At 72.8% G+C, this 57,486-nt stretch carries 46 protein-coding genes (1 of these 46 only partly in view); 26 read left to right on the top strand and 20 right to left on the bottom strand.

Annotation, left to right across the window (positions count from 1 at the left end; genetic code table 11):
• Positions 1–629 carry the 3' end of a tetratricopeptide repeat protein gene (locus ABEA43_RS62625; RefSeq protein WP_345578665.1) on the top strand. 781 nt of this gene lie to the left of the window's left edge, so only the last 629 of its 1,410 coding nucleotides appear in the window; the start codon falls outside the window, past its left edge; it ends in the stop codon at positions 627–629.
• On the opposite strand, the gene ABEA43_RS62620 is transcribed toward ABEA43_RS62625, so the two are convergent.
• Positions 626–2,035: a hypothetical protein gene (locus tag ABEA43_RS62620; protein WP_345578662.1), complete on the bottom strand. Its 1,410-nt coding sequence runs from the start codon at positions 2,033–2,035 to the stop codon at positions 626–628. The genes ABEA43_RS62625 and ABEA43_RS62620 overlap by 4 nt on opposite strands.
• A 207-nt stretch (positions 2,036–2,242) precedes the next feature.
• Between ABEA43_RS62620 and ABEA43_RS62615 the strand changes: the two genes are divergently transcribed.
• The 3 genes from ABEA43_RS62615 to ABEA43_RS62605 all read left to right on the top strand — a co-directional run bounded on the left by ABEA43_RS62615 (position 2,243) and on the right by ABEA43_RS62605 (position 4,778).
• Positions 2,243–3,010, top strand: coding sequence for a class I SAM-dependent methyltransferase (locus tag ABEA43_RS62615; RefSeq protein WP_345578659.1), 768 nt, complete (start codon positions 2,243–2,245; stop codon positions 3,008–3,010).
• Between the two features lie 190 nt (positions 3,011–3,200).
• Positions 3,201–4,028, top strand: a complete 828-nt coding sequence (locus ABEA43_RS62610; protein ID WP_345578656.1) for a PIG-L family deacetylase — start codon at positions 3,201–3,203, stop codon at positions 4,026–4,028.
• 48 nt (positions 4,029–4,076) lie between these two features.
• Complete coding sequence (locus tag ABEA43_RS62605) at positions 4,077–4,778, top strand: crotonase/enoyl-CoA hydratase family protein (protein ID WP_345578653.1); 702 nt, start codon at positions 4,077–4,079, stop codon at positions 4,776–4,778.
• 79 nt (positions 4,779–4,857) lie between these two features.
• Here the strand turns inward: ABEA43_RS62605 and ABEA43_RS62600 are convergent, their stop codons facing one another.
• The 5 genes from ABEA43_RS62600 to ABEA43_RS62580 form a co-directional block, all read right to left on the bottom strand.
• Positions 4,858–5,469 carry a DUF7711 family protein gene (locus ABEA43_RS62600; protein ID WP_425570694.1) on the bottom strand — a complete coding sequence of 204 codons (612 nt, stop codon included), beginning with the start codon at positions 5,467–5,469 and terminating at the stop codon, positions 4,858–4,860.
• A 211-nt stretch (positions 5,470–5,680) separates the two neighbouring features.
• Complete coding sequence (locus ABEA43_RS62595; protein ID WP_345578647.1) at positions 5,681–6,703, bottom strand: LacI family DNA-binding transcriptional regulator; 1,023 nt, start codon at positions 6,701–6,703, stop codon at positions 5,681–5,683.
• A gap of 31 nt (positions 6,704–6,734) precedes the next feature.
• Entirely contained in the window at positions 6,735–7,592 is an 858-nt protein-coding gene (locus ABEA43_RS62590; RefSeq protein WP_345578644.1) for an ATP-binding cassette domain-containing protein, read from the bottom strand.
• Positions 7,589–8,551: an ABC transporter permease gene (locus ABEA43_RS62585; RefSeq protein WP_345578641.1), complete on the bottom strand. Its 963-nt coding sequence runs from the start codon at positions 8,549–8,551 to the stop codon at positions 7,589–7,591. The genes ABEA43_RS62590 and ABEA43_RS62585 overlap by 4 nt, the downstream gene beginning before the upstream one ends.
• Positions 8,552–8,561: 10 nt before the next feature.
• Positions 8,562–9,548 (bottom strand): sugar ABC transporter substrate-binding protein, encoded by a 987-nt coding sequence (locus ABEA43_RS62580; protein ID WP_345578638.1) that lies wholly within the window; start codon positions 9,546–9,548, stop codon positions 8,562–8,564.
• Positions 9,549–9,696: 148 nt separating this feature from the next.
• Between ABEA43_RS62580 and ABEA43_RS62575 the strand changes: the two genes are divergently transcribed.
• Positions 9,697–10,665: a carbohydrate kinase family protein gene (locus ABEA43_RS62575; RefSeq protein WP_345578635.1), complete on the top strand. Its 969-nt coding sequence runs from the start codon at positions 9,697–9,699 to the stop codon at positions 10,663–10,665.
• Between the two features lie 112 nt (positions 10,666–10,777).
• Here the strand turns inward: ABEA43_RS62575 and ABEA43_RS62570 are convergent, their stop codons facing one another.
• The 4 genes from ABEA43_RS62570 to ABEA43_RS62555 are packed head-to-tail and all read right to left on the bottom strand — an operon-like array spanning position 10,778 to position 19,096.
• Positions 10,778–11,926: a TIGR02679 family protein gene (locus ABEA43_RS62570; RefSeq protein ID WP_345578632.1), complete on the bottom strand. Its 1,149-nt coding sequence runs from the start codon at positions 11,924–11,926 to the stop codon at positions 10,778–10,780.
• Positions 11,923–16,083: a TIGR02680 family protein gene (locus ABEA43_RS62565; protein WP_345578629.1), complete on the bottom strand. Its 4,161-nt coding sequence runs from the start codon at positions 16,081–16,083 to the stop codon at positions 11,923–11,925. Before ABEA43_RS62565 ends, ABEA43_RS62570 begins: the two co-directional genes overlap by 4 nt.
• Positions 16,080–17,408 carry a TIGR02678 family protein gene (locus tag ABEA43_RS62560; protein WP_345578626.1) on the bottom strand — a complete coding sequence of 443 codons (1,329 nt, stop codon included), beginning with the start codon at positions 17,406–17,408 and terminating at the stop codon, positions 16,080–16,082. Before ABEA43_RS62560 ends, ABEA43_RS62565 begins: the two co-directional genes overlap by 4 nt.
• Positions 17,405–19,096: a TIGR02677 family protein gene (locus ABEA43_RS62555; RefSeq protein WP_345578623.1), complete on the bottom strand. Its 1,692-nt coding sequence runs from the start codon at positions 19,094–19,096 to the stop codon at positions 17,405–17,407. The genes ABEA43_RS62560 and ABEA43_RS62555 overlap by 4 nt, the downstream gene beginning before the upstream one ends.
• Before the next feature lie 126 nt (positions 19,097–19,222).
• Between ABEA43_RS62555 and ABEA43_RS62550 the strand changes: the two genes are divergently transcribed.
• The 8 genes from ABEA43_RS62550 to mnhG all read left to right on the top strand — a co-directional run bounded on the left by ABEA43_RS62550 (position 19,223) and on the right by mnhG (position 27,652).
• Positions 19,223–19,642 carry a hypothetical protein gene (locus tag ABEA43_RS62550; protein ID WP_345578620.1) on the top strand — a complete coding sequence of 140 codons (420 nt, stop codon included), beginning with the start codon at positions 19,223–19,225 and terminating at the stop codon, positions 19,640–19,642.
• A gap of 102 nt (positions 19,643–19,744) precedes the next feature.
• Positions 19,745–21,148: an alpha/beta hydrolase gene (locus ABEA43_RS62545; RefSeq protein ID WP_345578617.1), complete on the top strand. Its 1,404-nt coding sequence runs from the start codon at positions 19,745–19,747 to the stop codon at positions 21,146–21,148.
• Between the two features lie 90 nt (positions 21,149–21,238).
• Positions 21,239–24,064: a Na+/H+ antiporter subunit A gene (locus tag ABEA43_RS62540; protein ID WP_345578614.1), complete on the top strand. Its 2,826-nt coding sequence runs from the start codon at positions 21,239–21,241 to the stop codon at positions 24,062–24,064.
• Positions 24,061–24,870 (top strand): Na(+)/H(+) antiporter subunit C, encoded by an 810-nt coding sequence (locus tag ABEA43_RS62535; RefSeq protein ID WP_345578611.1) that lies wholly within the window; start codon positions 24,061–24,063, stop codon positions 24,868–24,870. The genes ABEA43_RS62540 and ABEA43_RS62535 overlap by 4 nt, the downstream gene beginning before the upstream one ends.
• Before the next feature lie 32 nt (positions 24,871–24,902).
• Positions 24,903–26,462: a Na+/H+ antiporter subunit D gene (locus ABEA43_RS62530; protein ID WP_345578608.1), complete on the top strand. Its 1,560-nt coding sequence runs from the start codon at positions 24,903–24,905 to the stop codon at positions 26,460–26,462.
• Positions 26,459–27,007 carry a Na+/H+ antiporter subunit E gene (locus ABEA43_RS62525; RefSeq protein ID WP_345578605.1) on the top strand — a complete coding sequence of 183 codons (549 nt, stop codon included), beginning with the start codon at positions 26,459–26,461 and terminating at the stop codon, positions 27,005–27,007. Before ABEA43_RS62530 ends, ABEA43_RS62525 begins: the two co-directional genes overlap by 4 nt.
• Complete coding sequence (locus ABEA43_RS62520; RefSeq protein WP_345578602.1) at positions 27,004–27,264, top strand: MrpF/PhaF family protein; 261 nt, start codon at positions 27,004–27,006, stop codon at positions 27,262–27,264. Before ABEA43_RS62525 ends, ABEA43_RS62520 begins: the two co-directional genes overlap by 4 nt.
• Before the next feature lie 28 nt (positions 27,265–27,292).
• Complete coding sequence (gene mnhG / locus ABEA43_RS62515; RefSeq protein WP_345578599.1) at positions 27,293–27,652, top strand: monovalent cation/H(+) antiporter subunit G; 360 nt, start codon at positions 27,293–27,295, stop codon at positions 27,650–27,652.
• On the opposite strand, the gene ABEA43_RS62510 is transcribed toward mnhG, so the two are convergent.
• From ABEA43_RS62510 to ABEA43_RS62495, 4 genes are read right to left on the bottom strand one after another with little or no spacing between them, the layout of a single operon-like run.
• Entirely contained in the window at positions 27,559–28,107 is a 549-nt protein-coding gene (locus ABEA43_RS62510) for a DUF6328 family protein (RefSeq protein ID WP_345578596.1), read from the bottom strand. The two genes, mnhG and ABEA43_RS62510, sit on opposite strands and share 94 nt — an antisense overlap.
• Positions 28,108–28,159: 52 nt before the next feature.
• Entirely contained in the window at positions 28,160–30,190 is a 2,031-nt protein-coding gene (locus ABEA43_RS62505) for a xanthine dehydrogenase family protein molybdopterin-binding subunit (protein WP_345578593.1), read from the bottom strand.
• Positions 30,187–31,158, bottom strand: coding sequence for an FAD binding domain-containing protein (locus ABEA43_RS62500; protein WP_345578590.1), 972 nt, complete (start codon positions 31,156–31,158; stop codon positions 30,187–30,189). The genes ABEA43_RS62505 and ABEA43_RS62500 overlap by 4 nt, the downstream gene beginning before the upstream one ends.
• Positions 31,155–31,643: a (2Fe-2S)-binding protein gene (locus ABEA43_RS62495; protein ID WP_345578587.1), complete on the bottom strand. Its 489-nt coding sequence runs from the start codon at positions 31,641–31,643 to the stop codon at positions 31,155–31,157. The genes ABEA43_RS62500 and ABEA43_RS62495 overlap by 4 nt, the downstream gene beginning before the upstream one ends.
• A 146-nt stretch (positions 31,644–31,789) precedes the next feature.
• On the opposite strand from ABEA43_RS62495, the gene ABEA43_RS62490 reads away from it, so the two are divergent.
• Together ABEA43_RS62490 and recD2 are read left to right on the top strand one after the other, a co-directional pair.
• The gene (locus ABEA43_RS62490; RefSeq protein ID WP_345578584.1) at positions 31,790–32,926 is read left to right on the top strand and encodes an acetate/propionate family kinase; all 1,137 of its coding nucleotides are present in this window, start codon (positions 31,790–31,792) and stop codon (positions 32,924–32,926) included.
• Between the two features lie 141 nt (positions 32,927–33,067).
• Positions 33,068–35,203, top strand: coding sequence for an SF1B family DNA helicase RecD2 (gene recD2, locus ABEA43_RS62485; protein ID WP_345578581.1), 2,136 nt, complete (start codon positions 33,068–33,070; stop codon positions 35,201–35,203).
• Between the two features lie 308 nt (positions 35,204–35,511).
• On the opposite strand, the gene ABEA43_RS62480 is transcribed toward recD2, so the two are convergent.
• Together ABEA43_RS62480 and ABEA43_RS62475 are read right to left on the bottom strand one after the other, a co-directional pair.
• A complete protein-coding gene (locus tag ABEA43_RS62480; protein ID WP_345578578.1) occupies positions 35,512–38,580 on the bottom strand; it encodes an FAD-binding and (Fe-S)-binding domain-containing protein in 3,069 nt (1,022 codons plus the stop codon).
• A 58-nt stretch (positions 38,581–38,638) separates the two neighbouring features.
• Positions 38,639–39,178 (bottom strand): DUF892 family protein, encoded by a 540-nt coding sequence (locus ABEA43_RS62475; protein WP_345578575.1) that lies wholly within the window; start codon positions 39,176–39,178, stop codon positions 38,639–38,641.
• 178 nt (positions 39,179–39,356) lie between these two features.
• On the opposite strand from ABEA43_RS62475, the gene ABEA43_RS62470 reads away from it, so the two are divergent.
• Positions 39,357–39,902 carry an RNA 2'-phosphotransferase gene (locus ABEA43_RS62470; RefSeq protein ID WP_425570689.1) on the top strand — a complete coding sequence of 182 codons (546 nt, stop codon included), beginning with the start codon at positions 39,357–39,359 and terminating at the stop codon, positions 39,900–39,902.
• A 60-nt stretch (positions 39,903–39,962) separates the two neighbouring features.
• Here the strand turns inward: ABEA43_RS62470 and ybiA are convergent, their stop codons facing one another.
• Together ybiA and ABEA43_RS62460 are read right to left on the bottom strand one after the other, a co-directional pair.
• The gene (gene ybiA, locus ABEA43_RS62465; RefSeq protein WP_345578572.1) at positions 39,963–40,556 is read right to left on the bottom strand and encodes a riboflavin biosynthesis intermediates N-glycosidase; all 594 of its coding nucleotides are present in this window, start codon (positions 40,554–40,556) and stop codon (positions 39,963–39,965) included.
• 18 nt (positions 40,557–40,574) lie between these two features.
• Positions 40,575–41,534: a helix-turn-helix transcriptional regulator gene (locus tag ABEA43_RS62460; protein WP_345578569.1), complete on the bottom strand. Its 960-nt coding sequence runs from the start codon at positions 41,532–41,534 to the stop codon at positions 40,575–40,577.
• 63 nt (positions 41,535–41,597) lie between these two features.
• On the opposite strand from ABEA43_RS62460, the gene ABEA43_RS62455 reads away from it, so the two are divergent.
• From ABEA43_RS62455 to ABEA43_RS62435, 5 genes are all read left to right on the top strand, one after another.
• Positions 41,598–42,755: an epoxide hydrolase family protein gene (locus tag ABEA43_RS62455; RefSeq protein ID WP_345578566.1), complete on the top strand. Its 1,158-nt coding sequence runs from the start codon at positions 41,598–41,600 to the stop codon at positions 42,753–42,755.
• A 43-nt stretch (positions 42,756–42,798) separates the two neighbouring features.
• On the top strand, positions 42,799–42,927 hold the full coding sequence (locus ABEA43_RS62450; protein ID WP_345578563.1) for a hypothetical protein: 129 nt from the start codon (positions 42,799–42,801) through the stop codon (positions 42,925–42,927).
• 152 nt (positions 42,928–43,079) lie between these two features.
• A complete protein-coding gene (locus ABEA43_RS62445) occupies positions 43,080–44,429 on the top strand; it encodes a TrkH family potassium uptake protein (RefSeq protein WP_345578560.1) in 1,350 nt (449 codons plus the stop codon).
• Positions 44,422–45,084 carry a potassium channel family protein gene (locus ABEA43_RS62440; RefSeq protein WP_345578557.1) on the top strand — a complete coding sequence of 221 codons (663 nt, stop codon included), beginning with the start codon at positions 44,422–44,424 and terminating at the stop codon, positions 45,082–45,084. The genes ABEA43_RS62445 and ABEA43_RS62440 overlap by 8 nt, the downstream gene beginning before the upstream one ends.
• 63 nt (positions 45,085–45,147) lie before the next feature.
• Positions 45,148–45,591, top strand: coding sequence for a CBS domain-containing protein (locus ABEA43_RS62435; RefSeq protein WP_345578554.1), 444 nt, complete (start codon positions 45,148–45,150; stop codon positions 45,589–45,591).
• A gap of 114 nt (positions 45,592–45,705) precedes the next feature.
• Here ABEA43_RS62435 and ABEA43_RS62430 read toward each other — a convergent pair whose 3' ends face one another.
• A complete protein-coding gene (locus ABEA43_RS62430; protein WP_345578551.1) occupies positions 45,706–46,440 on the bottom strand; it encodes a MerR family transcriptional regulator in 735 nt (244 codons plus the stop codon).
• A gap of 93 nt (positions 46,441–46,533) precedes the next feature.
• Here ABEA43_RS62430 and ABEA43_RS62425 point away from each other — a divergent pair, with 93 nt between their 5' ends.
• The 5 genes from ABEA43_RS62425 (at position 46,534) to ABEA43_RS62405 (ending at position 55,697) form a co-directional block, all read left to right on the top strand.
• The gene (locus tag ABEA43_RS62425; RefSeq protein WP_345578548.1) at positions 46,534–47,133 is read left to right on the top strand and encodes a TetR/AcrR family transcriptional regulator; all 600 of its coding nucleotides are present in this window, start codon (positions 46,534–46,536) and stop codon (positions 47,131–47,133) included.
• A gap of 106 nt (positions 47,134–47,239) precedes the next feature.
• On the top strand, positions 47,240–48,670 hold the full coding sequence (locus tag ABEA43_RS62420) for a DHA2 family efflux MFS transporter permease subunit (protein ID WP_345578545.1): 1,431 nt from the start codon (positions 47,240–47,242) through the stop codon (positions 48,668–48,670).
• Between the two features lie 219 nt (positions 48,671–48,889).
• On the top strand, positions 48,890–49,255 hold the full coding sequence (locus ABEA43_RS62415; RefSeq protein WP_345578542.1) for an STAS domain-containing protein: 366 nt from the start codon (positions 48,890–48,892) through the stop codon (positions 49,253–49,255).
• A 261-nt stretch (positions 49,256–49,516) separates the two neighbouring features.
• Positions 49,517–53,383 carry a HAMP domain-containing protein gene (locus ABEA43_RS62410; RefSeq protein WP_425570692.1) on the top strand — a complete coding sequence of 1,289 codons (3,867 nt, stop codon included), beginning with the start codon at positions 49,517–49,519 and terminating at the stop codon, positions 53,381–53,383.
• Positions 53,384–53,402: 19 nt separating this feature from the next.
• On the top strand, positions 53,403–55,697 hold the full coding sequence (locus tag ABEA43_RS62405) for a SpoIIE family protein phosphatase (protein WP_345578536.1): 2,295 nt from the start codon (positions 53,403–53,405) through the stop codon (positions 55,695–55,697).
• Positions 55,698–55,754: 57 nt separating this feature from the next.
• Here ABEA43_RS62405 and ABEA43_RS62400 read toward each other — a convergent pair.
• Positions 55,755–57,486, bottom strand: a 1,732-nt coding sequence (locus tag ABEA43_RS62400; RefSeq protein ID WP_345578533.1) for a CHAT domain-containing protein, incomplete at its 5' end; no start/stop codon positions are given.

The raw sequence follows: 57,486 nt of genomic DNA, 5'->3' as shown, positions 1-57,486 counted from the left end.
TGCTGGCCGACGGGCAGTCCTGCATGGAGCTGCTGGACGCGGCCGCGCTGCTCTGGCGGCTCCACCTGGAGGGCTCCGGGCAGCCGGAGCTCGACGAACGCTGGCGGGCCCTGGCGGACGCGTGGCCGGGCCGGGTCTCCGAGCCGTTCTACGCCTTCAACGACATGCACGCGGTCATGGCGTACGTGGGGGCCGGGCGGGTGGGCGACGCGGAGAAGCTGATCGCGACGCGTGAGGCGTACGTGCTGGAGCCGCGTCCCGGGGTGACGAACCGGGACATGACGCTGCGCGTGGGCCTGCCGGTGTGCCGGGCGATCGTGGCGTTCGGGCGGCAGGACTATCCGGCCGTCGTGGACCTGCTGTACCCGATCAGGCACCGGATCAACGAGTTCGGCGGCAGCCACGCGCAGCGGGACGCGGTGCAGAAGACGCTGCTGGAGGCGGCGCTGCGGGGCGGGCTCCAGGACGTGGCGCGGGTGCTGGTGAGCGAGCGGATCAACGTCCGGCCGTGCAGTCCGTACAACTGGCTCAAGCAGGCGGCGCTCGCCGACGCGCTGGGCCGCGACGCGGAGGCGGCCACCGCCCGGTTGCGCGCCGGCGACCTGGTACGGGACGCCGCCCGCGGCTAGCCACCCGCCTCGGCGACCTCACCGGAGACGAGGCTGCGCTCACCCTTGATACCCCGTACGGCGAGCGCGGCCGCCACGCACGTCACCGGTATGGCGGGCAGCACGTACCGGTGGTCGAAGTCGAGCGCGGCCACCGGTGCCACGAGCAGGAACATCGCGAACGACCACGGCAGCAGCGCGGGCCGCCGGCGGCCGATCGAGCCGAGCCCGCCTGCCACGAGCAGCACTCCGAACAGCGTGCCGTGCAGGAACCACGGATACCGGTAGGCGGCCAGGACGGTGCCGAACGGCTCGACGGAGCTCATGCCCCGGATGGCGGGGTCGTACTCGCGGCGTACCCGGCCGATGAGGGCGTGCTCCTCGGGCAGCCTCCAGGAGCCGTGCGGGAACGAGGCGGACACGCTCATCCGCTTCGGATGGGCGACGGGCTCCCAGGTGAAGGCGAGCGAGGTGTCGCGGACGATCTCGCGCAGGTAGTCGAGCGGCTGGGCGGCGATCACGCGTAAGGCGAAGGATCTGGCCAGGTCGTTGTGGGTGAAGCGGTCGCCGGGCAGGCGGTTGATCGCGGCGCCCGCGGCCCAGACGTACTCGGAGGCGGCGTCGGCGACGGTGCCGTTCGGGCAGAGCGCGGCCTCCTGCGGGGGCGGCTGGATGATCGAGCAGTCGGCGAAGGTCATGGTGCGGGCCCACAAGGCGACCCCGTCGGAGCCGCTCAGGGCGAACCTGCCGTGGTGCTGGGCGTACCACCCCGCGTAGGCCAGCAGCGGCAGCGCGCCCGCCAGCGCCAGGGTCAGCACGCGCCGCCAGGGTGCGCGGCGCAGCAGCAGGTAGAGGGCGGCCAGGACGATCAGCGGGACGGCGGCGGTGCGGGTCAGGCCCGCGAGCGCGAGCAGCAGGCCCGCCGACGCCGCAGCCCGCGTGGTGATCTCCGCCCGCCACATCAGGACGAGCAGCGCGGCCACCACGAGGACGATGACCTGCAGGTCCGACAGCACGGCGTGCTCCAGCCGGAGGAAGGCGGGGTCGAACAGCACCGGCACCGCGGCCAGTGCCGCCCCCCAGCCGGGCAGTGACAGGCGGCGCAGCAACACGTAGATCATCACGCCGACGCCGAGCCCCATCGCGTGCTGCACCCCCACGACCAGCTCCACGCTGTGGAACGGTCGCAGGGCCCACAGGAACCACGAGTACCCGGCGGGGTGGAAGGCACCCTGCGGGCGCAGGTGGACGGCCGTGTCCAGGTACGTGAAGGAGTCGTACCAGTAGACCTGAGCGGTGTCGTAGGCCAGCATGACCAGCACCCGCAGCGCGGCGGCCCATGCGAGCACGCAGGCGAACAGCCCATGTCCCGGCCGGGTCTGCGCGGCGGGATCGCGCAGGCGCGGGTGCGTCAGAGTGGCTGCCATGGTCGTCTCCCCCGGACGTGGCCGGGTGGTCCCGGTCGTAGGGGAGGTAGTCCAGCGGGGCGCCGATAACCTGGACGTCACCGGAAGCGGTTATGCCCGCGTTATGCAGTCGTGGCCAGACCAGCACGCCGGCGTAGGCGGGGGCGCTCGCCCAGAGGGTCGTTAAATCCGTTGCCGTCACGTTCGCCCTCGGATCCAATGAGCCTCATGACCATGCACCGGGAGCGCGCCGATCACATCGAACTGAACCGGCGGTATTGGGACGAGGAGGCGGCCGGGTACCACGGCCCGCTCGCGCGTGACGCGTGGGCGCGGGCCGAGCCGTGCTGGGGGCTGTGGGCGAGCCCGGAGTCGCAGGTCTCCGTGTTCCCCGGGGACGTGGCCGGGATGGAGGCGATCGAGCTCGGCTGCGGGACCGCGTACGTCTCGTCGTGGCTCGCCCGCGCGGGGGCCCGGCCGCTGGGCGTCGACATCTCGCGCGAGCAGCTCGCCACGGCGCGAGCGATGCAGGCGGAGTTCGGGATCGGCTTCCCGCTGGTGCTGGGCGACGCCGAGCGCGTCCCGTGCGCCGCCGACAGCTTCGACCTGGCGATCAGCGAGTACGGCGCGTCGCTGTGGTGCGACCCCTACCGCTGGATCCCCGAGGCCGCGCGGCTGGTGCGGCCCGGCGGCCTGCTCGTGTTCGTCCGCCGGTCGCCGCTGTTCGCGCTGTGTGTGCCGGGCGAGGGGCAGGCGGCCACCGCGTTGCTCCGTCCCCAGTTCGGCCTGCGGCGGCTGGAGGGCGGCACGTCCACCGAGTTCACCCTGGGGCATGGCGAGATGCTGGCGCTGCTGCGGTCGTGCGGCTTCGCGGTCGAGGAGCTGATCGAGATCCAGGCTCCGAGGCCCGCGCACCGGGACTACGGGGAGGTCTCGGCGGACTGGGCGCACCAGTGGCCCAGCGAGGAGATCTGGAAGGCCCGCCTGACAGGCTGACCCCCCGGGCGACCCGGGAGGGCCGTAGCGGGCCGAATCGGGCGAGCTGGAACGACCGTTGGGGGACGGCGTACCGAATCGGGCTGGAACGGCCGTTGCGGGACGGCGTACCGGACCGGGCGGAACCGGGACCGGCCGACGTACCGGACCGGGAGGGGAAGTGTCGGAGGCGGCCGGTAGTGTTCGGCCCATGGATCGGCAACTCACCTTGATGGTCGTGCACGCTCACCCCGACGACGAGTGCCTGAGCACGGGCGGCATCCTCGCGCGTTACACCGACGAGGGCATCCGCACGGTCCTGGTCACCTGCACCAACGGCGAGCAGGGCGACGACCAGGGCGGCGTGAAACCGGGCGAGCCGGGTCACGACGACGCGGCGGTCGCCGAGCGCCGGCTCGCCGAGCTGCGCGAGTCGGTCGCGCATCTGGGCATCGACCACGTGGAGCTGCTCGGCTACCGCGACTCCGGCATGGACGGCTGGGAGACCAACGCGCACCCCGACGCCTTCGCCAACGTGCCGGTCGAGACGGCCGCCGGCAAGCTGGCCGCCCTGATGGAGCACTACCGGCCGCAGGTCGTGGTGACCTACGACGAGACCGGTGGCGGCGGTTACGGCCATCCGGACCACGTCCAGACCCACCGCATCACGGTGGCGGCCACGGAGTCGACCGGCATTCCCGACAAGTTCTACTACACGGCCATGCCTCGCTCCGCGATCAAGCAGATGTTCGAGATGATGCGCGACAACGGGGTGGACCTCGGCGGCTTCGAGCCCTCCGATGACTTCGGCACCCCCGACGAGCGGGTCACCAGCATCATCGACGTCTCCCCCTTCGTCGAGCGCAAGCTCAAGGCGCTGCGGGCACACGAGAGCCAGGGCGAGAACATCTTCCTGCTCCGCATGCCCGAGGAGGCGCAGCAGCGGGCGTTCTCGCACGAGGCGTTCGAGCGGAAGATCAACAAGGTCAACGCCCCCGGCCACGAGGAGGACCTGTTCGCCGGCCTGCGTGACGGATAGCCTCCGGAACATTATTCTGGAGCCTGCTCCCAACGGGAAGAGGCTGCCATGCGGACCCTCGTCGGCTACCACCTCAAAGACTCCGTCGCCACGCTCACCATGGACGACGGCAAGGTCAACGCGATCTCGCCCGCCATGATCGCCGAGCTGAACGCCGCCCTCGACCGCGCGGCGGCCGACTCGGCGACCGTTCTGCTCGGCGGCCGGGACGGGATCCTCTCGGCCGGGTTCGACCTGGCGACGCTCAGGGCGGGCGGGGCCGAGGCGGCCGGCCTGGTCAGGGGCGGGTTCGAGCTGGCGGCCCGGCTGCTGTCGTTCCCGGCTCCGGTGGTGATCGCCTGCACCGGGCACGCGGTGGCCATGGGCGCGTTCCTGCTGCTGTCGGGCGACTATCGGGTGGGGGCGGCGGGCCCGTACCGGCTGGTGGCCAACGAGGTGGCCATCGGGATCACGATGCCGTACGCCGCGGTGGAGATCCTCAGGCACCGCCTCACGCCCGCCTGCTTCTCCCGGGCGGTGACGCTGGCGGAGACGTTCGCGCCCGAGGACGCCGTCGCGGCCGGGTTCCTGGACCGGGCGGTCGAGCCCGCCCGGGTGTGGGACGTCGCCCGCGGCACCGCCGAGTCGCTGTCCACCCTCGACCGGCGCGCGCACGCGGCGAGCAAGCTACGCGCCAGGCAGCCCACTCTGGAGGCCGTACGCGCCGGGATCGCCAAGGAGTTCGCCACCGACCCCACGCCAAGCGCCTAACGGCACCGCGCACCGCGCACCGGGGGACGATCGCGGGCCTCGATTCGTCGCTGTCCAGTGCCACCTGCGGGCGCTGACCTCAGCCCTTGTCGTTCTGCTGCTCGTCCTCCGCGTCCAGCAGGTCGAGGTAGCCCTGTACCGCCTCCCACAGGTGGTGCTCCGGATACCGCCCGAGCCCCCGATGTTCCCGGCGCCACTTCCGGTCCCAGTAGGAGCGGTGCACGGCCCGCAGGTGGCCCAGCGCGGCCTGGAGCTCGCCGGCGACCTGTGCCGGGGTCTCCGCCGCATCGCTCGCCGCGTGCTTCAGCAGGTCGAAGCGCCGCTCGGCGAGCGCCCCGAGCACGTTTTCGTCGATCCCGTCCAGGGACCAGAAGCGGACCGGGTCGCGGATGAGCTGGTTCGGCACCGGGTCCAGGAAGGACCGCCATCGATAGGCGATCCCGCCCTTGTCCAGCCGCAGGAAGTCGACCAGCCACGCGGTGCCGGGCGGATTCGTCCCCCACGTCACCTGCTCCGGCGGCAGGTTGAGCACGAAGACGACCTCGATCTGATCGACGGGATCGGCCCCGGCGAGCAGGTCGCCGTAGACGTACGCCGCGCGCAGGAAGGGCTCGTCCACCCGCACCCGCCTGGTCTGCTCGCACTCCTCGGCGAGAACCCTCAGCCTCCGCACCGCCCGCCGGTACTGCACGTTCAACCGCCTCCCACCCGACCCCGGCCAGCGTACGGCCTCCTCGGCCTCTCCGACGTCCCTGGCCGCCCCGCCGTGCCGCTGTACCCGCCCGGACGCGCCGGTGTCGTTCGACGTGCGGCGCGGCCGGGACGTACAGCGTTGCGCTCGGCCTGCTGACCCACGGTCAAGCGCGGAGACCCCAGCGCCCGAGGCCGGCGGCCGCAGCCCGTCAGGACGCCGGGACCCCTGACGGGCGGAGCTCGCCGGAGCCGCGGGGGATCAGCTTGGTGGACACCAGCGACCTGCGGGCCTTGGACCGGTCGCCGTCCAGCCGCGACAGCACCAGCTCCGCCGCCGCGGCCCCCATCCCCGCCGGGTCCTGGGCCACGACCGTCAGCGGCGGATCGAGCACCTCGGCCAGCGGCAGGTCGTCGAACCCGACGAGCGCCACGTCCCTGCGCCGGGCCCGCGAGAGCGCCACCACCGCCCCCATGGAGGCGAGGTTGTTGGCCGCGAACAGCGCCGTCGGCGGATCCCCCACACCCAGCAGCCGCATCGTGGCGTGCGCCGCCGCCTCCTGGTCGTGCCCGCTCTCCACGAGCGACCGGTCGAACGGCAGGCCCGCCTCGTAGAGGGCGTCGCGGTAGCCCTGGAAGCGTTCGCGGCGGGTGTAGAGGGTGGCGGGCAGGTCGCCCACGAAGCCGATCCTGCGGTGGCCGTGGGCGATCAGGTGCGCGACGCCCGTCTTCGCCCCCTCCCTGTTGGCGCTGACCACGCTGTCGGCCGTCATGCCGACGGCCGGGCGGTCGAGGAAGACGATCGGCAGGCCCGCCACCCGCTCGGAGCGAAGGTGGCGGTGGTCGCTGGCGGCCGAGGGCACGACCATGAGCGCGCTCACCCTGCGGGCCAGGAACGTCGCGATCAGGGACTGCTCCAGCCCGGCCGTCTCGCTGGAGGAGCCGACGATGAGCGTGAGCCCGCGGGTGCGGATGGCGCTCTCGATGCCGCCCGCGACCGTCCCGAAGAACGGGTTGCCCATCTCCGGGATGACCAGGCCGATCGCGGCGTCCCGCGCGCCGACCCGCATGTTGCGGGCCATCAGGTTGGGCTGGTAGCCCAGCCGCGTGACCGCCGCCATGACCCGCTCGCGGGTGTCGACGGCCACCGGACCCTCGTCGTTGAGCACCCGCGAGACGGTCTTCGCCGTGACACCGACCTCACGCGCCACATCAGCCATCGTCGGACGCCGCATTTCGCCCATGCTAGTGTCCCCGAAATCCTCGTCAGGACAGGCCGATGGCCTCCGCCGCACCTTGGTCGGCCACCACCGCCTTGCCGTCGGAAACCTGCAGCGCGCCGGTCATGATGGCCACCACCTCGGCCATGCTGTGATCTCCTGGAGCGATCTCCGCGACCCTGCGGCCGAGCCGCTGCACGTGGATGCGGTCCGCGATCTCGAACACGTGCGGCATGTTATGGCTGATCAGCACCACCGGCGTGCCCCGGTCGCGGACCCGCTTGATCATGTCGAGCACCTGGCCGGACTCCTTGACGCCGAGCGCCGCCGTGGGCTCGTCCATGACCACGACGTGCGTGGCCCAGGCCACCGCCCTGGCCACCGCCACGCCCTGCCGCTGGCCGCCCGAGAGCGACTCGACCGGCTGGGTGAGCGAGCGCAGGCCGATCTTGAGCGCGGCCATGTGCCTGGCCGACTCCTCCCGCATGTGCTTCTTGTCCAGCATCCTGAAGACGCTGCCGAGCACGCCCGGCTTGCGGACCTCCCGGCCGAGGAACATGTTCGTCGCGATGTCGAGCGAGGCGGCGACCGCGAGGTCCTGGTAGACGGTCTCGATGCCGTGCTTGCGCGCGTCGAGCGGGTCGCGGAAGCGCACGGGGCGGCCGTCGAGCAGGATCTCTCCCGAGTCGGGCTGCACCGCGCCGGTCAGCGCCTTGATCAGGCTGGTCTTGCCCGCGCCGTTGTCGCCGATGACCGCGAGCACCTCGCCGGGCATCAGGTCGAAGTCGGCGCCGTCGAGCGCGGTCACGTGCCCGTACTTCTTGACGAGGCCGCGGGCCTGGAGCACGGGGGTCCGCGCCACGCCGGGCTGGGGCGCCGGGGTCTGCGGTTCTTCTGCCGTCATCGGTTCCTCCTGCGGGAGAGCTGGTCGACGGCGACGGCGAGGATCACCAGGATGCCCGTGATGAGCGTCTGGTAGATCGAGGGTACGCCCATGAGCTGCAGCCCGTTGCGGAACACCCCCACGATGAGCGCTCCGACGAGCGTCCCGATCACCAGGCCCCGGCCGCCGAACAGGCTGGTGCCGCCGAGCACGACGGCGGTGATGCTGTCCAGGTTGTCGGTCTGGCCGGCCTGCGGGTCGCCCACGCCGGTTCGCGAGACGAGCAGCAGGGCGGCGATGCCGTAGACGAAGCCGGCCAGCGTGTAGACGCCCACGGTGAGGCGGTTCGTCCTGATGCCGGTCAGCCGGGCCACCTCGGGGCTGTTGCCCAGCGCGTACACGTGCCGGCCCCACGCGGTGGACCCCAGCAGGTACGCGAACACCAGGAACAGCAGGATCGTCAGCAGCGAGCCGTAGGTGACGTTCGTCTGCCCGACCTGGAACGTCTCCCCGAGGAACGTCAGCAGCGCCGGCAGCTCCGTGATCGTCTGCTCGTCGGAGTAGATGTGGGTCAGCGCGAAGACCACGTTCAGCATGCCGAGCGTCACGATGAACGGCGGCAGCGAGATCCGCGTCACCAGCAACCCGTTGACCAGCCCGAACCCCGAGCAGACCGCGAGCCCGGCGACGAGCGCGAGCACCGGCGGCAGCCCCGAGTCCACGGCCAGCTTGGTCATCACGATGCCGCCGAAGGCCATGATGGCGCCGTTCGACAGGTCGATGCCGGCGGTCAGGATGATCAGGGTCTGCCCGATGGCCAGCGTGCCGACGACCATGACCTGCTGGATGATCAGGGAGAAGTTCGAGCCGGTGAAGAACTGGCCGGAGTTCAGCCCGAAGAACACGGCGGCCAGGACGAGCGCCGCCAGCGGGCCGGCGACGGGCGTGCTGATCAGGCGGCGCGGCAGCGTCGCTTCCATGACTGCCATGTCAGCCCCAGCAGTTGGCCAGGCCGAAGGCGGTGTCCTTGGCCTCGACGCCGGTCACGGACTTGTCGGAGATCAGGGTGACGCCGGTGTCGGTGTAGCCGGAGGCCTTCTGGCCGTTCTTGGCGAACGCCGCGACCGCCTTGACGCCGTCCTCGGCCATCTTGAGCGGGTACTGCTGGCTCGTGGCGGCGATCTGGCCCGACTGCACGGCCTTCGTGCCGGTGCAGCCGCCGTCCACGGAGACGATCAGCACGTCCTTGTCGCGGCCCTTGGCCTTCAAGGCGGTGTACGCGCCCAGGGCGGCCGGCTCGTTGATGGTGTAGACGACGTTGATGTCGGGGGCCTTCTGCAGGCAGTTCTCCATGGCGGTCTGGCCCTTGGCCTGGTCGCCCCTGGTGTCCTGGGAGCAGACGATGGACGGGTCTCCCTCCTGGATGCCGTACCCCTTCAGGAATCCGTCGTGCCTGAGCTGGCCGACCGTGATGCCGGGGGCCAGGTCCAGCGTGGCGATCTTGGCGGGCTTGCCGGCCATGGCGGCCTTGGCGTACTGGCCGATCAGCTCGCCGGCCTTGAGGTTGTCGGTGGCGAACAGCGCGTCGGTGGCGTCCTGCGGCTCGGTGGGGGTGTCGAGGGCGATGACGAGCACGCCGGCGTCGCGGGCCTTCTTGATCGCGGGGATGATGGCCTTGGTGTCGCTCGGGGTGATGAGGATGCCCTTCACGCCGGCGGCGACCATGTTCTCGATGGCCGTGATCTGGGCCGCGTTGTCGCCGTCGAACTTGCCGGCCGCGCTCATCAGCTCCATGCCGTTGGCCTGGGCCGACTTCTGCGCGCCTTCCTTCATCTTGACGAAGAACGGGTTGGTCTCGGTCTTGGTGATCAGGCCGACCTTGGGGGTGGACGCGCTCTGTCCACTGCCGCCGCTCCCTCCGCAGCCGGTGACGAGCAGCGCAGCGACGAGGAGGCCGGCCGAAAGCTTAACGTTCATGGGCGGTTCCTATCAGGGGGTATTCGATGTCATCGTTGACATATGTCATCGTTGACATCGGCTGTGCTGCGATGATGGACTCCGATTCCAGAAACGTCAATGCCCCCGTGTCGTAACAAATCGGCAACGTGCCGGAAAGGCAGGCCCGATGATCGCTGTTCTGGGCGAATGCGTCGCGGACAGCTTCACCGCTCGGCCCCCGTCCCCGAGCGGCCCGGACTCATCGCCCGGCGGGCCGGCCGAGCTGGCGCTGCGGGTGCTGCCCGGGGGCGGGCCGGCGAACACGGCGGTGGCACTGGCCCGGCTCGGTACGCCTGCCCGCTTCCTCGGCCGCCTGTCCGGCGACGCGTTCGGCGAGCTGTTCCGCGCGCACCTGGCCGCCTCGGGCGTGGACCTGTCGGCGGCCGTCGCGGCCGAGGAGCCGAGCACGCTGGCCGTCGCCTCTCTGGACGCGCACGGCCACGCCGCCTACACCTTCTACGCCGGCGGCACCGCGGACTGGCAGTGGACACCGTACGAGCTGGGGTTGCCGCGCCTCGGCCAGGCCGACTGCCTGCACACCGGCTCGCTGGCGCTGGTCAGGGACCCGGGCAGGACGGCGGTGGAGGAGTTCGTACGGACCGCCGCCGCGCACGCCACGATCTCGATCGACCCGAACGTCCGGCCCACCCTCGCCGCCAGGGACGACTACCAGGTGGCCCGGTGGTGCGAGTCGGCCGACATTCTCAAGCTCAGCGACGACGACCTCGAATACCTCCTGCCGGGTGTCCCTGTGGAACGTGCCTGCGACACCTGGCACGCCGCCGGCGCCCGCCTCGTGGTGGTCACCAGGGGGGCGGCGGGCGCGCTGCTCTCGCTGGACGGCGCGCGGGCCACCGTGCCGGCGCCGCGGGTGCGGGTCGTGGACACGGTGGGGGCGGGCGACTCCTTCACCGCCGGCCTGCTGCACGACCTCGGGGCGAAGGGCCTGCTGGGCGGCCGGCTCGACGGGCTCGACCTGGCCACGGCGGTGCAGGCGGCGGAGTTCGCGGCCCGCGTGTCGGCCATGACCTGCTCCGTCGCGGGCGCGAACCCCCCGTGGGCCGCACAACTCGCCGAGCCCGCCCCGGGCCGCTGACGCGCCCCGCGCCAGCCCTCCGAGCGGCCCCGCACCGGCCCACGGACGGGTCCCGCGCCAGGGTGCTCGCCAGTCCCGCCTGGGCCGCGGACGGGTCCCGCGCCCGGCCGCGCTACAGGTCGTCGAGCAGGTGTCCGGCGACCAGTTCCTCCGGGATCGCGAGCCCGTGCGCGCGCATGGCCGGGGCCAGCTCCGGATCCCACGGGGCGTCCGTCACCCGCCCGGGCGGCAATCGGCTGGGCGGACGGTCGCCGAGCGCGCTCAGGTAGTCGGCGGCGGACATCCGCCACGGCTCGGCCCCGGTCTTCGCCATCGTGTACGCGGCGATCCGCAGCCCCTCCCCGTCGAAGTCCCCGTGATAGCGCAGCCGGGTCCCCGGCAGCGAGCGCAACAGGCGGACCACGGCGCTGTTGGGCCACCCCGAGGTGCAGACCATGGGCGGGCAGCCCGCGCCGAACCGCTGCTGCGCCAGGGCGAGCACGGTCGGGTTCTCCACCACCCAGACGTCCCGCTCCCGGACCGTCAACGGCTCCGTGAGCTGGGCGAGGGTGATCACGCTGGCCCGGCCGTCCCAGATCCGCAGCACCCTGGCCAGCGCGGAGTCGCCCTCCGGCCGCAGCCCCGCGACGAGCACCGTGGTGGACAGGGCGTCGCAGGCCACGCCCGCCCGCTCCCACAGCGCCCGCCGCGCCTGCGCCCCCTCCGGGGCGGGCACGTCGTAGAGCACCGACAGCGCCTTCAGGACCAGTGACGACAGCCGCGTGCCCTCGTCGAGCGCGTGCGGGTCGCCGGTGACGTCGGCCGCCACCGCCGCCAGCGGCCGACCGGCCGCGGGCAGCGCCGCGAGCACGGCGAGCGCCTGTTCGAGCAGATCGCGACCGGCACGTACGGCGGACAGCGCCAGCAGCGCGGGCTCGGCGGCGACCACCGGATGCGCGGCGAACCAGTCGAGCAGCGCCGCCCGCTCGGCCTGCCGGTCAGCGCGCCTGCGCCGGCGGTCGTCGAGCGGGCCGGCGATCGCCTCGGTGACCGTGCGGACGTCGAGCCCGCCGAGCACCCCTTCGAGCCTGGCCACGTCGATGGTGATCGTGGAGCCGGGGTAGCGGTCGAGGCCGAGCAGGTCGGCGACGGCGGCCTGCTGCTCGGTCTCCAGCCCCGCCACCCGCACCCGGCTGACCTGGTGACCGGAGGACAGGCGCTCGTGCAGGGCCTGCCACACCGGCCGCAGCCCGGCCGCCCGCAACCGCTCGGGAACGGTCATTCCGTCGCCACCGTCCGGTAGCCGTTCCAGACGAACCGGGCCGTCGTCACCGCGTCGTCCCCGTCACCGGTGATGAGCTGGTGGATCGCGATGCCGTCCAGCTCGCGGTATTCGCACCACTCGTGGTCGGAGGTGAGCACGAGGTCCAGCCCCAGGTTCACCAGCAGGTCAAACACCTGCCCCCGGTTCGTCTTGTCCACCCCCACGAACACCTCGTCCAGCAGGATGAACCGCGGGCACCCCGGATCGGTCTGGTAGTGCGCGGCCACGGCGGCGAACAACGGCAGGTGCAGCGCGATCGCCTTCTCCCCGCCGGACAGGGCCCCGTGCAGCTTCCTGGTGAGGTCCTGCCAGCCCTGCCCGTCGCCCCGGTCCAGCTTGACCATGAACCGGTGCCAGGCGGTGTAGTCGAGCACCTTCATGAGCTGGTCCTCCCAGCTCGCCGAGGAGTTGTCGGCCCGCGCCTCCTCCACCCGGTCCCTGAAGAAGACGTAGAGGGCCTCCTTGTCGGCCTCGTCCAGCCCGGCCGGGTCGCGCAGCAGCAGGTCGCGGGCCGCCCGCGTGCCCGCGGACTGGGTCGGGTCGACCTGCCACACCAGCCGCACCGCCACCCTGGAGGCGGTGCGGACGCGTTCGAGCCGCTGGTTCATGCCCTCCACCAGCGCGCTCGCCTGCCTGATCCGGTCGGCGAGGTGCCGCCGTGTGTCCCCGGCCAGCGTCCGGTCGAACAGGTCCCGTTCCGCCTCCGTGATGTCGGAGCGCCGGTCGTCGCGCTCTTTGCGCAGCGCCTTGCTGAGCGCGGCGGCGCCCGCGCGCACGCCGCTGACGGTGGCGGTGAGCATCTGCACGTCGTCGTCGGGGGCGAGCTCCAGATCGGCCCGGTCGGCGAGGATCTCCCTGGCGTGGTGGAAGGCGTCCTGCAGGCGCGCCTCCGCCTCCCTGACGTTCTTCTGCTCGTACGGCACCGCCGCGAGCTGCTCGGCCACGGCCCTGGCCGACTCCAGCACGGCCCGCACGCCCGCCTCGGCGGCCAGCTCGATCGTCACCTTCGCGTCGACCGGCAGGTGCCCGGCCGCCAGGCGGCGGAACCGTTCGGACACCGCGTCCCGCGCCAGCCCCGCCTCGGCGCGCTTCTCCTCCGCGGTGCCGAGCTCTCCCCTGAGCTGGCCGAGCCGGGCGTTGAGCTGGGCGAGGCCGTCGTTGACCGACTTGATGAGGCGGCGGCAGGCCTGGTAGGCGACCTGGGTCTCCTGGAGTTGTTCGAGGACGCGCAGGTGCTCGACGCCGACCGTGGACTCGACGGCGGCCAGCTTCTCCGCCAGCACGACGGCGGCGCCGGCGGCCTCCTCGGCGCGTTCGACGGCCTCGACCGCGAGGTCCTGGTATTCGCGGGCGGTCTCGGCGGCGTGCCCGGCGCGCTCCCTGGCGGCGCGGGCGTCGGCGCGGCGGTCGTGCCAGGTGGTGCCGGTCGCCTCGGCGGTGCGCAGGGCCTCCTCCAGGTTGTCCAGCGCGGGCAGCGCGGTCGGCAGTGCGTGGCCGGCCGACAGCTCGGTGAGCCGCCGCAGCGACCTGCCGACGTCCTTCTCGCGCTCGTGCAGGCGCTGCTCGTGCACGCGTAGCTGGTCCTCGAGCAGCGCGACCTTCTTCACCGCGCTGTCGAGCGCCTGGACCGCGTCGGCGTACGGCCTCCTGTCGGGCCTGCGCCGCAGCTCGGCGGCCAGCATCTCGCCGGAGGCGGCGAGGTTGGCGAGCAGGTGGTCGCACTCGGCGAGCCGGCCGGCGAGCTCGCCGAGCAGGTCGTCGAGCTCGGCGATGCGGCGGCGCCTGGCGCGTTCGCGGGCGGTGGCGCCGATGTAGGACGGCTCGGGCTTGACCCAGCGGCCCGCCGCGGGCCCGAGCCGCCAGGTGCCGTCGGCGCCGATGACGGCCGGGTGGTCGACGCCCATCGCGGTGGGCGCGAACGCGATGCCGCCGAGCACGGTGTCGGCGCTCACCGGGGAGTCCGACTCCGTCAGCAGCACATGCGCCAGGCTGTAGCCGGGCGCGGGCGCGGCCAGGGCGGCCACGGCGAAGGCGTCGTGCTCGCCGGGGTCGAAGCCGCCGTCGGTACGCAGCCACAGGTCGAGCAGGCCCGACGCCTCCAGTGCGGCCTCCACGCCCGCCTGGGCGACGGGGTCGAGGCCGGACCTGAACGCGACGGCCCGCCACAGCGGCGCTCCCGGCCGGCCCAGCCTGGCGTCGGCGCTGCGGGTGTGCGGTGCGGGCGGTTCGAGCACGGTCTGCTCGTCGAGACGCGCGCGCTCCCGGACCAGCTCGGCGCGCTCGGCGTGCATCGCCTCGCGCAGCCCGCCCAGGTGCTGCTCCCTGGCGGCCAGCTGGACCGCCGCGTTCGTACGGGCGGTGCCGACCAGCTCGTCGGCCTCCTCGAACCGGTCCGCGAGGCCCGCCAGCTCCTCCGGCGCGAGCTTGAGCTGGACGCAGCCCGCCGCCCACTCCCCCAGGGCGGTGGCCAGGTCGGCGGCCCGCTCGTCGCGCAGGCGTTCTGCCCGGTCGTGGGTGCTCTGGGCGGTGGCGAGGTCGTCGCGGGCGCGGTCGCGGTCGTGCTCGGCGGCGGTGCGGCGGTTGATCGCCTCGCCGTGCGCCGCGGCGGCGGCCCTGACCTCCCTGATCTGGGCGGCCCGGCTGGTGACGGCGGCCCGCAGCAGCTCCCTGGCCCGCCGCACGCTCTCCTCCCCGTCGGCGGCCCGCTCCCCCTCCCCCACCTCCGCGCCGGACCCGGCGCGCGCGCTCTCCTCACGGGCCGGTCCGGCGGATCCGCGCTCCTCACGGGCGGACACGGCGGATCCGCTCGCGTCGCGGACCGAGCCGGCGCGTTCGCTTTCCTCGTGGACGCCGAGGAGGCCGGCGCGTTCGGCGGCCTGGCGGGCTTCGGTCCTGGCACGGTCGGCGAGGCTCTCGGCCGTGCGGGCGCCGGCGGCGGCCAGCGCGGACTGCTCCTGCTTGGCGGTGGACGACCGGGCCGCCACCCCCGCCTGGTCACGCAGCCGGGCCGCCAGCTCGTGCGCGGTCTGCGCGTCCATGCGGAGCCGGTGCAGGTCACCGCCCGCCTTGTAGGCCTCGCTCTCCTTCAGCCCGTCGATCTGGGCGGCCAGCGCCAGCTCCTGCGCCTCCTCCTCGCCCAGCCGCGCGGTGGCGGACGCGAGCTCGTGCTCGGCCTCCTTGAGCGCGTCCCGCTTGGCCTTGGCCTCGGCGGCCGTCGAGTCGAGGGCGTACCCGGCCGACGTGACCGCGGCGGCGGCCGCGCGCAGGACCCGCTGGGCGTAGCCCCGCTGCCGGCCGGCCAGCCGATCGGCCTCCTCCACGTCGCGGTCGAGCAGGCGCAGCTCCTCGCGCTGCCGGTCGAGCCGCTCGAACCCTTCGGCGATCTCGTGGATCTCGCCTTCGCCGAGCGGCGGCAGGGCGCTCGACAGCAGGTCGGACAGCAGCCCGGGGTCGAGGCGTTCGGACAGCTTGGGGGTGCGCAACTGGCGCAGCGCGGTGAGGAGCGAGTCGTAACGCTGCTCGTTGAGCGCCCGGTAGAGCGTCTGGCGCACGACGGTCCGGTAGGTCTCGGCGGATTCGTGCACTTTGCCGGTGGTGCCGAGCTCGTCGGCGAGCTGCGCCTTGGTGAGCGGCTGGCCGCCGTCGCCGGTGAGCCGGACGCCGCCCGGGGTGCTGTCAGAGGCGCCGGTTTCGACGCGGGCGTCGGTCGTGAAGTAGGCGGCGGTGACGTTCTTGGTGTGGACCGTGGCCTGCAGGCGGGCGCCGCAGGTGAACCAGCGGCCGTCGGCGTGCCGGAACTCCAGCCACACGTAGCCGACCCGGGTGGTGCCGGTGGCGCCGTCGCCCATCAGGTTCCAGTGCATGGTGCGCTCGGTGCCGCCGAACGTGGACAGCCTGCTGGGCTTGAGGCTGGCGTCGAGCACGTACGGGAGCAGCAGCTCAAGGACCTTGGACTTGCCGCTGCCGTTGGGACCGCGCAGCAGCAGCCGGCCCCGGTGGAACTCGAACACCTCGTCGTAGTAGCGCCACACGTTGAGGATCCCAGCGCGTACGGGGGTCCAGCGCGGGTCCACTCCGTGCGCCGCGCGCGCCGGGGTGAGCTCGGTGACGGTCATGAATCCTCCTGGGCTTCCGTACCGCGTTCGACTCTGTAGCGGGCCGCCGCGGGGCGGGCGGCGATCCGGTCACCCGTACGGCGGGCCAGCCCGAACAGGGTGAGCACCTCCAGCGCGTCGGCGGCCAGCCGCGGCCCGCCGCCGTCGGACTGGTAGGCCTTCGCCCACTGCGGGAAGCGGCGCAGCAGGCCGGCCGCCTCGGTGTCGAGCCGGGCGGCGCTCACGGGGCCGGCCGAGACGAGCAGGTCGAGCATGAGCAGGGCGGCCACCTTGGCGTGGCTGCTGTCGTCGGGGAACTTGGTGTCCGTGGCGGTGGCCTCGGTGTCGATGAGCAGGAAACCCTCCGCGCGCTCTTCGAGGACGAATCCGGCCTCTTCGGCGGCGCGCCGGATGATCTGGCGGCCGGTGAGCGAGGCCGCGTAGGCCGACTGGGCCGGGGTCAGCTCGTCGCGGTAGACGACGGGCTCGTCGAGCAGGCGGCGGATCAGCGAATGCCTGGCCCACAGGTTGCGCTGGGTCTCGGTCGGCTCGCCGCCGCCGTAACGCGCCTCAGTGGTGAGCGCGGTGGTGAGCGCGGCGAGCCGTCCGGCAGGATCCCCGCCGTCAGAGCCGTTTCGAGGGGCCAGGTCTCCGTCAGGGGCCAGGTCTCCGCCGGGGGCCAGGTCTCCGCCGGGGGCCAGGTCTCCGCCGGGGGCCGGGTCGGGATCTTCCTCAGAGGCGGCGACGCGCGACGGCGGCACCGGTGCGGCGAGGAGCCTGATGACGCGGGTGGTGTCCACCCGGTAGAGCACCTTGGCGTCCTCGTCGGCGAGGTAGGAGTCGGTCGCCCCGTCCATCGCCGTGACCGCGCCGTAGTGCTCCAGCAGCTTGAGCACGTCCACGAACGCGGCCCGTTCGTCCGCCTTGACCGGGTCGAACCCGGGGACCTCCGCCTCCACCGCCGCCGCCTGGGCGACCCGCTGGGCCAGCATCCCGATCGTGGTGACCGGCGAGGTGAGCAGCTCGGCCGCGCACAGGCACAGCAGTGTGTAGCGGCGGCGGTCGAACGGGGCCCTGGTCGTGCGGCGGCGCCGGGCGGGCCGGGTGGCGCTCGCCGCGGACCTGACCTTGACCAGCCGGGCGTACCCCTGGCGCGGCTCGACGACCAGCCGCCAGCCGCAGAAGTAGTCGAACCACTGCGTCAGCGGCTGCCGCCGCTTCCTGATCAGGTCGAAGGCCGCGGGGTCGTCGTGCAGGGACACGAGCGGCCGGCCGAGCAGGGTCCTGATCGCGCGCGCGATCTCCTCCTTCTCCGCCCTGACGAGCTGGTTGGCCAGACTGCTCATGCGCCCGCCGCCCGCCCGCGCGCCTCGTCCCGGCCCGCCGTCCGTTCGCGCGTCTCGTCCCATACCGACGCCCGTTCACGCGTCTCATCCCAGACCGACGCCCGTTCACGCGTCTCATCCCAGACCGACGCCCGTTCACGCGTCTCGTCCCGGACCGGCGCCCGGTCGCGGGCGACGCCGAGTGAGCGCACGTCGATCAGGTAGTCGGGCCCCCTGAACCACCCCTCGGACGTACGCAGGACCGCCACCGCCCCGTCGTCGGGCGCCCGCAGCACGATCTCCACCCGCCCGTCGGAGGTGACGGCGCGGCGGAACCCGGTCGAGTCGCGCCGCTCGGCCAGCGCCCGCCCGAGCAGGTCCAGCAGCCGCCCGAACGTCTCATGATCGAGCTCCCCGAGCTGCGACAGCCGCATCGCGCCCGTGGTCGCCAGCGCCGCCCAGGCGGCCTCCAGCTCGGCCCGCTCCTTCTCGGCCCGCGCCCTGCGCTCGGCCCGCAGCGCCACCACGTCGCGGACCCGCCCCGTGCGCCCCATCCGCTCGGTGCGCCCGCGCGAGCGCAGCAGCGCCGACACCGCGACGGGCTCGGCCTCCTGCCAGGGCACCCCGGCCGGGATGAGCTCGGCGTCGGCGTGCCCGAGATGCGCGTGCCTGGCCGGCCCGAGCCCGAACGCCGCGTCCCACAGCCGGTGCGCGTCGTCCTCGCCGGGCGCGGTGGCGAACCAGCGGGCCAGCGTACGGAAGTCGGCGGCGGCGCTGGAGGAGCGGCGGCGCGAGTCGGTGATCCGGTCGAGCACCTGCAGCAGCGACACGATCGCCCGCCGCGCCACGTCGTGCAGCTGGCGCACCCGCGGCACGCCGCCGTCGCCGGGCGCGAACCACAGCCGCAGCCCCTCCCACCTGGCCGCCCTGGCCGCCAGCCACGGGGTCCGGTGATCGGCGCCGGGCACCTTCGGCAGGTCGGCGCCGTCGAGCGCCCGCGCGTGCAGCACGCTGACCCCGTGTCCGGCCACGCCGCGCAGCGCGGCCGCGATGACGTCGCCGCGCTGCTCCAGGTTCGTCACGAACTCCTGCAAGTAGGCCACCGTGGCCGACTTGACCTCGTGGAACGTGGTCAGATCCGTCCCTTCGACCCGGAGCAGGCGCTGCAGCTCGCCGTTGAACTGCTTGGTGTTGTTGCGCAGCCCGTCGAGGTGCCCCTCCAGCTCCTGGAGGCTGGTGAAGATGCGCCGGTTACGGCCGGGGTCGGGGTCGCTCAGCAGCGACTCCAGCTCGCCCAGCCGGTCGGCGATCGCGTCGAGCACGGCGGTCTGCAGGGCCCCGGCGGAGGCCAGCATCGCCATCGCGTGCTGCACCCCGGCGAAGGCCGCCTCGCCCCGCTTGGTCAGCGAATATTGCAGGTTTTTCCGCTCGTACTCCTCGGCGGTGGCGAAGCTCCCGGCGTGATTGAAGATCACGTCGAGCAGCCCCCAGCCGACGAGCTGCTTGAGCGTGCCGGCCAGCTCCTGCTCGGCGACCGGCGCGAACCACCCCACGGCCCGCAGCCGCTCGTGCACCTCGTCGACCGTCAGCGCCGTCTCCAGCCGCTCGTTGGCCTCGCCGAAGGCGTACAGGACCGCCGTGTGCAGATCTGCCCGCTCTGTGGTGGTGAACCGGAACATCTCCGGCGGCACCCGTGGCAGCTCCGCCATCGCCCCGCTCCCCCCTCGACGTACCTTTACCGCCTGCCGCAACCGTAGCGGGAGACCCCGTCCTCCCGGCCGCTGTTTGCGAGCAGATCACGAGGGTACGGCGGCAGCATTGGAACGGGGGCTGAGATGGCGGAGTTCGAGGCGACGCGTGGGATGCCCGCAGTCAGCATGCTGGTGTTCGGTGTCGCGTCCGACGTGGACCTGATGGACCGGTGGCTGCCGCGGGGCTTGTCGGTGAGCGGCGGCGGCTCCGGGATCATCGAGGCGGACGGCGACCTGGTGCCCGGCGCGGGCCGGCACGAGGGCCTGTTCCGCGTGTCCGCGGAGCAGCTCAGGGTGGAGTGGGGCGGCCGCGACCACCCCGGCTACGCCGGCTGGCTCCAGGTCTCGGACGCGATGGGCGGGACGAGCGAGGTCACGGTCCACATCTCCCTGCTGGACGAGCCCGACTCCAGCGAGCGCGCGGCCGAGGTGCGCGAGCTGCTCGACCGGGCGCTCGACCAGCTCGCCGACGAGGTCACCCGCTACGTCTCCGGCGCCGACTGACGCCGGACCGGACGCCGCGCCGAGGCCCGCAGGGGCACTTGCAAGGGATCTATGCCAGTGCTCTTAAAGAGCCTCGCAAGGTTTTTCCTTCAACTTTTGATTATGCGACGTCTGTTCACCATCATTGCGCCCGTTATCGCAAGCCTCATCGCCGTAGCGGGTCTGGCCGGTACGGCGCGGGCCGCGGCGCCCGGCGCGCTCGACGGCTTCTACGGTCAGCGCCTGGCCTGGTCCGGGTGCGGCAGCGGATATGAATGCGCGAAATTACGGGTTCCACTGGATTATTCGCGCCCCGGCGGCAAACAGATCAAGATCAGTTTGATCCGTCTCAAGGCGACCGGTGAGAAGACCGGCTCGATCGTGCTGAACTTCGGCGGACCCGGCATGTCCGGCGTGGACGCGTTGAAGGCGAACAAGGCGATCGTGTCCGCGTCCGTGCGGCAGCGGTTCGACGTGGTCAGCTTCGACCCGCGCGGCGTGGGCGGCTCCTCCCCCGTGCGGTGCCTGGGCACGCTCGGCCTGGACGCCCTGTTCGCCACCGACCCGACGCCCGATGACCGCGCCGAGGTCAAGGCGTCCAAGCAGTGGTCCAAGGCGTTCGCGAAGGCGTGCGCGGCCAACGCGGGCAAGCAGTTGCTCGCGCATGTCGGCACCGGTGAGACCGCGCGCGACATGGACGTGCTGCGGGCCGCGCTGGGCGAGGCGCGGCTGACGTACCTGGGCTGGTCGTACGGCACCTACCTCGGCGCCAGGTACGCGGACCTGTTCCCCAGGAGGATCCGCGCCATGGTGCTCGACGGCGCGGAGAACCCGAGCCAGACGGGCCCCGAGTTCGCCCGCTCCCAGCAGCTCGGTTTCAAGGTGGCGATGGAGTCGTTCCTGCGCGACTGCTTCGCGACCAAGGGGTGCCCGTTCAGGAAGCACAGCGTGAGCGCGGCGCTGCGCAAGCTGGACGCGCTGTACCGGCGGGCCGACCGGGCGCCGCTGCGCAACGTCTATGACGGCCGGCAGGTCAGCGAGGCCATCGTGCGCACCGGCGTGATGAGCGCGCTCTACTCCACCGCCTCCTGGCCGTACCTGCGCAAGGCGCTGTCGGCCGCGTACAAGGGCGACGGCACGTACCTGCTGGGCCTGGCCGACTCCTACAACGGCAGGCGGCCCGACGGGACGTACGCCAACCAGTACGAGGCGCTGGCGGCCATCAACTGCCTGGACCATCCGGAGTCGCGGTGCCCGTACTGGCCGGTCAAGGGCACCCGGTTCACCAGGAAGGTGCGGGCCGAGGGCTCGCCGCCGATCGTGGTGGTGGGCACGACCCGCGACCCCGCCACCCCGTACAAGCTGGCGAAGGACCTGGCGGCGCAGCTGTCGAAGGGCGTGCTGCTGACCAACGACGCCGACGGCCACACCGCGTACCGGGGCGGCTCGTCGTGCCTGGAGCGGCAGATCGACCGCTACCTGATCACGGCCAGGGCGCCGCGGCCCGGCGCCTGCGCCCGGGTCTGACCGGCCGCGCGCCTCACCAGTCCCACACGCCGGTGTGGGGCTGGTGACGTTCGGGTCAACCCCGGCCGTGCCTGCGTGGCGGTGGTGGCGGTGCGGGAGAGATTGGGCGGACGTAGCCGGAAATTCCCGCCCGAGGAGCTCATGGAGTCGCTGCTGATCCTGCACGCGGTGGCGGCGGCCTGCGCTCCCTGGCTGGCCGCGCGGCTGGGTCGCGGCTCCTTCTTCCTGCTGGCCGTCGCGCCGGCGGCCGCGTTCGCGTACACGGTCTGGCTGGCCGTGCGCGGTCTGCCCGTGCGGGAGAGCACCGCGTGGGCCCCCGTGATGGGGATGGAGCTGTCCTTCCGTGCCGACGCCCTCTCCGTGCTGATGATGTCGCTGGTCACCGGCGTGGGCGTGCTCGTGCTGGTCTACAGCGCCCGGTACTTCCCCGCGGGCGACGACGGGCTCGGGCGCTACGGCGGCGCGATGACGGCCTTCGCCGGGTCGATGCTGGGGCTGGTGGCCGCCGACGACCTGCTCCTGCTGTACGTGTTCTGGGAGCTGACCACCGTCTTCTCCTACCTGCTGATCGGGTACGACCCGGAGAGCCGGATGAGCAGGCAGGCGGCCATGAAGGCGCTGTCGGTCACCACGTTCGGCGGGCTGGCCATGCTGGCGGGGTTCGTGCTGATCGGGCAGGCGGCGGGCACGTACCAGATCTCCGCGATCGTCGCGAACCCACCGGAGATCAGCCCGATTGCGCTGGTGCTGGTGCTGGCCGGGGCGCTGGCGAAGTCGGCGATCTTCCCGTTCAGCATGTGGCTGCCCGCCGCGATGGCCGCGCCCACCCCGGTGTCGGCGTACCTGCACGCGGCGGCCATGGTGAAGGCGGGCGTGTACCTGCTGGCCAGGCTGGGCCCGGCCGCCGGGGACGCGACGCTCTGGCGGGCGGTCGCGGTGCCGCTCGGGCTGCTGACGATGCTGCTGGGCGGCTGGCGGGCGCTGCGGGAGACGGATCTGAAGCGGCTGCTCGCCTACGGGACGGTCAGCCAGCTCGGGTTCCTGGTGGTGCTGTTCGGGTCGGGGAACGAGGGCGCGGCGCTGGCCGGGACGGCCATGCTGCTGGCGCACGCGCTGTTCAAGGCGGCGCTGTTCCTGGTGGTGGGGATCGTCGATCACGCGGCGGGCACCCGCGAGCTGGGCCGGCTCAGCGGGGTGGGCCAGTCGAGGCCGTGGGTGTGCGCGGCGGCGGTGCTGGCGGGCGCGTCGATGGCGGGGGTGCCGCCGCTGGCGGGGTTCGTCGGCAAGGAGGCCGCGCTGGAGTCGCTGCTGGGCGCGCCGGTCGTGCTGGCTGGGGTGGTCCTGGGGTCGGCACTGACGGCCGCGTACACGCTGCGGTTCCTGTGGGGGGCGTTCGCCGGCAAGCCGGGGGTGCCGGCGAACGAGGTGCACCGGGTGCCGGCGGCCATGTTCGCGCCCGCGGCGCTGCTGTCCGTGCTCGGGCTGCTGCTGGCGCCGCTGGCCCCCTGGTACGGCGGCGCGATGTCCGCCTTCGCGGGGACCTTCCGCGACCCCGGCCACGAGACGCACCTGGTGCTGTGGAGCGGATTCTCCCTGCCGCTGCTGCTGTCGGCGGCGGCGCTGGCGGGGGGCGTGCTGCTGTTCCTGGCCAGGGAGCCGGTCGCCAGGGCCGGAGCCGCCGCGCACGTGCTCGACTCCGGCCAGGTCTTCTGGTCGATCGTGCGGCGGCTCGACCGCTTCGCCATCCAGCTCACCGGTTTCATCCAGCGCGGCTCGGTGCCCGACTACCTCATGCTCACGCTGCTGGTCACCGTGGGCGTCGGCGTGTTCTCGATCGCGTACGGTGGCCCGCCCCGCCTGACCGCGCCCGTCGTGCCCTGGGAACGGCCCGAGCAGCCCATCGTCACCGTCCTGATCGCGGCGGCGGCCGTGCTGGCGCTGTTCGCCCGCGCCTACATCCTGGTCGCCCTCGTCATCGGGCTCACCGGGTACGGCACGGCGCTGCTGTTCCTCGCCCACGGCTCGCCCGACCTGGCGCTGACCCAGTTCCTGGCCGAGACGCTGAGCCTGGTGATCTTCGCGCTGGTGCTGCGGCGGCTGCCGATCGACCCGGGCAGGGGGCGGCTGCCGTTCCCCTTCCGGGTCGGGCTCGGGCTGGCCGTGGGCGTGGTGGCCACGGGCGCGGGCATGCTCGCGATGAGCGCGCGCCGCACCGAGCCGATCGGCGCGGGCATGGCGGCGGCGGCCGAGGAGGCGGGCGCCCGCAACATCGTCAGCGCGATCATCCTCGACATCCGCGCCTGGGACACCATGGGCGAGAGCACCGTGCTCGTCGTGCTGACGCTGGGCGTGACGAGCCTGGTGTTCCTGCGGCGCAGGTCGTACCGGATCGAGCCGAGCGAGCACCCGCACGCCGAGCGCACGCACTGGCTGGCCGCGACGCTGCCGCGCGGGCAGCGGGCGCTGGCGTTCGAGGTGGCGGCCAGGCTGACGTTCCACACGGTGCTGGTGCTGTCGGTGTTCCTGCTGTTCATCGGGCACAGCGGGGTCGGCGGCGGGTTCGCGGGCGGCATCGTGGCCGGGCTGGCGATCACCGTGCGGTACCTGGCCGGCGGCAGGAACGAGCTGGCCGTCGCCGTGCCGGTGCACGCGGGCGTGCTGATGGGGGCCGGGCTGACCTTGTCGGCGGGCACGGCGCTGCTCGGGCTGCTGTTCGGCCGCGCGGCGCTGGACATGCTGGCCACGGACGTGCATGTGCCGCTGGTGGGGCACCTGCACGTGTCCACGGGCCTGCTGTTCGACGTCGGCGTGTACGTCTCCGTCATCGGCATGGTGCAGGACGTGCTGCGCGGCCTGGGCGCCGAGCTGGACCGGCAGATCGACGCGGACCAGATCGCCACGGAGGCGAGCGCGTGAGCCTGCCCCTGCTGCCGTTCCTGGCCTGCTGCGTGATGATCACCGCAGGGGTGACGCTGCTGCTCGAACGCAGCCTGGTACGGGTGCTCGCCGGCGTGATCGTGCTGGGCAACGGGGTGAACCTGCTGATCGTCACCTCCGGCGGCAACGCGGGCGGGCCGCCCTTCACCGGGACCACCGGGACGGCCGACCCGCTCCCGCAGGCCATGGTGCTCACCGCCATCGTCATCACCCTGGGGGTGACGGCGTTCCTGCTGGCCCTGGTGCACCGCTCGTGGCAGCTCACCGGCACCGACGAGGTCCAGGACGACACCGAGGACCGGCGCGTGCGGCTGCGCTCCCGGCGCGGCGAGCTGAGCGACTCCGTGCGCGCCAGGCGGCACGCCTACCGGGAGCTGGTCGCCCGGCAGCGGGCCGAGCTGGCGAACCTGGAGGCCGAGCAGGCCGAGCGGGAGCGCCTGGAGGAGGCCGACCTGGAGCAGCGCATCTCCCGGGTGCACGCGGAGCTCGGCCGGTGGATGCGCGAAGGCCGGCAGGGAGGGCTGTCGGAGGAGGAGCTGCAGCGGCGCTTCGAGGACGTCGGGCACCGGCAGGAGGCCGCGGCGGAGGACAACCTCGAACGCATCGAGGAGCTGCGCGAGGAGCACGCGCGCGGGCGGGAGAAGCAGGCGGCCGGGGAGAAGGCGCTGCGCAGGAAGCTCAAGGCGCGGCAGCGGGAGGCACGCAGGCAGATGCGGGCCGCCATCAGGGACGAGCGCGAGCGGCAGGCGCTCGCGCAGGATCCGGAGCTGGAGGGCGACGAGTGACGCCCGGCGCCCGGATGGGGAGGCGGTGAGCGATGCCGCCCCTGGAGAGTCTCGTCTGCCTGCCCGTGCTGCTGCCGTTGCTGGCCACCGGCGTGAAGCTGGCGATCGGCGGGCGGCTGCGCCGGCTGCAGTCGGTCATCAGCCTCGTCACCCTGGCCATCTCGCTGGTCGTGTCGGTGGTGCTGATGATCGCGGCCGACACGCACGGCCCGCTGGTCACGGAGCTGGGCGGGTGGCCCTCGCCGATCGGCATCAGCCTGGTCGCCGACCGGCTGTCCACGCTGGTGCTGGTGATCTCGTCGGCCGTGACGTTCTGCGTGATGCTGTACTCGGTCGCCAACTCCTACGACGAGCAGGAGCACGACGCTCCCATGGCGATCTTCCATCCGGCCTTCCTGGTGATGGTGGCCGGCGTGGCGGACGCGTTCCTGTCGGGCGACCTGTTCAACCTGTTCGTGGCGTTCGAGCTGCTGCTGAGCGGCTCGTACGTGCTCCTCACGTTCGGCGGCACCGAGTCCAGGATCCGGGCCGGGGCCACGTACACGCTGATGGCCCTGGCCTCCTCGATGCTGTTCCTGATCGCGCTGGCCATCACGTACGCGGCCACCGGGACCCTGTCGCTCGCGCACCTCGCCGAGCGGTTCGCCACGCTGCCCGAGCAGGTCAAGCTGCTGGTGGAGCTGACGCTGCTGCTGGCGTTCGCGATCAAGGCGGCGATCTTCCCCATGTCGGCGTGGCTGCCCGACTCCTACCCCACCGCGCCCGCCCCGGCCACCGCCGTGTTCGCCGGCCTGCTCACCAAGGTCGGCGTGTACGCGATCATCAGGCTGGAGGCGCTGCTGTTCCCCGGCGGGCCGGTCTCGACGCTGCTGATGTGGCTGGCGCTGGCCACCATGCTGGCCGGGGTGCTGGGCGCGGTCGCGCAGACCGACATGAAGCGGATGCTCTCCTTCACGCTGGTCAGCCACATCGGCTACATGGTGTTCGGCGTGGCCCTGTCCACGGTGGCGGGGCTGGCCGGGGCGATCTTCTACGTGGTGCACCACATCACCGTGCAGACGAGCCTGTTCCTGGTGACCGGGATGGTGGAGCGGCGTACCGGCACCACCTCGATCACCCGGCTCGGCGGCCTGATGAAGGCGACACCGCTGATCGCTGTGCTGTTCTTCGTGCCCGCCATGAACCTGTCGGGCATCCCGCCGATGTCGGGTTTCCTCGGCAAGCTGATGCTGGTGCAGGCGGGCCTGGCCGCGGGCGGCCCGCTCCCCGTCACGCTGGTGGCCGCCGGCCTGGTCACCAGCCTGCTCACCCTGTACGCCGTGGCGAAGACCTGGGGGAAGGCGTTCTGGCGCGAGACGCGGGCGGACCGGGTGGGCACGGTCGTGGAGAGCGAGGAGTACACCGGCGAGGACCCGACGGTGACCACGACCTCGCTGCCGGTCGCCCTGCCCGTCGCGGTCACGGCGCTGGTGGTGCTCGCGCTGTCGTTCACGGTGCTGGCCGGGCCGCTGTCGGGGCTGGCGCAGCGGGCGGCGGGCGAGCTGATGGCCCGCGAGCCCTACATCTCGGCCGTCCTGGGGAGGGACCGATGAGCTTCGGGGAGCGGACGGGCGGGCGGCTGGCGCCGCGGTTGCTCGGCAGGCCGGTGCCGCTGCCGCTGGTCGCCTGGCTGGCGCTGGTGTGGGTGACGCTGTGGGGCGACCTGACGATCGGGAACGTGCTGGGCGGGCTGGTGGCCGGGCTCGTGGTGGCGTGGTCGCTGCCGCTGCCCGTCCTCGACCCGGGCATCAGGATCAGGCCGGTGGCGCTCGTGCGGTTCCTGCTCTGGTTCGGCTGGGACCTGGTGCTCTCGACCGTGCGGGTCGTGGTCTGGGTGGTGCGGCCCGGCGTGCCGCCGACGCAGATCATCCGCGTACGGCTGCGCACGTCGTCGGAGTCCATGACCGTGATGATCATGATCGCGCTGTCGACGGTGCCGGGGAGTCTCGTGGTGGAGAAGGACGAGGAGGAGCTGGTGCTGCACATACTCGGGATTCCCGGGGACGCCACCGAGGCCGTGCGGGCGGACGTGGCGGGGCTGGAGTCGCGCATCGTGGCGGCGTTCGGGCCCCGCCGGGACCGGGAGGAGCTGCCGTGAACGTGGTGTATCTGGTGACGCTCGGGCTGCTGGCGTGCGGGGCGGCGGCGGCGCTCTACCGGGTGGGGCGCGGGCCGTCGATGCTGGACCGGGCGGTGGCGCTCGACGTGCTGACCTCGCTGTCGATGTGCGGGGTGGGGGCGTTCGCCGTGGTCATGGACGACTACTCCGACCTGCCGATCCTGCTGGTGCTGTCACTGCTGGGGTTCGTCGGGTCGGTGTCGCTGGCCAGGTTCTTCTCCGGGAGCTCGCGGTGAGCCTGGTTTTTTGTCCTGGGAGGTCGCGGTGAGCGTCCTCGATGGGGCGGCGGCGGTGTGCCTGCTGCTGGGCGCGGTGCTGGCGCTGTCGGCCGGGGCCGGTCTCGTACGGTTCCGCACCACCCTCGACCGCATGCACGCGGGCACCAAGCCGCAGGTGCTCGGCGTGGTGCTGGTGCTGCTGGCCATGCTGCTGCACCGGCCCACCTGGTCGAACGCCGGGCCGCTGCTGCTGGCCGGCGTCTCCCAGGTGATCACCGTGTCGGTGGCGGCGTACATGGTGGCCCGGGCGGCCTACACCCGCCCGTCGTCGTCCGACGGGGACGAGCGCGTCGAGGACGGCGACGACGACGGCACCGCGCTGCCGTCGGAGTCCTCCGACGACTGATCGTTGCCGTTCGAGCGGTCGAGCGCCGCCTGGCCGAACCAGGTCCACAGCGCCAGCGCGGCCAGGAGGCCCGCCGTGATCGCGGCCAGCACGGTCTGGAACAGGTAGTCGATGACGAACATGGTGGACGTGGTCATCGACACCGCCAGCGCGATCGCGCCTAAGAGGCCGTACAGGTTCGACCGGCGTACCAGCGTCTCCTTACGCCCCTGCCGGAACAGCACCCGGTGCTGCGCGGTCGGCGCGATGTAGCAGATCGACGCGACCGCGGCGCTGACCAGCGCCACGTAGTACAGCCACCGGTCGGCCGCGCCCAGCTTGGCGAACCCCGAGGAGAAGGGCACCGTCAGCAAGAACGCGAACAGCACCTGCACCCCGGTCACCGCGACACGGGCACCCTGCAGGAGCTCGACGAAGTTCCGGTCCGCCCGCTCCCCATGTGATTCCTGTTTCACCGAGCCCTCCCGCCTGAGCAATGAGAGCTTCCTTCTTCCTTTACCCGGCAGGCTAAAACCTCGGTGCGAGGATCTTGCCGGGCGTGATGGGCAGGTCACGGATCCGGTGGCCGATGGCGTGGTGGACGGCGTTGCCGATCGCGGCGGCGGTGCCGACGATGCCGATCTCGCCGATGCCCTTGTTCCCCATCGGGTTGAGATCGTCGTCCTGCTCGTCCACCCACGCCACCTCGATGTCCGGCACGTCCGCGCAGGCGGGGACGTGGTACTGGGCCAGGTCCCGGCGCAGGAACCCGCCGAACTCCTCGTCGGTGTAGGTCTCCTCCATCAGGGCCATCCCCAGGCCCATGGTCATGCCGCCGATGAACTGCGACCTGGCCAGCTTGGCGTCCAGGATGTGGCCGGCCGCGAACACGCCGAGCAGGCGCGGCACGCGTACCTCTCCGGTCACCGAGTTGACGTGCACCTCCGCGAACTGGGCCCCGAACGCGTGCCTGGCCAGCCGCGCGTCCCCCTTGATCTCCTCGGTGGTGTCGGCGCGGCCCTCCTTGCCGTCCCGATTGAGGTCCTCGCAGGCCCGTACGACCGCCGAGCCCCACGAGGCGGTGCCCATGGAGCCGCCCGCGACGGGCGCGTCGGGCAGGTCGCTGTCGCCGAGCTCGACGTGCACCCGCTCGGGCGCGACGCTGAGCGCGCCGGCCGCGATGCGGGTCAGCACGGTACGCGCGCCGGTGCCGATGTCGGCGGCGGCCACGCGGATGAGGAAGTCGCCCTCGCGCGCGATGGCGACGGCCTGGCACGGCCTGCGCCTGGCCGGGTAGGTGGAGGCGGCCACGCCGGTGCCGATCATCCAGTCCCCTTCGCGGGTCCTGCGCGGCGCGGGCTCGCGGCGCTCCCACCCGAAGCGGCGGGCGCCCTCGCGCAGGCACGCGACCAGGTTGCGGGAGCTGAAGGGCAGGCCGCCGTCCGGCTCGGCGTCCGCGTCGTTGAGCACGCGCAGCTCGACCGGGTCGATGCCGGCCGCGTAGGCCAGCTCGTCCATGGCGGACTCCAGCGCGTACATGCCGGGGCACTCCCCCGGGGCGCGCATCCACGACGGGGTGGCGACGTCCAGCCGGACGAGCCGGTGCGCGGTGCGCAGCGCGGGCGTGGCGTACATGACGCGCGACGGGGTCGCGGTCTGCTCGGCGAACTCCACCAGCGTGGAGCTCTGCTCGTACGCCACGTGTTCGAGCGCGGTGAGCCGCCCGCTCGCGTCGGCGCCGAGGCGCAGCCGCTGGATCGTGGGCGTGCGGTACCCGGTGACGTCGAACATCTGCTGCCGGGTCAGCGCGATCTTGACCGGGCGGCCGACGGCCCTGGCGGCCAGGGCGGCGAGCACGGCCTGCGGCCGGGGGCTGCCCTTCGAGCCGAACCCGCCGCCGACGTGCCTGGAGACCACGCGCACCCGGTCGGCGGGCACGCCGAGGGTCTTGGCGATCGTGTCGCGGCTGCCGGAGGTGCCCTGCGCGGTGTCGTAGACGAGCAGCCTGCCCTCCTCGTCCCACAGGGCCAGGGCGGCGTGCGGCTCCATCGGGTTGTTGTGCTCGACCGGGGTCGAGTAGGTGACGTCCACGGTGGTGGCGGCCTCGGCCAGCCCGGCCTCGACGTCGCCCTTCTCGGTGTCGGACGGGAAGTTCGGGTTGACGACCTCGGGCTGGTAGAGGCCCGGGTGGTCGGCGCGCAGGACCACGTCGTGGTCGGCCGGCTCGTACGCGACGCGCACGGCCGCGGCGGCGGCGCGGGCGTCCTCGTAGGTGTCGGCGACGACGGCGGCGACGAACTGGCCGCGGTAGGCGACGTCGCGGCTCTGGAACAGCGCGAGCTCGGGGTCGGCATCCTCGGCCAGCTCGGGCGGGTCCTCGCAGGACAGGACGGCCAGCACGCCGGGCATGGCCAGCGCCGCGCCGTCGTCGACGCGGGCGACGCGGCCCTTGGCGACCTGCGACTGCACCGGGTAGGCGTAGGTGACCCCTGCGACGGGGAACTCGGCGGCGTACGTGGCCAGGCCCGTGACCTTGACGCGGCCCTCGATGCGGTTCACGATGCCAGCTCCTCCAGCGTGCGGACGATCAGGTTGCGGGCCAGCGGCACCTTGAAGGCGTTGCGCGGCAGCGGCCGCGCCTCGCCGAGCTCGGCCTCCGCGGCCCCCAGGAACGCCTCTCCGGTGGCGGGCCCGCCGATCAGGGCCTGCTCGGCGCGTTCCGCCCGCCAGGGGGCGTGGGCCACTCCGCCGAGCGCGATGCGGCAGTCGGCGACCACGCCGTCGGGGCGCACGTCGAGCACGGCGGCGATGGACACCAGCGCGAACGCGAACGACGCCCGCTCCCGCACCTTCCGGTAGACCGAGGCGCCCTGCGGCGGCGCGGGCAGCTCCACGGCGGTGATCAGGTCGCCGGGTTCGAGCACGGTGTCGCGCTCCGGCTCGTCGCCCGGCAGGCGGTGCAGCCCGGGGATGGGGATGATCCGATCGCCGCCCTGGCCGGTGACGTGCACCTCGGCGTCCAGCGCCGCCAGCGCGATCGCCATGTCGGAGGGATGGGTGGCCACGCAGGCGGGCGAGCCGCCGAGGATGGCCAGGTTCGAGTGGTCGCCCTCGATCGCCGGGCAGCCCGAACCCGGCCTGCGTTTGTTGCACGGCCTGCTCACGTCCTGGAAATAGCCGCAGCGGGTGCGTTGCAGGAGGTTGCCCGCGACGGTGGCCATGTTCCGGACCTGGCCCGACGCGCCGGTCAGCACCGCCCGCGCCAGCATCGGGTAACGCGTGCGCACCAGCGGGTCGGCGGCCAGGTCGCTGTTGCGCACGGCGGCGCCGATGCGGATCCGGTCGCGTACGGGCTCGATGGCGTCCAGCGGCAGCCGGCTCACGTCCACCAGTTGCTCGGGCTCGGCCACGCCCAGCCGCATGAGGTCCACCAGGTTGGTGCCGCCGCCCAGGTACATGGTGCCGGGACGGAAGCCGCGCACCGCCTCGGACGCGCTGCCGGCCCGCGCGTACTCGAACGGCCTCACGGCGCCACCTCGGCGATCGCGCTGACGATGTTGACGTAGGCGCCGCATCGGCACAGGTTGCCGCTCATCCGCTCCCTGATCTCCGCGGGCGTCAGGTCGGGATCGACGAGGATGTCGTCGGTGACCGCGCTCGGCCCCGGCTCGCCCAGCATCCCCGCCGCCGAGCAGAGCTGCCCGGGGGTGCAGTAGCCGCACTGGAACGCGTCGTGCTCGATGAACGCCGCCTGCAGCGGGTGCAGCTCGTCCCCGTCGGCCAGCCCTTCGACGGTGACCACTTCCGAGCCGTCCACCGCCACCGCCAGCGCCAGGCAGGAGTTGGCCCGCCGCCCGTCGATCAGGACCGTGCAGGCTCCGCACTGCCCGTGGTCGCAGCCCTTCTTGGCGCCGACCAGCCCCAGCCGTTCGCGCAGCAGGTCGAGCAACGACATCCGAGGGTCTGTGTCCACCGTGTGCGGCTTGCCGTTCACCTGCAGGGTGATTTCCATGGCGCACGACTACCCGACCTCCGGACGAGACAACCTCCGAGCCCGGTAAAGGGGAACGGGCATACGTCCAGGTGCGCCTGTTTTGCGGGAGCACTCCCGGGTAGCCGTCCGGAAGATCAAGCCACGGGGAAGTCACGGGGGAGTGCATGGGCCGGGCGATGGACGAGCAGGTGGCCGAGTCGGGGGCGATACTCACCGTCAACGCCGGCTCTTCGAGCCTGCGCCTCGACCTCGTCGAGGGCGGCAGCGTGCTGGACAGCGCGCACGCCGAGCGCGCCATCGACCCGGGCTCGGCCAGGGACGAGCTGTCGGCGTTCCTCGGCGGCCACTTCGACCGCGACATCAGGGCCGTGGCGCACCGGCTGGTGCACGGCGGGGACGTCGTACGCGGGCCGGTCGTGGCCGACGACGAGACGGCGGCGGCGTTGCGCGGGCTGACCAGCCTGGCGCCGCTGCACCTGCCGCCGGCGCTCGCACTCCTCGACGCGGCGCGCGAGCAGCTGCCCGCCGTGCCGCACGTGCTCTGCCCGGACACCGCCTTCCACGCCGGTCTGCCCGAGGAGGCCGCCGTCTACGCGCTGCCGCGCGAGTGGCGCGACCGGTACGGCCTGCGCCGCTACGGCTTCCACGGCCTGTCCTACGCATGGGCGGCCGACCGGGTGGCCGAGCTGCTCGGCCGGCCGCTCGCCGACCTGGACCTCGTGCTCACGCACCTGGGCGGGGGCTGCTCGGTGTGCGCGGTGTCGGGCGGGCGCAGCCTGGACACCTCGATGGGGTTCACGCCGCTGGACGGGGTGCCGATGAGCAAGCGGTCGGGCAGCGTCGATCCGGGGATGCTGGTGTGGCTGCTGTCCGAGGGCCACCTGTCCGTGCGGGAGCTGGGCGAGGGGCTGGAACGCCGGTCCGGGCTGCTCGGGCTGTCGGACGGCCGCTCGGGGGACACGCGCGAGCTGGTCGCGGCCGAACGGGACGGGGACGAGGCCGCCGCGATGGCGCTGCGCGTGTTCAGCCACCGGGTGAGCCGTGAGATCGCCGCGGCGGCGACCTCGCTGGGGCGGATCGACGCGCTGGTGTTCACCGGGGAGATCGGCTGGGACCAGCCCGAGGTGCGCGAGGCCGTCTGCCGTCGGCTCGGCCTGCTCGGCGTCGAGCCTCCGGCCGCGGGCAACCGGCACGAGGACGGGCTGATCAGCGCGCCCGGCGCCGCCGTCCCCGTCCTGGTGGTCCAGGTACGCGAGGAGCTCCAGCTCGCCCGCGAATGCCTGGCCGTCCTGACCTCCTGACCGCGTCCGGCGTCCTGACCTTCTGACCCGCGTCGAGCGGCCGGCGGTCTGCCGTCCGGTTCGGCCTTGACACGGGTCGGCCTTGACACGGCCGGGTGGCCGGGTGCGGGTTTGTCGGTGGCGGATGGTTGGATCTCTGCTGTGGAGGCGTCCGTCGAGCAGCTCGTCTACGTCCGGGAGGACGAATACACCGTCGCGCGCATGAGCGCCGACGGCATGCCCGACTTCGTGGCCACCGGGCGGGCGCTGGCCGGAGTGCAGCCGGGCGAGACGCTGCGGGTGCTCGGCGACTGGAGCCGGCACGCGCGCTACGGCCAGCGGTTCGCGGTCGCCGAGTGCGAGCGGGTGACGCCCTCGTCGGTCCGGGCGATCCGGATCTACCTGGGCTCGGGGCTGATCAGGGGCATCGGGCCGCGGCTGGCGTACGCGATCGTCGACCACTTCGGCGAGGCCACGCTCAAGGTGATCGACGCCGAGCCCGAGCGGCTGACCGAGGTCGTCAACATCGGGCCGCTCCGCCAGGCGCAGATCGTCCAGGCGTGGCAGGACCAGAAGGCGATCGCCGCGCTGATGGTGACCCTGCAGGGGCTCGGGGTCAGCCCGCTGCTGGCCGCGAAGATCTACCAGGTGTTCGGGCAGGACGCCGACGAGATCCTCGCCACCGACCCCTACCGGCTGATCGGGCAGGTCAGGGGCATCGCGTTCCGGATCGCCGACAAGATCGCGCTGCAGTCGGGGGTGCCGGAGCGCAGCCCGCAGCGGGTCAAGGCGGCCCTGCTCGACCGGCTGGAGGCGGCGGGCAGCCGCGACGGGCATTGCTACGTACCGCTGGCCGCCCTGGTCAGGGAGACGGCGGAGCTGATCGAGCAGGACCAGGACCTGATCCGCCCGATGGTCGACGCGCTCGTCGCCGAGCGGCGCGTGGTCGTGGAGATGGCGCCCGACCAGCCCGGCCAGGTGGTGGCCTACGCCAAGCACGTGCACAGCCGGGAGGTGGCGCTCACCGAGCAGCTCACCAGGCTCGTGCGGGCGCGCTCGACGCTGCCGCTGCGCGTCTTCCGCGACGACCCCGGGCTGCACGAAGACCAGCGCGCCGCCGTCAACATGGCCCTGACCAGCACCGTCTCCGTCCTCACCGGCGGCCCAGGCTGCGGCAAGAGCCACACGGTGAAGGCCATCGCGACCACCGTCAGGGCCGCGGGCGGCACGGTGACGCTCACGGCGCCCACGGGCAAGGCCGCCAAGCGCCTGTCGGAGCTGACCGGGCTGCCCGCGATGACCGTGCACCGGATGCTCGCCCATCAGCCCGATCCCGACCCGGAGACGCTGTTCGAGGAGACGCCGGCGCAGGCCGACCTGATCGTGGTCGACGAGGCGTCGATGCTCGACCTGCACCTGGCCACCCGGCTCGTCTCGGCCGTGCCCACGGGCAGCCATCTCCTGCTGATCGGCGACAGCGACCAGCTGCCCAGCATCGGGCCCGGCGACGTGCTGGCCGACCTGCTGCGCGTCATGGCGATCCCGCGAGTGCAGCTCACCCACGTCTTCCGCCAGGCGGGCGGCAGCGGCATCATCGACGCCGCCCACCGCATCAAGGCGGGGCGGATGCCCGTGACACCGGGCAGGGGCGGGTTCTGGTTCGAGGAGGTGGACGATCCCGAGCAGGTCGCCAGGCGGGTCGCCCACCTGGCCATGGTCGCGATCCCGCGCAAACAGGGGGTCGAGCCGGACCAGGTCCAGGTGCTGTGCCCGATGCGCAAGGGCGAGACCGGCGCCACCGCGCTCGGGCGGCTGATCCAGGACCAGCTCAACCCGGCCGCCGACGACAAGGCCGAGCACTGGGCGGGGGCGTCGGTGTTCCGGGTGGGCGACCGGGTCATGCCGATCCGCAACAACTACGACAAGGGCGTCTTCAACGGGGAGACCGGGACGATCACCGCGGTCGTCCGGGAGGAGCGCATGGTCGATGTCCGTACGGACGACGGGGAGAGCGTGCGCTACGCGTTCGACGAGCTCGACGATCTGACCCATGCCTACGCGATCAGCGTGCATCGGTCGCAGGGCAGCGAATACCCGTTCGTGGTGGCGCCGATCGTCGCGGAGTCCGGGGGGATCATGTTGCGGCGCAAGCTGCTCTACACGCTGGTGACCCGGGCCAAGGCGTGGGTGGTGCTGGTGGGGCAGCGGGAGGCGCTGGAGCTCGCGGTGCACCGGCTCGGGCACCGCAGGCACACGGGCCTGTCCCGCCGCCTGTCCCTGTCCCTCGAACCGGCCTGAAACCCACCCCGACCGCCGAACGCCAACTCAAACCCGACACCCCGCCCACACCCGGCCGGCACCCCGCCCACGCCGGGCCGGCACCCCGCCCCCGACGCACCCCAGAGGTCACGCCACGCTCGGGGCGCACCCGGGCCGGACGCACCACGCGCAAGACCGGACCCGGGCGGGCGCGGGGGCGGGCCCCTGGCAAGGCGACACAGCTTGCGGGGGGCCGGACCCGGGGGCCAGGCGACGCAGCACGGGCGAGCAACCCGGCACGACGCAGCACGAGTGAGCGGACGGCACAAGCGGACAGCGGATGGTGGTCAGGGGGTGGTGGTCAGGGGGTGGTGGTCGGGTGGGTTGGAGAGGGTGGTGGCCAGGAGTTCGGCGAGGTGGCGGCCCTGACGGCCGGTTGCGGCGGCGGCGATCTGGGTGCGGCAGGAGAATCCGTCGGCGAGGATCGCCTGATCCGGCGCGGCAGCGCGTACGGCGGGCCAGAGCCCTTCCTCGGCGCACGCCACCGACACGTCGTAGTGCCCCCGTTCGAAGCCGAAATTCCCGGCCTGCCCGCAACACCCGGAGTCCAGCACCTCCGTCCGGATCCCGAACCGGTCGAGGACGGCCCGGTCGGCGTCGAACCCCAGCACGGCGCTCTGATGGCAGTGCACCTGCGCGACCGCCTCCCCACCGGCCGAGGCGGGCCGCCAGTCGGGCGCGCGGTCCTGCAGCAGCTCGGCCAGCGTCACGGTCCGCTCGGCGAGCAGCCGCGTCTCCGGCGTATTGAGCAGCTCGGGCCCGTCGGAGCGGAACACGGCGGTGCAGCTCGGCTCCAGCCCCACCACCGGCACCCCGGCCTCCGCCCACGGCCGCAGCGCCCGCACGCTGCGCGCGAGCACCCGGCGGGCGATCCCGAGCTGCCCGGTCGAGATCCACGTCAGCCCGCAGCACAACGCCACCGGTGGCACGTGCACCTCGAACCCGGCCGCCTCCAGCACGCTCACCGCCGCCTGCCCGATGTGGGGGTCGAAGTTGTTCGTGAACGTGTCGGCCCACAGCACCACCCGCCCCCGCGAGCCCACCGCCCCACCGGCCGCACCCGTCCCCGCGACCCGCGAGCCGGCCGTCCCGCCGACTGCACCCGCCGCCGTGGCCGACCCCGCGCCCAGCCCTCCACCCGCCGCCGCGTCCGGCCCCGTGACGCCGCGTCGTTTGAACCAGTCGGTGAAGCGTTCGCCCGCGAACCTCGGCAGCTCCCGCGCCCCCGCGACCCCCGCCACCGCCTTCACCAGCCGCGACAGACCCGGCAGGTGGGTGACGGCGTTGACGGCCCAGGGCGCGCCGGAGGCCAGCGCCGCCCACAGCGGCAGCCAGCCCATCGAGTAGTGCGCGACCGGCCGGAGCCTGCGCCGGTAGTGGTGGGCCAGGAACTCGGCCTTGTAGGTGGCCATGTCCACGTTCACCGGGCATTCGGACCTGCAGCCCTTGCACGCCAGGCAGAGGTCCAGCGCGTCGCGCACCGCCGTGGAGCGCCAGCCGTCGGTGATCAGCTCACCGCGTACCATCTCCTCCAGCAGGCGGGCCCGGCCGCGCGTGGAGTGCTCCTCCTCGCGCGTCACCCGGTAGCTGGGGCACATCACCCCGCCCTCGAACGTCTGCTTGCGGCACTTCCCCGTGCCGACGCACCGGGTGGCGGCGTGCCCGAAACGCCCGTGGTCGTCCGGATAGTCGAAGAACGTCTCCCGCGGCTCCATCGGGAAGAAGTGCCGCTGCGTCAGGTCCTCGTCGAGGCGGTGCGGGTGGACGACCTTGCCGGGGTTCATCCGGTTCCTGGGGTCGAAGATGGCCTTGAACCGCCCGAACGCCGCGACCACCCCGTCACCGAACATCCGCGGCAGCAGCTCGGCCAGCGCCTGCCCGTCGCCGTGCTCGCCGGACAACGAGCCGCCGTAGGAGGCGACCAGGTCGGCGGCCTCCTCGGCGAACGCCCGGTAGGTGGCGATCCCGTCGTCGGTGTGCAGGTCCAGCGGCAGCCTCCCGTGCACGCAGCCCTGCCCGAAGTGCCCGTACAGGGCGGAGTCGCGGTAGCCGTGGCGGCGCCGCAGCTCGTCGTAGTCGCGCAGGTACGCGCCCAGCCGCTCGGGCGGGACGGCCGCGTCCGACCACCCCTCGTACGTCTGCCGCCCCGTCGGCGGGTACGCCTCCACCCCCAGCCCCGACTCGCGCAGCCGCCACAGCTCGTCCTCCTTGGCCGGGTCCCCGAGGAAGGCGTGCGCGGGCGCCGGGGAGCGCCCGGCCAGGTCGCGCATCATCTCCTCGGCCCGCTCGCGCGCCTCATCGGCGTTCTCGCCACCGAACTGCACCAGCAGCCACCCCGCCCCCGCGGGCAGGTCGCGCAGCGCGGGGTCATCGGGGCGTTCCGCGCGGGCGAGCCGGTACATGGTCTCGTCCATGGCCTCCAGCGCGAGCGGCCGGTGCGCGGCCACGGCGGGGACGGCGTCGGCGGCGGTGAAGATGTCCGTGAAGCCCAGCACCGCCAGCGACCGGGCGGGCGGCCTGGGCACCGCGGCGAGCTCGGCGCGCAGCACGACGACGAGCGTGCCCTCGCTGCCGACCAGGGCGCGGGCCAGGTTGCCGCCGTTCTCGGGCAGGAGCTGGTCGAGGTTGTAGCCGGAGACGCGCCGTTCCAGCTTGGGGAAGCGGGTGCGGACCAGCTCCATGGTGTCGTCGCGCAGCTCGCGCACCTGCCGGTGGATCACCGCCAGCCGGCCGCCCGCCGCCTGGATGCGGGCGTACTCGGCGTCGTCCGTCGGCCCCACCCACGCGCGTACGCCGTCGTAGGTGAGGATCTCCAGCCGCAGCACCGACTCCGACATCTTCCCGTACGCCTGCGCCGAGGCCCCGCACGAGTTGTTGCCGATCATGCCGCCGATCGTGCAGGCCGGGTGGCTGGACGGTTTGGGGCCGACCATCAGCCCGTACTGCTCCAGCTCGTGGTCGACCGCGTCGAGCACCGCCCCGGCCTGCACCACGATCCGCCGCCGCGTCACGTCGACGGACTCCAGCTGCCCGCAGTGCTTGGACCAGTCGATCACCACGGCCGCGTTGCAGCACTGACCGGCCAGGCTGGTGCCGCCGCCGCGGGACAGCACCGGCACGTCGCGGGCCCGGCACACGGCCACCGCCGCCGCCCCGGCGTCGAGGCTGCGCGGCACCACCACGCCGATCGGGACCTGCCGGTAGTTGGAGGCGTCCGTGGCGTAGGCGGCACGGCTGCCGGTGTCGAAGCGCACCTCGCCGTCGACGGCCTCCTCCAGCCGCCGGCGCAGCGTCTCGACGTCGATCTCACGCGGTGGCGGCGCGTGGCGGGCAGGTGTGCTGACCAGGCTGTCCATAGCCTCGCCCGTACCCTGGCCGCCTCACGCCGGCCCCAACGCCGCGCCAAGCCCCGCTCTAGACTCCGAGCAGGTCGGTGAGGTCGTCGGCTTGCTCCTCCTCCTCTTCCAGGATCGACTCCATGAGCCGCCGCGTCGTCGGGTCGCCCTCGCCGAGCCAGCGGATGATCTCCTGGTAGGTGGAGATGACGATGCGCTCGGCCCAGAGGTTGGCCTCCAGCAGCGCGCGCAGGTCCGTGTCGGCCGGGACCTGGTAGTCGGTGTGGGAGCGCTGTACGAGCTTGGCCGGGTCGAAGTCCGGCTCCCCGCCGAGCTGGCTCACCCGCTCGGCCGCCCGCAGCGCGTGCTCCAGCTCCTCCTTGGCGTGCTCGGTGAACTCGTCGGACACCTGCGCCCGGTCGATCCCCTTGGCCGAGATGGCGTGCCTGGTGTACCTGAGCCAGCACACCACCTCCGTCGCGATCACGTCGTTGAGCACGTTGATGACCTTCTGCGGGTCGTGCCCGAAGGTCTGGGTGACCGGCCCTTCATCCATCTTCTGCCGGACCTGCTCACGGATCCTGGTGACGTCCAGCACGAAGTCGTCGGTCTGAGTCATGTATGTCCTGTCCTTCCCCCTGCGAGGAGTTCCCCCTGGTCAAAGGTAACTTTGAGCCGCCTTCCAGGCGGGCTGCGACACCCGGGACGACTAGGACGTACGGGGGGATCGTGCGGGCGGCCCCGGGCGGCTCCGGAAATCCGGTTGGCCGGAGCGGGCCTGCGCGGGAGCATGACGCATGATGAACGAACGGCGCATGATACGCATCTCCAAATACCTCTCCAAGCACCTGCGGCACGAGCCGGAGCGCATCGGGATCACGCTCGACGAGCACGGCTGGGTGCCGGTGGACGTGCTGCTGCGGGCCGCCGCCGACCACGGGTTCACGATCACGGCCGCCGAGCTGTGGCAGGTCGTCGAGGCCAACGACAAGCAGCGCTACGCGATCGAGGACGGCCGGATCCGGGCCAGCCAGGGGCATTCCGTGTCGGTCGATCTGGACCTGCCCGTGCTGGAGCCGCCCGAGGTGCTCTATCACGGCACCGTGGGCCGGTTCGTGGCGGCGATCAAGGAGGAGGGCCTGCGGCCGATGAACCGGCACCACGTGCACCTGTCGCCCGACCGGGGGACGGCGACGCGGGTGGGGTCGCGCCGGGGCGTGCCCGTGGTGCTGGTGGTGGCGGCGGGGGCGATGCACGCCGACGGGCACGCGTTCCGGCGCAGCGCGAACGGGGTGTGGCTGGTGGACCAGGTGCCGCCGGGCTACCTGCGCTTCCCCTCCTGAACGCGCCGAATGCCCTGAGCGCCCTGAGCGCCCTGAGCGCCCTTGACGCCCTGAGCGCTCTTAATGGTCCTGAGCGTGCTGATGACCGCGCAAGGCGTCGCGGGCGGCCATCAGCGCGAAGCCGAGCAGGTTCAGCCCGCGCCACGTAGCGGGTGAGGCGGCGCGCGGGTCGTCGGCGGCCAGCCCGATCCCCCACACCCGGTCGAGCGGACTCGCCTCGACCAGAACCCGGTTCGCCGTCCCCAGCAGGAAGTCCGCCAGCTCGGCGTGCTGCCCGAACTTGGCCGTGTTGCCGCGCACCACGATGTCGAAGCGGCGGGCGTCCCAGGTCGCCTCGTCGAAGTCGCGCACGGTCCTGCCGAGCTTCTTGGCCTCGCCCGGATGCCCGGAGGCCAGGATCCGCTCCGCGCTCTCCTCGTCGCCGGACAGCCACGCCTTGTGCGCCATCATGTAGTGCTCGGCCGAGGCGTACGTGTGCCCGTCCTCCGTGAAGGCGACCGGCCACCACTGGCTGAGACACCCGGGACCGACGCCGCCGTCGCGGGCGGGCTGGTGCCCCCAGAAGCAGAGATATTTCAGCGCCCGGCCGGCCTGTTCCGCGGCGATCGCCGCACCGACGGACAGGGGCAGGGGCAGGGGGAGATCTTCGGACATGTCCCCTACCGTGCCACATCAGGCCTCGCAGGCGCGCCTGAGCCGCTCGGAGACCTCCCTGAGCACCGGCACCAGCTCCGGCGGCTCCAGCACCTCGAAGTCGAAGCCCTTCGCCGCCACGTAGACGGCCAGATCGCCCAGCGAGTTGGACCCGGCCACGAACACGCACGAGTGCGCGTCCACCGCCTCCAGCCGCCCCGCGCCCGGCGAGGTGCGCGGCGCGACCGCCTCGACGGGCGCGTGGAACAGGATGCGCGCGTGATAGCGGTAGGGCGCCGTGGTGATGGACCGCGCGACGTACGCGGCCACGTCCTCCTGCGGCAGCGGGCGCGGTGCGAACCTGGCCCCCTGCTCCCCCGGCGGCCCCTCGATCCGGTCCACCCGGAACGTGCGCCAGTCCTGCCTGCCCAGGTCCCAGGCCAGCAGGTACCAGCGGTGTGGCGTGTGCACCAGCCGGTGCGGCTCCACCTCGCGCGCCGAGACCCCGTCCCGCCCCTGGTAGCGCAGCCGCAGCCGGCGACGATCGCGGCAGGCGGCGGCGATGGCGGTCAGCACGTCGGCGTTCACCGCCGGGGCCGCCGCGCCCGCCAGCGCCACCGTGGCCGCCTGGAACGCGGTCACCCGGTGCCGCAGCCGCGACGGCAGCATCTGCTGCAGCTTGGTCAGCGCGCGCAGCGAGCCCTCCTCCAGCCCGGCGACGCTGCCGGTCGCGGCCGTGCGCAGGCTGATCGCGACGGCCACCGCCTCCTCGTCGTCGAGCAGCAGCGGCGGCAGGGCGGCGCCCACGCCGAGCCGGTAGCCGCCGGCCACGCCGGGGGTGGCGTCCACGGGATAGCCCAGCTCGCGCAGCCGCTCGACGTCGCGCCGCACGGTACGCAGGCCGACTCCGAGCCGTCCGGCCAGCTCGGCGCCGGTCCAGTCGGTCCGCGACTGGAGGAGGGAGAGCAGGCGGAGCAGCCGCGCCGAGGTTTCCAGCATGAGACGCATTCTGCCGCCGATCGGTGCCAGAACCTGACACCATTCCCTTCTAGCGTGACGGACATGACGAACAGCGAAAGCACCCGGCCGTACCGCATCGAGATCCCGCAGGCGGAGCTCGACGACCTGCGCGACCGGCTCCGGCGTACGCGCTGGGCCCCCGACCTCCCCGGCGCCGGATGGGAGCGCGGCGTGCCGACCGGCTATCTGCGCCCGCTCGCCGAATACTGGGCCGGCGGCTTCGACTGGCGCGCGCAGGAGGCGGCGCTGAACGCGTACCCGCAGTTCACCACCACCATCGACGGCGCGAACGTGCACTTCCTGCACGTGCGCTCGGCCGAGCCGGACGCCACCCCGCTCATGCTCATCCACGGCTGGCCGGGCTCGGTCGTCGAGTTCCTCGACCTCATCGGCCCGCTCACGGACCCGGTCGCGCACGGCGGCGCCGCCGCCGACGCCTTCCACCTGGTGATCCCGTCGCTGCCCGGCTACGGCTTCTCCGGCCCGCTGCCCGGCACCGGCTGGACGGACGGCCGCACCGCCGCCGCGCTCACCGAGCTGATGGCCAGGCTCGGCTACGACCGGTACGGCGTCCAGGGCGGCGACGTCGGCGCCTTCCTCGCGCCGCTGATGGGCCGGGCCGCGCCGGAGAACGTCGTCGGCGTGCACGTCAACGCGCTGCTGACGTTCCCGACCGGCGACCCGGCGGTCATGGGCGCGCTGACCGAGGCCGAGCGCGGGCGGCTGGCCGGGATGCAAGAGTGGCAGGAGAAGCTGGGCGCGTACCTGCAGCTGCAGGGCACCCGCCCGCAGACCATCGCCGCCGCCCTGCACGACTCCCCCGCCGGGCAGCTCGCCTGGATCGTGGAGAAGTTCAAGGACTGGACCGACCCCGCGGCCAAGCTGCCCGAGGACGCCGTGGACCGCGACCGCATCCTGACCGACGTGAGCATCTTCTGGTTCACCGGCACGGCGGGCTCGTCGGCGCACACCTACTTCGAGCGGTTCAACGACGCCGGTGCCTGGGCCCCGAAGGAGCGCGGGACGGTGCCGACGGCGGCGGCGGTGTTCCCCTCGGACTACTCGATCCGCCCGCTGGCCGACCAGGTGCACAACATCGTGCGCTGGTCGGAGTTCGACCACGGTGGCCACTTCGCCGCCCTGGAGACGCCGGAGGTGCTCGTCACGGAGCTGCGGGAGTTCTTCCGCAGTCTCAAGTGACCGGCCCGGTAACGGAAAGCAGGCACTGACCAGGGCGGTGGTCGTGGCGGCCGATCCGCGCGCGGCCGGCTCCATCCAGGGCGCGCTGGTCTCCGGCAGGCGGGCCGCGCAGGCCGTACGAGCCGAGGCTCCGGCACCCGCGCGGCGGATCACACCCGGCAAGAGCGCGTAGTTTTCGCGTCAAGGACGCGCGGATGCGCTGGCGCGCGCCGGGGCTGTTACGGTAGTGCGCGGTGCGCCGGGAAGTCTGGTCGGCATGAGACTGTCGGCTGGACTTCTCACGGAGGCGTTCTACATGCGTTACCCGAGCGGCGCGGCTCGCCGATGAGCGTGCTGCCCCCCTTCTTCGCCAGGTTCCGGCATCCGGCCCAGGTCGTGGCCACCGGGTTCGTGCTGGCCATCGCGATCGGCACCACCCTGCTGACGCTGCCGCTGGCCACCACCGACGGGAAGCCCGCGGACTGGCTGGTCGCCATGTTCACCGCGACCTCGGCCGTCTGCGTGACCGGCCTGGTGATCGTCGACACCGAGTCGCACTGGTCGGCGTTCGGCGAGGTGGTGATCGCCGGGCTGGTCCAGGTGGGCGGCCTGGGGATCATGACGATGGCCACGGTGTTCACCCTGCTCGTCTCGCGCCGCCTGGGGCTGCGCGCCAGGATCGCGGCCCAGGCGGAGACCAAGACGCTGAGCATGAGCGACGTGCGCCGGGTCGTGCGCAAGGTGGTCGTGTTCAGCCTCGTGTGCGAGGCGATCGCCGCCGTCCTGCTGTGCGCCCGCTTCGTGATCGGGTACGGGGAGCCGCTGGGCCGTGCCGCCTACCTGGGCGCCTTCCACGCGGTCAGCGCGTTCAACAACGCCGGGTTCGCCCTCTGGCCGGACAATCTCATGCGGTACGTCGGCGACCCGTGGATCTGCCTGACCGTCGCGGTGGCCGTCATCGTCGGCGGGCTGGGCTTCCCCGTCGTGTTCGAGCTGGCCCGCACCTGGCGGCAGCCGCGCAAGTGGACCGTGCTGACCAGGATCACCGTGGGCGTGACCGTGACCCTGCTGGCGCTGGGCACGCTGGTCTTCCTCATGACCGAGTGGCGCAACCCGCGGACGCTGGGCGCGCTCGACGAGCCCGGCAAGCTGCTGGCGGCGTTCTTCACCGCGGTCATGCCGCGCTCGGCCGGGTTCAACACCCTGGACGTCTCCCAGATGTACCCGTCGAGCTGGCTGGCCACGGACGTGCTGATGTTCATCGGCGGCGGCAGCGCGGGCACCGCGGGCGGGCTCAAGGTGACCACGCTCGGGCTGCTCGCCTTCGTCGTGTGGGCGGAGATGCGCGGCGAGAGCCGGGTCAACATCGGCCACCGCAGGCTGCCGGAGGCCACGCAGCGCCAGGCGGTCACCATCACCGTGCTGGGGGTGGCGCTGGTGGCGGTGTCCACGTACGTGCTGCTCGCCCTCACCCCGCACGGCCTGGACCAGGTGCTGTTCGAGGTGGTGGCGGCCTTCGGCACGGCGGGCCTGTCCACCGGCATCACCGCGAGCCTGGGCACGGCCGGGCACATCCTGCTGGCGATCCTGATGTTCGTCGGCAGGATCGGCCCGCTCACCGTGGGCTCCGCGCTGGCCCTCAACCGGCGCGCCCGCCACTACGAACTACCCGAGGAGCGAGTCATCGTTGGCTGAGCACAAGAGCGTCCCCGTCGTGGTGATCGGCCTGGGCCGGTTCGGCACGTCGCTGGCCCTGGAGCTCATCAGGCGCGGCACCGAGGTCCTGGCCATCGACAGCCGGCCCAAGATCACACAGGCGCTGGCGGGGCAGATGACCCAGATCGCGACCGCGGACGGCACCGACATGGAGGCGCTGCGCCAGCTCGGCGTGCCCGACTTCTACCAGGCGGTGGTGGCCGTGGGCAGCGACATCGAGGCCAGCATCCTGACCACGTCGCTGCTGGTCGAGCTGGAGATCAACGACATCTGGGCCAAGGCGATCAGCACCCAGCACGGCCGGATCCTGAGCCGGATCGGCGCCCATCACGTCGTCTTCCCCGAGCACGACATGGGCGAGCGGGTGGCCCACCTGGTGAGCGGGCGGATGCTCGACTACATGCAGGTGGACGAGAACTTCGCGCTGGCCAAGACCAACCCGCCCAAGGAGTACGTGGGCATCCCGCTCGGCCGCTCGAACCTGCGCCGCAAATACGGCGTCACCATCGTGGCCGTCAAGCCTCCCGGCGAGGAGTTCACCTACGCCACCGCCGAGACCGAGCTGTCCTACGGGGACATCGTCATCGTCTCCGGGCGTACCGAAGAGGTCGAACGCTTCGCGGAGCTGCCGTGAACGGCGCCGCCGCCTGCCGTGCCGGTCGCCGGTGGTTGGCTAGGCTCTGAGGCGGAGGCACAGATGCGCGCACGCGATCTCGCCGTCGAGTATCCGACGGTCACCCTGGACACCCCGGCGCTGGAGGCGGCCAGGCTCCTGGCCGAGCAGGACCTGCCCGGGCTGATCCTGCTCGGCGAGAACGGGCGGCCGGTCAGCATCCTGCCCGGCACCCAGGTCCTGCGGCTGGCGGTGCCGCCGTACTGCCAGGACGATCCGGCGCTGGCGCGGGTCGTGGACGAGGCGCACGCCGACCTGTTCCTGCGGCGGCTGGGCGGCAGGACGGTTCGCGCGTGCCTGCCCGAGCAGCCGCGCGAGCTCCCGGTGGCCGACATGAAGGCGACCGTGCTGGAGCTGGCGGCGTTGATGGCGCGCACCCGCAGCCCGCTGGTGGCCGTGATGGACGGCGATCGCCTGGTGGGCGCGGTCACCCTGCAGTCGCTCCTCGACCACGCGCTGGAGCTCTGACCCCGCCCCGGCGCGGGCTGATGCTTAGACCGCGCGGGCTGATGCTTAGACCGCGCGGGCTGATGCTTAGACCGCGCGGGCTGATGCTTTGACCGCGCGCGGGAGCGTCGCGGGTCAGGCGCCGGGTGTGAAGCCGACGGCGAAGGCGCGTTTGAGGTGGTCCCAGGCGGGCGTGCTGAGGAGGCCCTTGGTCGCGGCCTCCGCCCCCTTGGCGTCGAGCTTGCCGTAGATCGCGGACACGACGCTCCTGTCCCCGCCGGCCAGCCCGGCCACGACCTGGCTCCAGCGGCCCGCGAGCTCCTGCGCGGCCGGATCCGCCGGGTCCGTCCCGCGCCCGGCCTGGGCGGCCGCCTCGGCGGCCAGGCCGCTGAGCTGCCCCAGCCACTCGCCGAAGCCGCCCTGTCCCAGCTCCCTGTGCCGCTCCTCGAAGCGGGCGAGCTGTTCGGTGGTGAAGTGCTTGCCCTGCATCATCGCCTCCATCGTCTCGATGAGCTGGTCGATCGACGGCTCGCCTGCCGTACGCAGGGCCTCGGCGAGGCCGAGCAGCCGGCGGTGCAGGTCGCGCTGTCCCGCCATCTGGCGTTCGACCAGGTCGAGCTGCCGCCTGATGGTCGCGTGCAGGTCGCCGCCGTCCAGCGAGTCCGCGATCTCGCCGAGCGGCAGCCGCAGCTCACGCAGGGCGAGGATCCGGTACAGGCGCCGTACGTCGTCGCCGGTGTACACGCGATGCCCGGCCGCCGACCGCTCGGCCGGGCACAGCAGCCCGATCTGGTGGAAGTGGCGCAGGGTCCGCACGGTCACACCTGTGGCGGCGGCGAGCTCGCCGATCTTCCAGCATCTTCCGTTCACATCGATCACCTGCCGAGGACGGTAATTCCGGACGTCGCGTCAGCCGCAAGCCCCCTCCCGTGGATGAGGGGCGCGGCGTCGTAGGCTTGTCTCATGGTGAAGGCCGCGGCACGACAGCCCGTACCGGCCCGGCGTGCGGACGCCGAGCGCAACATCGCCGCGATACTCGAAGCCGGCACCCGGCTGCTCAGCGCCGATCCCGCCGCCAGTGTGGCCGAGATCGCCAAGGCAGCCGGGGTGGGCCGGGTCACGCTCTACGGCCACTTCCCCTCCCGGGAGGCGCTGGTGGACGCGGTGCTCGACCATGCGGTCGGGATGGCGGACGCGGTGCTGGAGGACCCGGCAATCGACACGGCGCCCGCGCCGGAGGCCATGACGCGGCTGCTGCACTCGTCCTGGGAGATCCTCGACCGGCATCGCCGCCTGTTCCTGGCCGCCGACCGGGTCCTGCCCACCGAGCGGATCAGGGAGCACCACGACCGGCCGCTGCGGCGGGTCGAGCGGCTCATCGCCCGGGGGCAGGACGACGGTGACTTCCGTACCGACCTGCCGTTGCCCTGGCTGGTGACGGCGTTCTTCTCGATCATTCACAGCGCCGCCCAGGAGCGGGAGGCGGGGCGGCTGGCGGCGGACGAGGTCGAGCAGGTGCTGGTCACGACCATGCTGTCACTCCTCTCCCCGGTCGCGGGCTAACAGCCCACCGCGGGGCGGTTGAGTCGTCGTCTCATCCGGACACCCTACCGACGTATGGTTTGCGCGTGTTAACTTGAACATCGATGTTCGAGTTAAGGAGCTGAGAATGAGTCTCGACACGACTTCTCCCACCGCGCGCAAGGGCGGCTGGGGTGTGCTGGTGCTGCTCTGCCTGGCCCAGTTCATGCTGATCGTGGACATCACGGTCGTCCAGGTCGCGTTGCCCACCATCGGCACGGACCTGGCTCTCGATCGCGAGTCGCTGACCTGGGTGGTGACCACGTACACGCTCTGCTTCGGCGGGCTCATGGTGCTCGGCGGGCGGCTCGCCGACGCGACCGGGGCGCGGGGCGTGCTGCTCGCGGGGCTGGGACTGTTCACGGCGGCCTCGCTGGTGTGCGGGCTGTCCGGGAGCGGCGTCATGCTGATCACGGGACGGGCGCTGCAGGGGGTCGGGGCGGCGCTGCTGTCGCCCGCGGCGCTGTCCGTCATCACCGCCACCTTTCACGGCGAACGGCGCGGGCGCGCGCTCGGCGTCTGGGCGGCCATCGGCGGGACGGGGGCTGCCCTGGGCGTGCTGCTCGGCGGCCTGCTGACCGAGGGGCCCGGCTGGACGTGGATCTTCTTCGTGAACGTGCCGATCGGGCTGCTGGTGCTCGTCGCCGTGCCCGCCGTGCTCCGGGGCGCGGCGCACCCTGGGCCGTCCGGGCGCGGGGAGCGGGTGGACGTGCCGGGGGCCCTGGTGGTCACGCTGGCGACGGCGCTGCTGATCTACGGGCTGGTGACCGCGGGCGACGCCGGGTGGACCGCGGCGGGCACGCTGCTGCCGCTGGCGGGCGCCGTCCTGCTGTACGCGCTGTTCGTGGTCGTCGAGCGGTCCGTACGGTCGCCGCTCATGCGCGCCGGGACGCTCGCCCGCCGGCCGGTGATCTCGGGGATGTTCGTCATGCTCATCGCGACGGGACTGATGCTGGGGCTGTTCTTCCTCAGCTCGCTCTACCTCCAGCACGTGCTCGGGTTCGGCGCGCTGGAGACGGGGCTGTTCTTCCTGCCCGTCGCCGTCGCGATCACGGCCGGGGCGCAGCTCGGCGGGCACCTCATCGGGAAGGTCGGCGGGCGGCCGGTGGCGGTGGCGTCGTTCGTGATGACGGCCGCGGGGGCGGCGCTGATGACGCGGATCTCGCCCGACGCGAGCGTGTACGCGACCTTGCTGCCCGGGTTCGTGCTGGCCGCGCTGGGCATCGGGCCCGCGTTCGTGACGGCCACGACGACGACCATGGCCAACATCCCGCCCGGTGAGAACGGCGTCGCCTCCGGGGTCATCAACACCTTCCACGAGCTCGGCGGTTCCATCGGAGTGGCCGTGGTGTCCACGATGGCGGCGGCGAGCCTGGCGCCCGGCTCCGCGGCCGGTGCGGGCGGCTTCGTCTCGGGGTTCACGCTCTGCGCGGTCGTGGCGGGGGTCGCGGGCGTCGTCGCGCTGTGGCTGGTGCCGCCGGGCAAGCCCGCGGCGGCGTTCGTCGGCCACGGCCACTGACACGGCCACTGACACGGCCACTGACACGGACACTGAACACGCGCTGGGATGCGGGGCGGGCGACCGACATCCGGTCGTCCGCCCCCGCTCACCGGCCGGGATCGCGGCGGGTCGCGGGTTCGGGCGAGGACAGCGCGAAACCGGGATATCGCCGACGACTCCCGCGGACTATTCTTCGTTGATGGTCATGTTCCGCGGGCGAGAGTGGTGAAGCCGTAGATGCCGCCATTAACGCTGGCGCACCAGCTCCTGCCTGGGGTGACGGTGATCGTCGTGACGGGCGAGGTGGACGCCACCAACCGTGACCAGCTGGAGGCCTACCTCGACGAGCAGCAGGCCGCAGCGGGCCGGCAGGTGGTGTTCGACCTGTCGCGGGTGCCGTTCATGGACAGCTCGGGGTTACACGTCCTGCTGATGTGCACCACCGGTTGCGCCAGGAACGGCGGGACCGTCCGGCTGGCCGCCGTCCAGCCGTTGCCCGCCCGCCTCTTCGAGATCACCGGCGTCCTCGCTCACGTTCCCGTGCACGACACGGTGGAAGACGCCGTCACCACCGCGCTCGCCTCGGGGGAACGCTCCATTTAGCCGATCGCCGCCGAGCATGGCTGAGGATCAGCCCGATCGACTTCGCAGGGAAGCACAAATCGACCTTGTACGTGCAGTGATAGGTAGATGACAACCTGCGGTTAGCGCGCGCATAGGGCGGATGCGACTACTCTCTCCGCTACCTGAGGAAGCCCGGGCGACTACGGAGGACCTGTCATGAGCGAGCCTGCCGTCGGCACCTCACGTTCGACTGCGCGAGGCAAGCGCGGCCGCGGCCCAGGCGAGGTCGGTGAGCCGGAGCTGAGACAGCTCCTCGCCGGTCTCACCGCCGTGCGGGACGGAGACTTCCGCACCCGGCTCCCCGACGACGCCGACGGCCTGCTCGGCGAGATCGCGTCGGTGTTCAACGGCATGGTCGACCAGCTCTCGCTGTTCACCTCCGAGGTCACCCGCGTGGCCCGCGAGGTCGGCACCGACGGCCGCCTGGGCGGCCAGGCCGACGTGCCCGCGGTGTCCGGCACCTGGAAGGACCTCACCGAGTCCGTCAACGCCATGGCAGGCAACCTCACCGACCAGGTACGCAGCATCGCCCAGGTCACCACGGCCGTGGCCAGGGGCGACCTGTCACAGAAGATCACCGTGCACGCGCGCGGCGAGATCCTGGAGCTGAAGAACACCGTCAACACGATGGTCGACCAGCTCTCCTCCTTCGCCGACGAGGTCACCCGCGTGGCCCGCGAGGTCGGCACCGAGGGCCAGCTCGGCGGCCAGGCCGACGTCAAGGGCGTGGCAGGCACCTGGCGCGCGCTGACCGACTCGGTGAACTTCATGGCCGGCAACCTGACCGACCAGGTGCGCAACATCTCGCAGGTGGCCACCGCCGTGGCCAGGGGCGACCTGTCGCAGAGCATCACGGTCTCGGCCCGCGGCGAGATCCTGGAGCTGAAGAACACCCTGAACACGATGGTCGACCAGCTCTCCTCCTTCGCCGACGAGGTCACCCGCGTGGCCCGCGAGGTCGGCACCGAGGGCAACCTGGGCGGCCAGGCCACGGTCAGGGGCGTGTCGGGCACCTGGAAGGACCTGACGGAGAACGTCAACGTCATGGCCTCCAACCTGACCAACCAGGTGCGCAGCATCGCCCAGGTGGCCACCGCCGTGGCCAGGGGCGACCTGTCACAGAAGATCACCGTCGAGGCCAAGGGCGAGGTCGCCGCGCTGGCGCAGACCATCAACACCATGGTAGACACGCTCGGCGCGTTCGCCGACGAGGTCACCCGCGTGGCCCGCGAGGTCGGAACCGAGGGCCAGCTCGGCGGTCAGGCCCGCGTCCCCAACGTGGCCGGCACCTGGAAGAACCTCACCGACAACGTCAACTCCATGGCCGACAACCTGACCAACCAGGTACGCAGCATCGCCCAGGTCACCACCGCCGTGGCCAGGGGCGACCTGACCCGCAAGATCGACGTGGACGCCCGCGGCGAGATCCTGGAGCTCAAAACCACGATCAACACGATGGTCGACCAGCTCTCCTCGTTCGCGGCGGAGGTCACCCGGGTGGCCCGCGAGGTGGGCAGCGAGGGCAGGCTGGGCGGCCAGGCCGAGGTCGAGGGCGTGTCCGGCACCTGGAAGCGGCTCACGGAGAACGTCAACGAGCTGGCCGGCAACCTCACCCGCCAGGTGCGCGCCATCGCGGAGGTGACCAGCGCGGTCACCTCCGGCGACCTGACCAGGTCCATCACCGTGGACGCCGAGGGCGAGCTGGCGGACCTGAAGGACAACATCAACTCGATGGTGAAGTCGCTGCGCGAGACGACCAGCGCCAACGAGCAGCAAGACTGGCTCAAGTCCAACCTGGCCCGCATGTCGGGGCTCATGCAGGGGCACCGCGACCTGGCCACGGTGGCCGAGCTGGTGATGAACGAGCTGGCGCCGCTGGTGTCGGCCCAGTACGGCGCGTTCTTCCTGGCCGAGGAGAGCGACCTGCAGCTCATCAGCGCCTACGGCTATCCGGCGAATCCGGGGCGTCCGACGCGGTTCAAGCTCGGCGAGGCGCTGGTCGGGCAGGCGGCGCGCAGCCGCAGGACCATCGCCATGACGACCCTGCCGCCCGGCTACATCACGATCTCCTCCGGGCTCGGCCACACCGACCCCTCCTCGGTGATCGTGCTGCCCATCGTGGTCGAGGAGCAGGTGCTCGGCGTGATCGAGCTGGCCTCGGTGCAGGCGTTCACGACGGTGCACCGGGCGTTCCTGGACCAGCTCATGGAGACGATCGGCGTCAACCTCAACACGATCGTGGCCAACGCGCGCACCGACGAGCTGCTGATGGAGTCGCAGCGGCTGGCCGTCGAGCTGCAGACCCGTTCGGAGGAGCTGCAGAACCAGCAGGACGAGCTGCAGCGCTCCAACGCCGAGCTGGAGGAGAAGGCGACCCTGCTGGCCCGCCAGAACCAGGACATCGAGACCAAGAACCTGGAGATCGAGCAGGCCCGGCAAGAGCTGGAGGACCGGGCGCACCAGCTCTCGCTGGCCTCCACGTACAAGAGCGAGTTCCTCGCCAACATGAGCCACGAGCTGCGCACGCCGCTCAACTCGCTGCTCATCCTGGCCCAGCTCCTCGCCCAGAACCACACGCGCAACCTGACGCCGAAGCAGGTGGAGTACGCGGGGATCATCCACTCGGCCGGCTCCGACCTGCTGCAGCTCATCAACGACATCCTCGACCTGTCGAAGGTCGAGGCCGGCAAGATGGACATCAACCCCGAATGGGTGCAGCTACGCCCGCTGCTGGACTACGTCGAGGCCACGTTCCGGCCCATGACCAGCCAGAAGAGCCTGTCCTTCCGTGTCACCACCGCGCCGGGCGTGCCCGCCGACCTGCTCACCGACGACTCCCGGCTGCGCCAGGTGCTGCGCAACCTGCTGTCGAACGCGGTCAAGTTCACCGAGACCGGCAGCGTGGAGCTGCGCATCGAACCGGCCTCCGCCGCCGAGCTGCCCGCCTCGGTGCGCCCGCACGGCCCGGCCATCGCGCTGCGCGTCCTGGACACCGGCGTGGGGATCGCCGAGCAGCAGCTGGAGGTGATCTTCGGGGCCTTCCAGCAGGCCGACGGCACCACGAGCCGCAAGTACGGCGGCACGGGGCTGGGCCTGTCGATCTGCCGCGAGATCGCCTACCTGCTGGGCGGCGCCATCACCGCGCAGAGCACGCCGGGGCAGGGCAGCGTGTTCACGCTGTACCTGCCGGTGGCGCGGCCGGGGTTCGACGTGACTCCGCCGGACGCGGACGAGCAGGCGCAGCTCGCCTCGGGCGCGCTGGTGGCGCCCCGGCGGCTGCTGGTGATCGAGGAACGGGCGCACGGGCTGCTCTCGCTGGTCGCCGAGAGCGTCGTGGGCGACCTGGCGAACGCGCACGACCTGGGCGGGATCATCGAGGTCGTCACGGCGGCCGGGGCCGACGAGGCCACGCGCATGCTGGCCGGCGAGGCGTGCCACTGTGTCGTGCTGGATCTCGACATGCCGGAGATGTCGGCGTACCGGCTGCTGGAGTCGATGGACGGCGACCAGCGCCTGCACGGGGTGCCGGTGCTGGCGTACAACAACTGGCGCTCCCACCCGCAGCAGGAGGTGCGGCTCGGCAACCAGCCGCTCGAGCTGCTGTCCAGCCTCGACGAGCTGCGCGAGCGCATCGCGCTGCACCTGACCGCGGACCAGCCCGGCGACGTGCTGCCCCTGGTCAGGGCGGAGAGCGTGGGCGCGGCGGCCGGACGGGAGATCGACAACACCCTCGCCGGGCTCACCGTGCTGGTGATCGACGACGACGCCCGCAACCTGTACGCGCTGACCAGCATGCTGGAGATCCACGGCATCAACGTGCTGCACGCGGAGAACGGCCGTAAAGGCATCGACACGCTGACCGCCCACGCCGAGACCGATCTGATCCTGATGGACGTGATGATGCCGGAGATGGACGGCTACACGGCGACGGAGACGATCAGGTCGATGCCGCGGTACGCCGACCTGCCGATCATCGCGGTCACCGCCAAGGCGATGCCCGGCGACCAGGAGAAGAGCCTCGCGGCCGGCGCCACCGACTACGTGACCAAGCCGGTGGACGCCGACCATCTCATCGAACGCATCCAGCACTGGATGAACCCCGCCTGACCTCGTGAGGAGCGGTGACGTGCACACTCCCGCAGACGACCCGCCCGCCGGGGGCGGCAGCGATCGCGAAATCGCCCGGCTGGCGGACACCGTCGAGCGGCTGCGGCGGGAGATCGAGGAGGCCCGCCGCGCCGCCGACGACCGCGCCCTGATCGAGCTGGCCAAGGGCGTGCTCGTCGAGCGGCTGCGCTGCGGCCCCGTGCAGGCGGCCGACCAGCTCGCCTCGCTCGCGGGCAAGGCCGGCGTGTCGCGGCTCGAGCTGGCCGCCGACGTGGTCAACCAGGCTGCCCGCGACCACATCAGCGCCGCCGCAGAGGCCGAGTCCGGCGCCGCGGTACGGCTGCGCGCGACCGAGAACGCCGCGCTCGGCGCGAGCGACACCCAGGCGGTGGCGCGCTCGCTGGTGGAGCACGCGCTGTCCCCGCTCGGCGCGACCGCGGTGGCGGTGTGGGCGGCCGGCCCGGACTCCTGCCTCACGCTCGCCGGGTACGCGGGGTTCGGGCCCGAGGAGGCCAGGCGGTGGCACCACGTGCCGCCGGGCGTGGTCACGCCCGCCACCCGGGCCATGATCGAGCGCCGGACGATCTGGCACGCCGACACCGGCCTGCCCTCCATCGGCCGGCAGTCCTCGCGCGGCGGCCGGGTCACCGCGCCCATGATCGTGGGCGGCCGGGTGCTGGGCGTGCTGGAGATCTGCTGGCCGCAGGCGCTGCCGCCGCGGCCGCCGCGGATCGAGCGGCAGATCGACGCCCTGGCCGAGCTGTGCGCGCACACGCTGGACGCGCCCTTCGCGCCGCTCGCGCAGGCCGGCCCCGCCCTGGCCGAGATCGTCGACCTGGCCGACGCGCTGCCCGACCCGGCCCTGGTGCTGCGGGCGCACCTGGACCTGCGGGGCGATCTGGCCGACTTCCGCGTCCAGCACGCCAACGAGCGGCTGACCGACGGCGAGCGGCTGCTGCTGGAGGCGTATCCGTTCGTGCCCGGCGGGCTGCTGCTGGAGGCGTACCCGCTGGCGGCGGGCGGGTTGTTCGCGCGCATCGAGCAGGTGCTCGCCACCGGCAAGCCGTTCCGCGCCCAGCGGATGCCGCTGGGCCTGAGCTCGACGGGCGTGGCCGACGTCAGCGTCACCCGGCACGGCGACTGCGTCCTGCTGGTGTGGCGCGACCACGACGAGGACGCGCGGCTGGCCGGGCTCCTGGAGCACGCCCAGCGGCTGGGCCGCATCGGCGGCTTCGAGGAGAACGCGGTGACCGGCGAGATCACCTGGAACGCCCAGCTCTACTCGGTGTACGGCCTGTCGCCCGATGACCGGCCGATCCCGCTCGAACGCCTGCGGGACCACGCCCACCCGGACGACGAGGTGGCGATCGGCCGCTTCCTGCGCACGGTGTTGCATCACCGGCGCGTCGCCGCCACCGCGTTCCGGCTGCGGCGGCCCGACGGGGTGGCCCGTCACATGCGCGTGGTGGCCGAGCCGGTGTTCGGGCCGGACGGTCAGCTGATGGCGGTGCGGGGCGCGTACCAGGACATCTCCTCCCAGCACTGGACGGAGGTCGCGCTCTCCGTCACCCGCGACCAGCTCGCCCACACCGAGCAGGAGTCCGCCGAACGCAACCGCCTGGCTCTGCAGCTGCAGCACGCGATCATGCCGCCCTCGCGCGGCACGTGGGAGTCCTTCGGGCTGCACGTCGCCGTCCGCTACCGGCCCGCGCAGAAGGAGCACCTGGTCGGCGGCGACTGGTACGACGCCGTCGTCCTGCCGAACGGCCAGATCCTGCTGTCGGTGGGCGACGTGGCCGGGCACGGCGTCGACGCGGCCACCGGCATGGTCGTCCTGCGCAACGCGCTGCGCGGCCTGGCCACCACCGGCGCCGGGCCCGCCCAGCTCATGGCCTGGCTCAACCTGGTCGCCCACCACCTCGCCGACCGCCTGACCGCGACCGCGGTCTGCGGCCTGTACGACCCGCCCAGCCGGATGCTGCGCTGGGCCAGGGCCGGGCACCTGCCGCCGATCCTGCTGCGCGAGGAGGGGGGAGCGGAGCTGCCCATGGTCAAGGGGCCGCTGCTCGGGGCGTTCATCGACGCCCGCTACGAGGAGGGCGAGCTGCAGCTTCAGGCCAAGGACACGCTGCTGCTGTACACCGACGGGCTGATCGAACGCCGCGACCACAACCTGCGCCACGCCCAGGACCGGCTGCTCGACATCGCCAGGCGCACCTCGGCCACGCTCGACCATCGTCTCGACGACCTGCTCACCCACTGCAACTCCGACACCGACGACGACACCTGCCTGATCGGCGTCCACCTGAGCTGACCGGCGCTTGAAATGGGCGGCTGAGCTGACCGGTGCAGCCTTGAAACCGGGCGGCGCTCAGCCGGCGCCGAAGCACACGAACGTGGCGGCGGGCTCACCGGCCGACGCGGCCGCCAGCGCGTCGGCCGGGCCCACGCCGAGGGCGACGTCCCTGTGGTAGGCCATCATGACCTGCTCGGCCACGCTGTCCGGCACCCTGGTGAGGCTGGAGATGACGGTGGAGGTGCCGAGGTAGAGCAGCGCCGCGGTGAAGCCGAGCAGCTCGTCGCCCGCCCTGACCACCGCCTGGCCCACGTCGCACGCCGACAGGACGACATGCCCCGGCGCCTTGCCGAGCCGCTGCAGGTCGTAGGCCATGAGCGGGCCGTCGGCCAGGTCGAGGCGGGAGAAGAGCACGTTCTCGCGCTCGTGGTGCCCGTGCGCGGCGAAGTGGGCGAAGGAGGCTCCGTCGAGCGCCGCGAGCGTGGCCGACACCGTGGCCAGCCCGCCCCTGAGCCGGCGCGCCTTGGGGTGCACGGCTCCGAGCTGCTCGACCTCCGTCTCGGCGTGGTCGAGGTCGGGCCCGGCGACCAGCACCGAGGAGGCTCCGTCGCGCACGTACGGCTCGCGGGCCCGCCTGGCCGACAGCCAGACCAGCGCGGACGGCGCCACGACCAGCGGCCTGCCGCGCAGGCCGGGCAGCAGGCCCCAGGGGACCGCGGACAGGGCCATGGTCGGGACGAGGACGATCCCGCGCGCTCCGGCCAGCCCGGCGCTCAGGGGTGCGAGCACCGCGTCCTCGATGACGCCGAGCTGCCGCTGCGCGGACGCCTCGATCACGGCCTTCATCGCCGGTCGCAGGTTGCGCCCGGCCTGGGCGTTGAGGTCGCCCGCCAGCCGCCGCGCGGCCTCGGCGACCGGTTCGTACGCGCTGAGCTCGTGCAGGTGGCACCGGCCGCGTACGAGCACCAGCGCCAGCAGCGCGCCCCCCACGGTGAACAGGCTGACCAGCGCGGAGTCGTCGGCCGCCAGCGCCTCCTCGACCGCGCCGATGGAGGCCAGGTCCACGCCGGCCGCTACACCGGGCAGCTGCCAGCCGCGTTCCCTGATCAGCTGCTCCAGCTCCAGGCACCGCCTGCGCAACGCGGGGCTGCGCAGGCCGGCCGCCTCGTCCGCGTGCATCTGCTGGGCGAGCTGGCGCAGCTCGGCCAGCGCCTCGGCGGTCTGCTCGTCCTCGGGGGCGTGCGGCGGGCGGTAGCGGAAGGCCTGCGCGCGGCAGCGCTCGGACCAGGCGAACACGTGCCGCGCCGAGCCGCCGGCCAGGGCCGTGGTGAGGCCGTACGCGGCGAGGTCGGCGCCGAGGGCCGTCACGCCGGTGAGCATGTCGAGGCTGCCCAGCCGGCCGCGGTGCGAGTGGACGAGGGCGAGGCCCGAGCGCACCTTGCGCAGGGCGCGGCCACGCTGCCCGTGCGCGCCCGCCAGCTCGGCCAGCGCGAGGTGGCGCATGAGACGCACGTCCAGGGGCGCGCCGTGGGCCGCCGGGCTCGCCGCGGCGGCCGCCGCCGCCTCCGCCAGGCGGCCGGCCGCGATGAGCGCCCTGATCGAGACCAGCCGGGCCATCTCGGCCTCGCCGGGCATGTCCAGCCCGGCGAACCGCCCGGACAGCTCCGCCGCCCGTGCGGCCACCGCCCCCGGCCGCGCCACCCGCGCCCCGGAACCCACCCTGCCCGCCCCCGCAGGCTCACCGCGCGGGCGGGCGCCCGAGCCGGTCGCCCCCGCAGCCCCGGGGCGCGGCGGGGGGGCCGGGGGG

Origin of the sequence: Nonomuraea rosea, from assembly GCF_039539705.1 — a bacterium.
Classification (GTDB): domain Bacteria; phylum Actinomycetota; class Actinomycetes; order Streptosporangiales; family Streptosporangiaceae; genus Nonomuraea; species Nonomuraea rosea.
Note: the sequence above shows the minus strand (reverse complement) of the source record. Positions and strands in the feature narration are given on the sequence as shown.

What these genes read in the sequence shown, in the direction of transcription:
- ybiA (WP_345578572.1), bottom strand. Translation starts at nt 40,556, where the DNA reads ATGTCCGAAGATCTCCCCCTGCCCCTGCCCCTGTCCGTCGGTGCGGCG.
- ABEA43_RS62610 (WP_345578656.1), top strand. Translation starts at nt 3,201, where the DNA reads ATGGATCGGCAACTCACCTTGATGGTCGTGCACGCTCACCCCGACGAC.
- ABEA43_RS62545 (WP_345578617.1), top strand. Translation starts at nt 19,745, where the DNA reads ATGCGACGTCTGTTCACCATCATTGCGCCCGTTATCGCAAGCCTCATC.
- ABEA43_RS62415 (WP_345578542.1), top strand. Translation starts at nt 48,890, where the DNA reads ATGCCGCCATTAACGCTGGCGCACCAGCTCCTGCCTGGGGTGACGGTG.
- ABEA43_RS62570 (WP_345578632.1), bottom strand. Translation starts at nt 11,926, where the DNA reads ATGACCGTTCCCGAGCGGTTGCGGGCGGCCGGGCTGCGGCCGGTGTGG.
- ABEA43_RS62490 (WP_345578584.1), top strand. Translation starts at nt 31,790, where the DNA reads ATGGGCCGGGCGATGGACGAGCAGGTGGCCGAGTCGGGGGCGATACTC.
- ABEA43_RS62615 (WP_345578659.1), top strand. Translation starts at nt 2,243, where the DNA reads ATGACCATGCACCGGGAGCGCGCCGATCACATCGAACTGAACCGGCGG.
- ABEA43_RS62480 (WP_345578578.1), bottom strand. Translation starts at nt 38,580, where the DNA reads ATGGACAGCCTGGTCAGCACACCTGCCCGCCACGCGCCGCCACCGCGT.
- ABEA43_RS62620 (WP_345578662.1), bottom strand. Translation starts at nt 2,035, where the DNA reads ATGGCAGCCACTCTGACGCACCCGCGCCTGCGCGATCCCGCCGCGCAG.
- ABEA43_RS62420 (WP_345578545.1), top strand. Translation starts at nt 47,240, where the DNA reads ATGAGTCTCGACACGACTTCTCCCACCGCGCGCAAGGGCGGCTGGGGT.
- ABEA43_RS62530 (WP_345578608.1), top strand. Translation starts at nt 24,903, where the DNA reads ATGCCGCCCCTGGAGAGTCTCGTCTGCCTGCCCGTGCTGCTGCCGTTG.
- ABEA43_RS62425 (WP_345578548.1), top strand. Translation starts at nt 46,534, where the DNA reads ATGGTGAAGGCCGCGGCACGACAGCCCGTACCGGCCCGGCGTGCGGAC.
- ABEA43_RS62555 (WP_345578623.1), bottom strand. Translation starts at nt 19,096, where the DNA reads ATGGCGGAGCTGCCACGGGTGCCGCCGGAGATGTTCCGGTTCACCACC.
- ABEA43_RS62470 (WP_425570689.1), top strand. Translation starts at nt 39,357, where the DNA reads ATGATGAACGAACGGCGCATGATACGCATCTCCAAATACCTCTCCAAG.
- ABEA43_RS62475 (WP_345578575.1), bottom strand. Translation starts at nt 39,178, where the DNA reads ATGACTCAGACCGACGACTTCGTGCTGGACGTCACCAGGATCCGTGAG.
- ABEA43_RS62565 (WP_345578629.1), bottom strand. Translation starts at nt 16,083, where the DNA reads ATGACCGTCACCGAGCTCACCCCGGCGCGCGCGGCGCACGGAGTGGAC.
- ABEA43_RS62455 (WP_345578566.1), top strand. Translation starts at nt 41,598, where the DNA reads ATGACGAACAGCGAAAGCACCCGGCCGTACCGCATCGAGATCCCGCAG.
- ABEA43_RS62525 (WP_345578605.1), top strand. Translation starts at nt 26,459, where the DNA reads ATGAGCTTCGGGGAGCGGACGGGCGGGCGGCTGGCGCCGCGGTTGCTC.
- ABEA43_RS62550 (WP_345578620.1), top strand. Translation starts at nt 19,223, where the DNA reads ATGGCGGAGTTCGAGGCGACGCGTGGGATGCCCGCAGTCAGCATGCTG.
- ABEA43_RS62560 (WP_345578626.1), bottom strand. Translation starts at nt 17,408, where the DNA reads ATGAGCAGTCTGGCCAACCAGCTCGTCAGGGCGGAGAAGGAGGAGATC.
- ABEA43_RS62590 (WP_345578644.1), bottom strand. Translation starts at nt 7,592, where the DNA reads ATGACGGCAGAAGAACCGCAGACCCCGGCGCCCCAGCCCGGCGTGGCG.
- ABEA43_RS62495 (WP_345578587.1), bottom strand. Translation starts at nt 31,643, where the DNA reads ATGGAAATCACCCTGCAGGTGAACGGCAAGCCGCACACGGTGGACACA.
- ABEA43_RS62580 (WP_345578638.1), bottom strand. Translation starts at nt 9,548, where the DNA reads ATGAACGTTAAGCTTTCGGCCGGCCTCCTCGTCGCTGCGCTGCTCGTC.
- ABEA43_RS62605 (WP_345578653.1), top strand. Translation starts at nt 4,077, where the DNA reads ATGCGGACCCTCGTCGGCTACCACCTCAAAGACTCCGTCGCCACGCTC.
- ABEA43_RS62435 (WP_345578554.1), top strand. Translation starts at nt 45,148, where the DNA reads ATGCGCGCACGCGATCTCGCCGTCGAGTATCCGACGGTCACCCTGGAC.
- ABEA43_RS62460 (WP_345578569.1), bottom strand. Translation starts at nt 41,534, where the DNA reads ATGCTGGAAACCTCGGCGCGGCTGCTCCGCCTGCTCTCCCTCCTCCAG.
- ABEA43_RS62445 (WP_345578560.1), top strand. Translation starts at nt 43,080, where the DNA reads ATGAGCGTGCTGCCCCCCTTCTTCGCCAGGTTCCGGCATCCGGCCCAG.
- ABEA43_RS62585 (WP_345578641.1), bottom strand. Translation starts at nt 8,551, where the DNA reads ATGGAAGCGACGCTGCCGCGCCGCCTGATCAGCACGCCCGTCGCCGGC.
- ABEA43_RS62575 (WP_345578635.1), top strand. Translation starts at nt 9,697, where the DNA reads ATGATCGCTGTTCTGGGCGAATGCGTCGCGGACAGCTTCACCGCTCGG.
- ABEA43_RS62595 (WP_345578647.1), bottom strand. Translation starts at nt 6,703, where the DNA reads ATGCGGCGTCCGACGATGGCTGATGTGGCGCGTGAGGTCGGTGTCACG.